The following is a 40,718-nucleotide window of genomic DNA, read 5'->3' as shown; positions in this document are numbered from 1 at the left end:
TTTTACTCATTGCCTATTCAATCTACTGTGGTGTGACACGAACGCACCCTGAAGGTGGATCAACCTGCATAAAACGAACGCTGCGAATGAGGAGCTGGTTAACAGACTTTTGTACGGGCGCGAAGCCCAAGGAGGAATCCGTTATACCGATTGCTCCATCATTATACAGCTTAAGCAACAAGATGGATAATTCCTTACTGGCTGTAAGGGATATTAACCATAAATATATTGTAGTAGGAGGAAGTATGGGGAAAAAGAAGAGATCAGGCTTTAAAAAAGTGAATGCTGCAGTTGCAGTGATGTTATCGATTCAACTATCGATAGGATCAGTAATGCCGGCGTTTGCAAACGAACAGGTCCGGGATGATATACAGACGGACCTTATTTACGAAACAGAACAGGAAACGCAAGCACTAAAAGAAGTATTTGAGAGCGTGTCGGTTGGACCAATCTTAGAATTTGATTTTTCCAAGACTGAAACAGTTGACAATGTTACAAGTGTAGTTGGCATCGCAAATGGTGAAGAAGCGATTGCGACTGCTCAGAATGTAATCTTTGAAACCGATGAAGATTCAAACGATATTGCAGTATTCCCGGAAGGCGGAGATAATGCTGCGACAGGTATTACTTATACACCGGGAGATAACGACCCGATGAAGAGCCTTGCACAGGGAAACGGAGCAACGATTGCCATGTGGGTAAAAACCGCTCAGGATACGTTCAGCAGCACTTTGTTCGCTTATGGTTCACGCCAAAATGCAGATGCAGGTGATCTTGGTGCAAGTATTCAGATCATAGGAAGAAATAACACCAGCGGAGATACGGTATTCTACCGTAATGCATCCGGAAGCACTGGCGGGCACAAGGTAGCGGGTGTCGGCAACCCGTATTTGACGAACACCTGGCAGTTGGTTACGTTTGTTGAAAATGAAAATGGTACCGGAACGCTTTATGTAGATGGAGTGGAACGAGGGACTTGTAAATCCAGTGATAAGACTTTACTTGGTTTTGCCACAGATGGAGCCACACCGGATCATTACTACTTTGGATTCCTGCCTTATGTGTCAGGTACAGATACTCATTTTACAGGTGCAATGGACAGCATTTCGGTTTATGACAAAGCATTCACGGCGGAGCAGGTACAAAGCCTGTATAACGAAAGAGTGAAGCCGGAAGTTGACAAGACGGCGCTGAATGATGCTATCACATCCGCAGAAGATTTGGCAGAAGCAGATTACACAGCCGAAAGCTGGGAAATATTAGCAACAGCAGTGAATGATGCTAAAGCAGTATCAGGAAATATAGATGCTACAGAACAGGAAGTGAATGCGGCAATTGCATCAATAACAGCAGCGATAGAGGCACTTGTAGCTGTAGAGCCGGAAAAACCAGACATGGTGCTGGATGCCGGATGGGAAATAGAAAATCCGACAGAAGGAAATCTGGTGGTTAATGAGGATGGAAGCGTAACTATCACAACAGAAGGCGGAACAGTAGATACTGCAGGGGGAATGAAAAACATTCTTTACTATAAGATTCCAAACCAGACAGACTATGATTTTACGGTAAAAGTCAAAGGGAATTTTACAGCAAACTATCAGGGTGCTCATCTAATGATCGCAAGCGGAAAGAACCGCGAAAATGCCGTTGCCGTGGTTCGCAGATATCATGGATATCTTAGCGGAAAATATGGAACAAGCATGCTCATGGGTGTTATGCAGAATGGTGGTTCACCAAACGAATATTATGAAGGTGCTGCTGATATCGGCAATGAGTTCTATCTGAAGCTGCAGAAGCAGAACGGAAGAATCACTGGTTTCTATGCAGCGGAGTACAGTGACAACAAAGAAGACTGGAATCAGATTATTGACAGTAATACAAATACAGAGTATGTAGATAAGGGAAACGGGCTGATTGATCCTGAAAATATTTATGTAGCAATCGCCGCAGCAAACGGCGGTGAAAATAATCCTACAAACATTACATTTTCTGATTTGAGAATCGGTGGACAACCAGTACCGATGGGTATAAATACAAGTGCATTAGCATCCGTCGTGCTTTCTGGTGAAGCTAAAATGGAAATAGCGGCTACGCAGGCACTTAGCCTGGCAGGTACTGATTATGATGGAAATGAAATTAAAAAGTTTGATTCAGTAGTTTACACAAGCAGTGATGAAGAGGTGGCAACGGTTAGTAAAGATGGTGTTGTTACCGGTGTACATAATGGTAAAGTCGTAATTACCGCTGCAGCAACCGTGGGCGGTATTACAAAAACAGCCGATCTGTCAATTCAGATTGGAGATATTGTTGAAAAGACATGGGAACTCTCATCTCCGGATGGCAATACAAAGATGGCAGTTGAAATGATCACAGGTGGAGTACTTCAATATCGTGCAGAACAGAACAAGGTACAAAATATTGGAACATCACCACTTGGATTAGTAACCAGTCTAGGCGACTTTTCAAAAGGGCTTGTATTTAAGAAAGCTTCAGAAGTAAAAGAAATCAACAAAAGCTATAAGGTGCTTTCCGGTAAAAGTGATGAGTATACAGACCACTGTAATGAGCAGACGCTCACATTTACAGTGAAAAACAATGATTCTGTGGAATTTGACCTGGTAATCCGTGCATATGATGACGGAACCGCTTACAGATATGCGGTCCGCACAGATGGGGAACAAGAGATCAGGATCAGTAATGAAGTATCGGGCTTGCAGCTTCCAAAAGAAGCAGATGTATATTGGATGAACTATACCTCAGCTACCTGGAACTATGAAAGTCAGTATCAGGTAACTACAACGGAAGGATTGGCAGTGGATGCAACTCCCTCTATGCCATTCTTATATGGAAAAGACGGGGTATGGACGCTGTTCTCAGAAGCGGACCTGAACGGAAGTTACTGTGGTTCKATGTTTACCGTAAAAGAAAACGGGATGCTGGATGTATCATTTGCGAAACAGCAGACGAAGGATGTAGTGACAACCACGCCATTTAAATCTCCATGGAGAGCGGCAATCACAGGTACTCCGGCAGACATTGTAGAAAATACAATGATTGAGAACCTGAGTACCCCGGCAGATTATGAGACATACGACTTTGAATCCTGGGTAGATCCTGGATTATCTTCCTGGTCATGGGTAACCAACTGGGGAAGCGGAGTCAGTGACCAGTCAAAAGCGGAAACACATCTGAACTGGATTAAGTTCGGGGCAGAAATAGGATGGGAYTATTATATTCTTGACGAAGGCTGGAATAAGGGCGGACGTGGAAACGTCAGCGGCATGTATGACTGGTGGCCGGAAGTAAARGCGTGTGCGGAAGAAAACGGAGTTCGCCTGTGGGCATGGGTACATGTAAGCGATATTGATACCCAGGAAGAACGYGACAGGCACTTTTCTGAATGGGCAAAAGAAGGYATTGTAGGAATTAAGCCGGACTTCTTTGATGGCGAGGGCCAGGGCCGGATGCAGTTATATGATGATTTGTATAAAGATGCGGCGAAATACGGACTTATGCTTCTTGTACACGGAGCAAATAAACCGACCGGTGAAATCCGTACCTGGCCAAACGTATATGGACGTGAAGCGATCCGTGGACAGGAAGCAGGAGGAATTACGGCGGAACAGTATACCATGATTCCGTTTATCCGGGCAGCAATCGGACCTGCAGAGGTTACGGAAGAAATCAGATCCAAGGATTACAATAAGACGACAATGGGATTCCAGTTCGCTTTGACAGCACTGGTGGAAGACGGAATTCACAGCATGGGATCTGCACCGGATGTTTACAGAAGTATTCCGGAAGGAATGTCCTACTATAAAAACTATCCGAAAAAATGGGATGAAACCAAACTGGTTGACGGAGCCGTTGGCGAGCAGGTAAGCATAGCGAGACGCACCGGAAATAACTGGTATGTCTCCGGCATCAGTGTAGAACCAAGAACTATGCAGGTTCCATTAGAGTGTCTTGACGAAAACAAAGAGTATACAGTATTGCTTTACAGAGAAAATGGCAGACGGGATGTGGATATGGATATTATCCCGAATGTTACAAATGAAACAGTATTAGAGGTAGATGTACTTTATGGCGGCGGATATGCGTTGCGTGCAGTTCCCACAGCAGAGATGGACAGTATTAAGTCAATCGCTGCAGAGCCGGCAGAGGTGAAAGTAGAAAAAGGACATTTATCGGATCAGGTTGCAATAACGCTCAGTCCGGAAAATGCAGAATTCAAAGATGTTGCATGGAGTACTGCAGACGAAGCAATCGCAACGGTAAGTGACCGCGGAGTAATCAGAGGTGTAGCAGAAGGAAAGACGACCGTGACGGTAGCTTCTGCATACGACAAGACAGTAAAAGCAGAAATTAAAGTAACGGTTACCCCGGCTAGATATGTTCTTGATGAAAAAACATGGTCAATCCTAAATGCGAATGAGAATGTCATGATCAAAGATACCGGTTCGGCAACAATAACAACAGAAAATGGAGTACTTGGTGCAGGAAACTGGGAAAATATGTTCTCCATGGACGTACCGGAAGGTGACAGGGACTTTACGATCACAGCAAAGATGACTGGCGGCCTTAAGGCGAATTACCAGGGTGGATTTATCACAGTCTTTGACAAAGCAGATCCAAACGGCCAGTCGGTAGCAGCAGGACGACGCCATCACTCAGGCATGCTGGGTGGCAGCCATCCCCAGGGATTTGGCGTAATGTCAACAGCCTCAGGACGTACCACTGAATTTTACTGTGAGGATAAAGACTATGGCGTTGATGTTTACGTGAAGCTTGAAAAAACTGGAAATACATTTACCAGTAGCTATAGTTACGATGGAGAAACCTGGACAGTAATTACCAACAAAGGAACATCCCAGACGACGACGAATGCAAATCTGGCAGCAAGCGCAAATCTTTGTGTAGGATTCTATGCAGGGTCSGGTGGTGRAGACACTGCCATTGACATCACATTCAGTGATTTTACTTACAATGGTGTAAAGGTACCGGTAGCAATTGATACCCAGGCACAGGAAGAAGTTGACAAGACGGCGCTGAACAAAGCAATCGCAACAGCAGAAGCGTTAAAAGAAGCAGATTACACGTCAGAAAGCTGGAAGGTATTAGCATCAGCCGTGAAAGCAGCAAAAGATGCAGCAGCAGATGAGAAGGCTACACAGCAGGAAGTGAATGATGCAACAGCAGCAATAGCAGAAGCATTAGAAGCTCTTGTGGCAGCGAAGCCGGAAGTTGTAGTTGACAGGAAAGCGCTGAAAGATGCAATAGCTCAAGCCAATGCTATCTCTGCTGAGGCACTGAAGCAGTATACAGACGAAAGTGTAAGAACCTTTAAAAATGCACTGGCAGCGGCAGCTGGACTGGCGGAAAAAGCCAGCCAGAAAGAAGTAGATGCAGCAACAGCGGCATTGCAGGCAGCAATGAAAGGTCTTGTTAAGAAACCAGTAACACCGCCGGTTGTACAGAAAGAAATATCAAAACTGTCAATTGGCAGCATTAAGGCACAAACCCATACCGGATCTTCTTTAAAACCGATAATATCCATAAAAGATGGCAGTAAAGTACTGAAACAGGATGTGGATTACACGGTTTATTATAAGAATAACAAAAATCCAGGAACTGCTCAGATCATTATCACCGGAAAGGGTASTTATAAGGGAAGCTTGACGAARACATTTGTGATACTGGCGAAAAAAGGAAGAACTTATACAGTAGGAAATTACAAATACAAAGTATTAAGCGCATCCACCAAGAGCGGAACGGTGTGTCTGACCAAACCAGTGAAGAATACATTAAAAACGGTTAAGGTTCCGGATACGGTAAAGATCGGTAACTACAGATATAAAGTAACCGAAATTGGCAAGAGTGCATTTAAGCGAAATAATAAGCTTAAAACAGTGAAGATCGGAAAGAATGTGAAAAAGATTGGAACAGCAGCATTTTATAACGATAAGGCACTGAAAACAATAACCGTATACTCCAAAGTGATTAAGAGTGTCGGTAAAAATGCATTGAAAGGTATCCATGCCAGAGCAGTCATCAAGGTACCGAAATCCAAACTGAAATCATATCAGAGCAGATTTGCCAAAAAAGGCCAGAAGAGTACAGTAGTTATTAAAAAGTAAAGAAAAATGGAGCGTGTTGTATTTTACAGCACGCTCTCATCATAAGTCGGTTTTATAACGGACTTGACACCTACTGGAGTTTATTACTTTCTGAAATACTACCTGGGATTGGATTCATAGAAGATGTTAAAAATATGCTAAGAATCCCCAAATAATCCGCTTTTACTTATGTAAATCAACAACTATAATTAAATTAAGATCATCTCTCGGAATCACAATAAATGAGATTCACAGCATCTAATATATTGCAAGAGCGGCCGCACATTTTGGGTCGTATGTCAATTGTTTTTTTATTAATAAATTAGAAACTTTGGGAAGAGGAGGAATAAGAAAAATGTTCAAAAGAAGAGTCTGTGCAACCGTGTTGTCCTTAGCCGTAATCGTATCTTCGACACCGGGGATTACGGTGGCAGCAACTGATTCCACTACTGAATTGGGGGATTTAACCGCCGCCCGCGCTGCGACAAGTGTAATTGACGAGGCACCTCCGGTACCAAGTATTACCCGGTATTCCACAAGTAGTTGGGATGCCAGCTGGTTCCGTACGGAAACTAATCTGCAGAAAGGAACTTGCATTTATACGATTGATCCGGACCCGACAAAGAGTGATGTGACGAACTATGCAGAGTCCGATTATGAGATCCAGGACATGCCTGATAAGTTTATCGGCTGTGATTACATTTTAAACCGTATCAAAAACCAGCCGAGTAGGGATCATCATTTTTATGCGGAACAGGATATTGAGATTTATGCGGCAATTGATACCGCACAAAGCAGCGTACCAAGTTCTCTGGCTGGTTTTACAAAGACAGACGGAACTCTGAAGCTTAATAATGGTAATGAATTCTGGCTGGCAAAGAGGTCCTACCCCGCAGGTCTGGTTACAATGAATAAGTATAATGGTTCAGGCAACAATGTATTTTATATGGTATTGCCGCAAAATGGGGAAGCGGTGTCTAATGCTCTGACACATAATGCTGTTGTAGAGGAAGGCGAAAAGCCTGCTCAGAATTTAGCGGATCAAAACTACCGTTACTATCTAAATGATGTATTCAATTTTGATGAATCCGAGGATGTCCCTGCCGGTTACACCGGAAGTAATGTCTTGTTAAGCCAGCTGGGAAGCGGCGGTGAGACGAAATTTTATTCTGAAAGTGACAATATGGCATTTGGAGCTTCCTATAAAGTAAACCACGCCGGCAATACCAACGCCAGTGTTGTGGATGGAAATATCGATACCTATTGGCAGAGTCAGCCAATTGGGGACGAGTTTCCGGCAGCGGAACTGACGATTGACTTGCAGGCACTTTGTAAAGTAAATAAAGTAACGTTAAAACTTAGGAAGAAAGGAATTTCTACTTGGGCTCCGAGAACGCAGGAGTTCGAAGTGCAGGTCAGCACTGACGGTAAGAATTTTACTACCGTAAAAGAGAAAACAGAATATCTGTTTGACCCGGCGGATGCCCCAACTGGGAATGAAAGTACCAATACCATTACTTTTGATGAGACTAAAGCGCGTTATGTCCGATTGGTTGGATATTCCAACACCCTGGAAAAGAATGCGATACAGCTTAGCGAGATGGAGATTTACGGTCCGGAACAGACGGTTACCATCATTGATGATGCCGAGAATCTGAACCGTTACCCGATCATCGAGGCAGATGGCGAACTGGTCAAGACCTTTGACGAAGCGATTACCGGAAAAGTCGTATACGAAGGAAAGGTAAGATCTTCCACAGATGATACGGCGATGTCTATCCCTGTTATGAAATCGGCAGACGGCAAGACGGCTGTGGAGCTGACCTTCGGCACCGACGGTTACATCAGGGCAGGTGATGAGGAAGTTATGGCTTATACCAGGGACACCTGGTATATTATCAAAATGCTCGTGGATATTGATAAGGGAACCTACGAGGTCTGGGTTGATCATATGCGCAAGGTGCAGAATGCCCCATTTAGTGACAGCGATGCGAAAAACATTAAAACCATCACATGGTCCTCAGGCTCAGGTATATTGCAAGTTGATAACCTGCTTATGCATGATGATACAGAAATCTTTGCTGTAGAAGACAACTTTAACAGTGAAGCAACCGGTACTGCAAATCCTGAAAACTGGACAGTTTCTAACGTAACCTATGCTGCGGTTTCAGAAGTTCCCTTTGCCTCCGATAAGAGCCTGCAGATTGAAAACAGAGATTCCAAGGTAGAGGCAACCCGTAGTTTTGGAGCACTTACCGGTGACGTAACTATCGAAGCAAAGGTAAAACCAATGGAAAATACCTGGGTAACTGTTCCGGTAGTCCGTGACAGTAAGGGGAATGATGTGATTAAGGTTGCTGCATACCGCAACAGCTTCTTTATCAGTAACGGAGAAAACTGGGAATACATCTGCAGCCAGGAAATTGCTAACAACTATTATCCTGCAGGAAACTGGTATCAGATAAAGCTGGTGCTGAATACATATACCAACCGTTATGATTTTTATATTGACGGTGCAAAGAGATGCAGCCGGGCAGCATTTGTAAGCGATGCAGATGATGTTGCTTCCGTATCTTATGTTGTAGAAGAGCAGAATGTACTTTACGTTGATAACGTAAGGGTATATGATAGTGCTTCTCTGGCAAGAGGGCTTAAAGCGGGAGAAATATTTGACGTAAAGGATTATGGTGCAGTAGGCGACGGAATCACTGATGATACAGAAGCGATTGATGAAGCAATCAGGGCAGCCGCCTACACCGGAGGGACCGTGCTGCTTGAGAATGGCACTTTCTACTGCGGACAGATTACCATGCAAAGCGACATGACTTTGTTTATTGATGCATCCGCAAAAATCTTTGCAAAGATGGACCGTAACGAATATATCCATTTCCAGCCGAAATATAATGGAATAGTTGGATATAACGGAAACCATCAGCTCGGCTGTGGTATTATCCGTTCTATTGAGGGGACGGAAAACTTCCGTATTAACGGTGGTGGAACTCTTGACGGCAATGGATTTTATGGTTTCAATGAAAATGATCCGGGGAATCAGCGTCCGTGTGCATTATATCTGACATCTTCAAATGATTTTCATGTTGAGAATATCAACATTATAAACAGTCCGCACTGGACCCTGGTGCCATATGAGAGTACCAATATGACATTTCGCAACATTGCAATCACAAACCATATTGCACCCAACCGCGATGGTATTGACCCGGTTAACTGCAGTAACATTACAATTGAGAACTGCCATATCATAGCAGGTGATGATGCGTTCTGTCCAAAGAGTGGAAATGCGTTTCCAAGTATCAATTGCGATATGAGAAATACGTCTTTACAGTCTTATTGTAACGGTATCAAATTTGGTACAGACTCTTATGATGATTTTAAGAATTATACTTGTGAGGATATAGTAATTAAGAACGTAGGAATGTCCGGTATCACCCTGCAGGCAGTAGACGGTTCTGAAATAGAGAATATTACGTTCAAACGTATCGACATGATTGATGTGGATAACTCGATTGCTTTCATGGTAGGTGATCGTCAAAGGGCAAACAGCGGACTGGAAAAGCATCTGGGCTTTATTAATAACGTGGTTGTAGAGGATATGAATTTTAGTAATGCCATGGAACCACCATTTAGCCACAAGAATGAGATAGAGCATGCTTCCATGCTGGTAGGACTTAACCCGTCAAGAGGAAATACGGATGTTAACAAACATCGTATTACCAATGTACTTTTCAAGAATGTGTACATGGAAATGCCTGGTGGATACACTTCAGTTCCGGGATTACCGGGAGGTATCGGAAGCGGATATCCGGAACATGATGGAATGGGAGACCCAGTAGGGTGGGCATATACGATGCGTTGGGCAGACAATGTAACCTTAGAGAATTGCCAGAACGTGCTGATGACCAAGGATGTTCGTAAAGAATATTCATATTCTGATTACTCAGGTGCAAAGATGGAAGATGGCAATGCAAATAAAATTCTTTACGGAATTGTATTTGAGAACGGCGAAAATGTACTGGAGAATCCGGTGCTTTCAGGTGTGATTGGTTACGGTGAGAGTGCAACAGCGCTGAATTACAGCCTTATACAGTCTTTAAAGAGTGAGAATAGTCTCTCAATTGACAAAGACATTTATGAAGGTGCGATAGTTAAGTGTGATGCAAGCGGCAATCTGAAGCTGTATGATGCTACAGGAACCCAGGAACTGGCAATACCGGTTGCAGAGAAATTCGCCAACGAAGATGGGGAGCGTTTAGTATTCCATATTGCAGGTGAAATAGACGAGGCTGCAGTAATTCAGAAAGATCTTGAATCAGTATTGAAGAAAGCAAAAACATACGAAGACAAGGAAGACTATTATACAGCAAATAGCTGGAAATCATTTTCTGATGCTTATGCGGCAGCGAAAAATGCAGCAAACGCAAGTTTAGAAGAAAAGAAAGACGCTGTGGCAAAACTAAAAAGCGCAATGGAAGGGCTTGCGAGACCGACAGGAGTCAAGATTGAAGTAGAGACAGGAGAACTTTCCGGTGGTGCTTCTATATCATCGGCAGCGGCTTGCTCAGGCGGACAACGTGTGGGAAATATTGGTGGAACGAGCAAGGGAGCCGCAGCATTCAAAGTAGCAGCTGATGAAGCTGGTGAATACATAGTAGCAATTGTCCATTGTACGTCAGCATCACGTCCGTTGGCTGTACAGGTGAATGGAACTGAAAATTCAGTAAATTGCCCGGTAACAGGTGGTTGGGATGTACCAGCTGCAAAACCGATAGAAGTCAAAGTTAACCTGGATAAGGGAATAAATACGATTGTTCTTACTGGAGTTGGCATTGAATATGGACCGAACGTGGACTACATTGAGGTCAGAAAAGCAGGTGGAGTAGATCCTGAAATTACAGCAGCAAAAGAAGCACTTGCAGCAGTAATTACATCCACAGAATTATTAGAAGAAGCTGACTACACAACAGAAAGCTGGGCAGTATTAAAAGCAGCCGTGAATGCAGGAAGAGCTGTAGCAGCAGATGTGAATGCTACTAAGCAGGAATTGAATGATGCAATCGCAGCAATCGAGGCAGCGGCAGAAGCACTTGTGGCAGTGAAGCCGGAAGTTGTTGTTGACAGGAAGGCACTGAAAGATGCAATAGCACAAGCCAATGCTATCTCTGCTGAGGCACTGAAGCAGTATACAGACGAAAGTGTAAGAACCTTTAAAAATGCACTGGCAGCGGCAGCTGGCCTGTCGGAAAAAGCCAGCCAGAAAGAAGTAGATGCAGCAGCAGCGGCATTGCAGGCAGCAATGAAAGGTCTTGTTAAGAAACCAGTAACACCGCCGGTTGTACAGAAAGAAATATCAAAACTGTCAATTGGCAGCATTAAGGCACAAACCCATACCGGATCTTCTTTAAAACCGATAATATCCATAAAAGATGGCAGTAAAGTACTGAAACAGGATGTAGATTACACGGTTTATTATAAGAATAACAAAAATCCAGGAACTGCTCAGATCATTATCACAGGAAAGGGTACTTATAAGGGAAGCTTGACGAAGACATTTGTGATACTGGCGAAAAAAGGAAGAACTTATACAGTAGGAAATTACAAATACAAAGTATTAAGCGCATCCACCAAGAGCGGAACGGTGAGTCTGACTAAACCGGTGAAGAATACATTAAAAACGGTCAAGGTTCCAGATACGGTAAAGATCGGTAACTACAGATATAAAGTGACCGAAATTGGCAAGAGTGCATTTAAGCGAAATAATAAGCTTAAAACAGTGACCATCGGTAAGAATGTGAAAAAAATTGGAACAGCGGCATTTTATAACGATAAGGCACTGAAAAAAATAACCATATACTCCAAGGTGATTAAGAGTGTCGGTAAAAATGCATTGAAAGGTATCCACGCCAGAGCAGCCATCAAGGTTCCGAAATCCAAACTGAAATCATACCAGAGCAGATTTGCGAAAAAAGGCCAGAAGAATACGGTAGTTATTAAAAAATAGAGAGATTAGTTGTTGATGCGATAAATCTGAGGCGGGAGAGAACGATAAGCTTTCTCCCGTTTTTTCCTATCCGTCAGTTTAACTTCAGTTGTAGATTAGTTGAAAGGCTAAAATGAATCAGTGGGTAGCATATTTTATAGGAGGGTTGAAAATGACAGTTAGAAAAAGATTTTCTCAAAAAGTGATTGCAATTGTTCTTGCCATGCTGTTAGGTATAGTGTTGTCTTTGTTGTCATACACAACTGTTGCAAATGCGGCAGAGACAGGTCGTCAGAAAATTGACATTGGAAGTGGCTGGAAGTTCCAAAAATCCAGCGTTAGTAATGCACAGAACACAAATTTCGATGATTCCCGCTGGGAGGACGTGAACATTCCGCATACATGGAATGCAGAGGATGGAGCGGATGGCGGCAGCTATTACAGAGGTGATGGATGGTATCGCAAGAAACTTGGCTGGGATTCTGCATACAACAACAAAAGGATCTACATAGAGTTCCTTGGCGTTAACATGCAGTCAGATGTGTATGTAAATGGTGATAAAGTAGGCACACATAAGGGCGGTTATACTGCATTCCGATATGATATTACTGAGCATATGAAACCGGATAAGGACAATGTCCTTGCGGTAAAAGTAAATAATGAAAAAGTGAAAGATATTGCACCGCTTTCGGCTGACTTTACATTTTATGGCGGAATTTACAGAGATGTATCTCTGGTATTAACAGAAGATGTTCATGTAAACACGATGGACTATGCTTCTTCGGGATTAAAACTGACAACTGGCAATGTCTCGAAATCCAGCGCAAATCTAAGTGTAAAATCCACGATTGTCAACAATTCCAGTCAGATAAAAACAGTTAAGGTAAAAGCTGTTTTGAGAGAGCCGGAGATGTTTGAGGAAGTGGATGGGATTGAACCCCTGTTTGATGTAGCGTCTATGACAGGTACGGAGACTATTGCGACTGTAGAACAGGAGTTTCGTATTGATGCTGGAAAGGAACAGGAGTTTTCCAAAGACATTATAGTTAAAGATCCGAGGCTGTGGAATGGTAAAGAGGACCCATACCGCTATCAGGTAGATCTGACCGTTATAGTAGATGGAAAAGAGGTAGACAGCCTTACAGACTATGTAGGATTCCGCTTCTTTAAAGTGGATTATGATAAAGGGTTCTTCCTGAATGGTGAATCCTATCCTCTGCGTGGTGTTTGCCGCCATCAGGATAAAGATGGTAAGGGCAATGCACTTTTAAAAGAAGATCATGATACGGACTTCGCTATGATTTATGAGATAGGCGCTAACACTATCCGTCTCGCTCACTATCCGCATGATCCATATTTTTATGAATTATGTGACAAGTATGGCATTGTAGTCTGGGCGGAAATTCCTTTCGTTAATGAAATTGGGGGAAGTGGTAGTTACAGTAATCCTGATAGTGATAGAGAAAGTTTCTTTGATGTGACAAAGCAGCAGATGGTGGAAATGATTCGTCAGAACATCAACCGTCCATCTATCTGCTTTTGGGGTCTGCAAAATGAAGTAAGAGTAGGATCTAAAGACTCGGAGGAAGATAAGGTTATGCAATCCTTCATGAATGAACTGAATGAACTTGCCAAGAAGGAAGATACATCAGGGCGTCTCACGGTACAGGCAACAGATAAAAATCAGGCGGAAAAATGGCCGAGTGATCTTCAGGCATGGAACCGTTATCCCGGCTGGTATTTTGGGACAAATGAACAGTTGGGCAGCACCTATGACGATCTGCACAAATCTGAACCAACACGTCCGATGGGTGTTTCTGAATATGGTATTGGTTCCAGCATTAATCATCACACGGAAAATCCTACCAAGAATGCCGGGAGTTTCCAGTCTGAGGAATACCAGATGGAATCTAATGAGAAATTCCTTAGGGATATCAATGCACGTGAATATCTATGGGGAACCTACTATTGGAATATGTTTGACTTTGGGTCAGACGGCCGTAACGAGGGTGGTCTGCAGGGTATTAATACTAAGGGTATGGTAACCTTTGACCGTGAGACAAAGAAGGACGTTTTTTATCTGTACAAGGCTGATTGGAGTAATGACCCCGTTGCTTATATTACCAGCCGAAGATTTACTAAGAGAGAAAAGGCATCTATTCAGGTGAAAGTATACTCCAACTGTGACAGCGCAACCTTGTATATGAATGGTGAAGAAATTGGAACGCTGACACAGGAGCAGCTGACTCAGACAAATGTATTCGTCTGGGAGAATGTTATCCTGAACAAGAGCGAAAATGTTGCTTACCTTGTAGCGAATAAGGGCGATGAGATCTATACAGATACCGTGACGTGGTTACGTGCCAAGAGTGATGCGACAGATATACAGTCAGATGTACTGCGTATCAATGCCAATAATAAGACGATCCAGCTACCGCAGACATTGGATGCAAGTACGATCAGGGAAGTGATTTCATCAGATGTAAATGCAGCGATAGGCGTCTATAAATATATGGATGGAATGCTTATTTATCAGGAATCAGGTGATGTAGAAGCGGGTATGATACTGGCTGCTATGTCTGAAGATGAGTCAAACACGGACTTTTATACTTTCATTCCCCAGAGTCTGGCACTTCATAAAACGGTGACGGCAAGTTCAGAAGAGAATAAGCCAGGTGCAGTCAATCTTATGAATCATGCAGTGGATGGAAAAGACGATACCCGATGGGCGGCAAATTCTTCTAACTATCCACAGACATATACGATTGACCTTGGTGCTAAGACAGATATGCGTATGATTGGTATTTCCTGGTTTACAAACAGTGGAAGCAGACAATATAAGTATAAAATTTATGTCAGCGATAATAAAGATTCAGGCTATACAGAGATTATTGACCGCAGTAACAACAGTGTTACAGGCTATGTCCCGGATAGTGTAAATGTTTCTGGCCGCTATGTAAAGATTGAAGTGACCGGATCAAACAATGGCGGAAATGCTTCTATACATGAGATTGATATATTTGGATCTGACTATCCAGATCTCAACCAGATCTCCAGTAAGAGTTTTGAAGCAGAGAAAGCAGCGCTTGGCGGATCCTGCAGTATAAGCACTGGTTCGTCCTGTTCTGGTGGCCAGTACGTAGGAAATATCGGCAATGGAAGCGGCAATAAGCTTACATTTAATGTTAATGCAGCATTAGCAGGAAGCACCACGATGGAGATTTACTACATTACCCAGAGCGATCGTAATTTTGAAGTTACTGTCAATGATGGTCCCATACAGCAGGTTTCCTGCCCGGGCAATAATACAGACTGGACAACAACTATTAAAAAAGTATCTCTGTCCGTGGATTTGAAGGCGGGAGACAACACCATCGTTGTTGGAAATACATCTGCTTACGCACCGAATCTGGATCGTATTATAGTGGGTAGCTATAATATGGACATAAAGCCGCCGAATAATAAAGATGAACCAGATGATAATCCGGGTGAAGGCATGATCATGCACAAGATTGAGGGAGAGTCCGGAACATTTGCAGGAGGTGCAAAAGAATATAAAGTAGAGCAGCAAGGGCAAACATTTATTTATGCAATTATTAAGAATGATGGGGATAAAGTTGACGGGACAGCGACCTATGAGGTGATCTGTAAAAATGCAGGAAAACGTAAACTGAGAATATATTATTGTTCACAGTTTGGCAGCAAGTTAAAAGTTAGTGTGAATGGTGTAGTTGTACAGGTGCTGGATGTACCGCTTACCGGAGCATATTTTGATATCGGTGAGGATCCTATAAGACTGGATATTCCATTGCAGGCCGGCATAAATGAAATTGTTTTCGCCGGAGTAGAAGGAAGTGAGTATGCACCGTATGTTGACTTCTTTAATGTCGAACTGACGCAGTCAGAAGCAGAAGAGACAGGAAATATCTTGCCAACAAATCCTGATGTTGAGTCGGCAAAAGAAGCTCTTAATGCAGTGATCAAAGCAATCAAAGATGGAGGGTATACAGATGAGGACTACACATCAGACAGTTGGGCAGCTTTAGAAGCAGCCGTCAATGAAGGAAAGGCTGTGGCAGAAAATAAGGATGCAACACAACAGGAAGTGAATGATGCAATAGCAGCGATTAAAGCTGCGGTAGAAGCACTTGTGGCAGCAGAGCCGGAAGTTGTTGTTGACAGGAAGGCGCTGAAAGATGCAATTGCGCGTGCTAATACTATCTCTGAGGAAGAACTAAAGCAGTATACGGACGAAAGTGTAAGAGCCTTTAAGCGTGTACTGGCAGCTGCAGTTAGCCTATCGGAAAAAGCCGGACAGAAAGAAGCAGATGCGGCAGCAGCAGCATTGCAGGCAGCAATCAAAGGTCTCGTTAAAAAGCCGGTATCGCCGTCTGTTGTACAGAAAGATATATCAAAACTATCAATTGACAATATGAAGGCACAAACCCATACAGGATCTGTATTAAAACCGTTAGTGGCGATAAAAGATGGCAGTAAAGTACTGAAGCAGGATGTGGATTACACCGTTTATTATAAGAATAACAAAAATCCAGGGACGGCCCAGATCATCATCACTGGTCGGGGCAGCTATAAGGGAAGCGTAACAAAGACTTTTGTGATTACGGCGAAAAAAGGAAAAACGTATACAGTCGGAAATTATAAATACAAAGTATTGAGTGCATCCACCAGGAGCGGAACGGTGAGCCTTACAAAACCGGTGAAAAATATACTCAAGACAGTCAAGGTTTCGGATACGGTTAAGATCGGTAACTACAAATATAAAATAACTGAAATTGGCAAGAATGCATTTAAGGGTAATAAGAAGCTTAAAACAGTAACCATTGGCAAGAATGTAAAGAAGATTGGTTCATCGGCATTCTATAACGCTAAGCTGCTGAAAAAAATAACGGTAAACTCCAAGGTGATCAAGAGTGTCGGTAAAAATGCATTGAAAGGTATCAATGGAAAAGCAGTCATCAAGGTTCCGAAATCCAAACTGAAATCATACCAGAGCAGATTTGCGAAGAAAGGCCAGAAGGAAACAGTGGTTATTAAAAAGTAACCGTAAATTAAGCTATATTAGGGGGAAGAAATATGCAGTTAAAAAAGATTATATCCAGAACACTGGCATTTGTGTTGGCGGTTGGAGTAATCATTACCGGACTTCCGGGTGCCCAGTGGGACTTTTCGCCAATGATAGTAAAAGCGGCGGGAAATGTAACAAGAGATAATGATCCGTGGACTATAGACACGTTACCACCGCTCACTCCGGTAAAAGATGCAAGTGTAAACAAAAAAGAAAAGTTTACTCATCAGGAGTGGATGGGAACAGAGTATACGGATAAGTTTGGTAAGCAGGTAAAAGGAGTTGATGTTTATGGCATAAATGTGCAGTCTGCAACAGCAGGTTCTACGACATCAGTACCATATCATTCTGTTGAGGCTGCGATAGCAGGAGCCAGAGACTATGATAGAGATGCTTCAGACTATGTACAGTTTTTGACTGGTACAGAGGAAAATGACTGGGATCTTGTGGTTCTGCAGAACCAGGATCAGGCACAGGGAAACGATTACGAGAACTTTTATAAGGAGGATTACACGGTAAATACTGAAAAGGACTGGAAAAAAAATCTGATCCTCCCCTACAGCTGGACCTATTATGGATTTGACTTCTCTATTTACACAAATACAGACATGCCCTTTCAGACGGATTATGACAAAAATGTCAAAGTTCCATTAGCGCCGACAAATTACAATCCGGTAGGTTTGTACAGAAAAACGTTTGATCTGAATGATACAATGCTTGCAGACAATGGAAGGGTTTATATTTCTTTCCAGGGAGTAGAAGCAGCATACTATGTATATTTGAATGGGCAGGAAGTTGGTTACAGTGAGGATTCCTACAGCCCGCACAGCTTTGATATCACAGATTATCTCACAAACGATGGAAAAGAAAATCTGCTAGCAGTAAAAGTTCATAAATTCTGTGATGGAACTTGGTTCGAGGATCAGGATATGATATATGACGGTGGTATTTTCCGTGATATTTATTTATATTCTACCCCATTAGTACATATCAATGATTATTTTGTACGTACAGATCTAACTGACAATTATACAAATGCAAATCTGGAACTGGATGTTACATTGGGTAACAGCAGTGACACAAAGGTTACCGATTATGCAGTGGATGTACAGCTGTTTGATGCAGACGGATCACCGTTTATGCAGGACTTTACTATTTCCTTTGATGGAATTAATGCTGCAAGCCCTGACGGAACGAAAACAACTCTCACGAAGTCTGAAATAAAGACGATTTATGAGCCGAAGCTCTGGTCTTGTGAGAATCCGAATCTGTATACAATGGTTTTAACACTATATAACAGGAAGACAGGTAATTATATCGAGAGTATTTCACAGCAGCTGGGATTCCGTGAGATTAAATTTACAAGAGCAACGGTAGACGACAATGGTAAGCTGAATATAGACCGGAAGGATTTTCAGCAAATGCTCATTAATGGAAAACCATTCTATCTAAAAGGGGTGAACCGTCATGATACGGATCCGGTTTATGGCAAACATGTTCCCCAGGATGTGATGTGGGAAGATATTTCACTTATGAAGAAGTTTAATGTAAATGCAATCCGTACCGGACACTATAGCAATGATGAATATCTTTATTATTTGTGTGACAAATATGGTCTTTATGTAATGGCTGAGACTAATATTGAAGCCCATGACCTTATGAATGACCCGGCAACAAAAATTTCGGAAACAAATAAAGGAAATGGAGAAGCCCAGAAACTGTTCAAGAAAATGGTTATGGATCGTACCATTACTGCATTTAATCGTTTGAAGAACAGGTCATCCGTTCTGTTCTGGTCTATTGGTAATGAGAATTACTATAAAACGGATTCCAAAAATTATGCAGATGGCATGTTTTATGATTTAATCTGGTATTTTAAAAATAATGATCTAACAAGACCGGTTCATAACGAGAGTTGTTTTGATGAAAATGGTGTGGATATCTACGGCACCATGTATAAACGTGTCTGGGAAGTGTTTGATAAGGCTAAGGATGGAAACATGTTCCCGTATATCCAATGTGAGTATAACCATGCCATGGGGAATGCAGTTGGTAACATAAAAGAATATTGGGATGCTTTTCGAAGCGCTCCTAACCTCCTTGGTGGATTTATATGGGATTGGGTAGATCAGTCAAGATTCATCAGTCTTCCAGTTCAGTATACAGTAAAGGATTCAAGCAAAAATGCACTGGAAGGCAAGTTAAATGCATTAAAAATTAATTCGAATCCGGGGACCTCCGTTTCGTCAAAAAGTGTGACAGGATACACTCTTATGCCAAACAGTTCTGTTTACAGTGATGCATTGTCCGGAAGCAACAAATCCTTTACCATGGAGGTGATTTGTAAGCCGACAAGCAATGACGCAAATCAGGTGTTAATGGCAAGAGGAGATAAGCAGTTAGCCCTTAAGATTAATAAGGATAATACAAAACTGGAATTCTTTGCTTATAACGGTAATTGGAATGAAGTGCTGGTGGACACACCGGATAACTGGTTGAATAACTGGCATCAGGTTGCAATAACCTATGACAAAGGTAATGTGATTTTCTATTGTGACGGTAATGAAATAGGTAAAGGCACAACAAATGCACAGATTAACGATGGTGACTATGGTTTGGCAATTGGTTATGCACCGGATAAGGATTCTTCTTACGATTTTGACGGAGAGATAGCAGCAGCACGCGTATACAACAGAGCACTTTCCGCAGATGAAATCAAAAAGCAAAACAGCAATGATCCGACAATTATAGCTAATTCTGATGACGTAGTTGCTTGGATTGATTATTCTTCAGTGGAGACTGACACATCAGGTGTTTATAATCCATATACTGAGGAAAATGCTCATACAAACCTATACAAAGAAGTGGCTGAAACATCTTATTTCGGTTACGGAGGTGACTGGGGTGACAAGCCCAATAAAGGTTCTTTCTGTGTAAATGGTTTACTATCTCCGGACAGAGATCCCCAGCCTGAACTTTATGAAGTTAAGTATCAGTATCAGAATTTCTGGTTCACATCTACAGATACAAAGCTTAAGGATGGTATCGTAGAACTTTATAATGAATCAAGCTTTGCTAACCTGAACGAATATGATCTTGTATGGAGCCTGATGGAAGACGATGAGGAAATTGGAACCGGTACGATGACTGTAGATGTGGCAGGCAGAGAGAACATGGACATTACGATACCGTACCTGGAAGATCTTCCGTCCGTTAAGAAAGCGGGAGCAGAGTATTATCTAAATTTGTCTGTGCGTCTGAAAACTGATACAGAGTGGGCATTTACAGGTTATGAAATTGCACATGAACAGTTACAGATTCCGGTTACTGTACAGAGGGCAGTAAAGAAAATTTCTACAGAAGAGGTAAAGATAGACCAGTCAGGAACTGACGAAATTACAGTAACTGGAAAGGAATTCAGCTTTAAGTTAGATAAAAAAACCGGCATTATGGAAAGTTATACCTACAAGGGTGAGTTATTGTTAGATCAGGGACCACGACCGAACTTCTGGCGGGCGCTGACCAACAATGACAAAAATGATATTGGAGATTGGCGGAAAGCAGACGATAAGATTACTCTAAGCGAAGTAACAGTAACAAAGAACGGCGACGGTCAGCAGGTGATTACTACGAATCTTACGTTTGACAACATAGCAAATCTAAAAGAAACAGTAATATATACGATTGATGGCAGCGGTGCAGTTACGATAACTTCCACAGTGGATGCAACAATGACAAACCAGAAGAGATTTAAACGTTTTGGTGCAAATCTTATTTTGCCCGAAGGTTATGAAGATGTAACTTACTATGGTAATGGATTTGATAACAAGGCTATTGAAACAATGTATGACAGAAAATCAGGTGCAACAATCGGTAAATATGCCACTACAGCTTCTGAACTGTTTTATCCGTATGTTGAGACACAGGATACCGGCACATTAACAGATACGAAGTGGTTCACAGTTACTGACAGTACAAGAGAATATGCGATGGTATTCGCTGCAGCAAATACGGTAGAAGCAACTGCCCTTCATTTCACCCCGGATGATATGACCGATGCAAAACATCCATATGAACTGACGAAACGCAAAGAAACCATTGTTTCCATTAACTTTGGTTCGGAGGGAACCGGAAATGCCAGCTGTGGCGGTGACACTCATGATGAATATAAGTATAAAACCGATAGTACCTATACTTATGAATATACGATGATTCCTTATGAGAGAACTGCAAGCGAGAATTTGACAGAATTGACAAGACCATATCGAGATGTAGTTGCGGGAACGGTTCTGCAGGCAGATGGAGATGGAATACTGGGTGGTCAGGCAGCAGAAAATTTTGCGCCTGGTCAGGGATATGTGGGGTGGATTGGTCATGGTAATGATGCAACAGGTGAGGAAGGTACCGTTACTTTTGAGTTCACAGCCGACGTGGCAGCAACCTGGAACCTGGACATTTATTATCTGAGCAAAGCAAATAGCAGCGGTGCAGTAGGAGTAAATATCCGAGATTTTGTTATCACTATAAACGGTGATACCGGCAATGCAGTCAGAGTAACCTGTCCGGAGGGAAATAGCTGGAATAACCCAGGTGCAGCTTCGGTAATTACTGCCCCAAAAGTATTTTTTAACAAGGGAAAAAATACACTGGTATTTGGAAATCCTGACGCCAATGCTCCATCACTTGTTAAGATTGTATTGACAAGGACGGATTACACAGGGGCATCAGAGGTAGAGGATTTGATCATGAGCCAGCTTGATACTGTTGACGATTATGAGCAGCTTAGTATCGTTCAGGAGATCCGTGGGAAGTATGACGCGCTGACAGAGGAAGAGAAGAAGCTGGTTTCTGAGGAAGCATACAAGATGCTTCTTGACGCAGAAGCCTTTATGCAGGGATTCCTGGATCAGGAAGCTGCAGATACAGTAGTGAAAGCAATAGAAGCAATTGGAGAAGAGATTACAGAGGAGAAAGAGGCAGAAATAACTGCTGCACGTGCTGCATATGAGAAACTGACTGATGCGCAGAAGCTGCTGGTTAAGCCAGAAGCCCTGAAGAAGCTGACTGATGCAGAAGCGAGACTGGAAGAGTTTAAGAATCCGGGATCGGAAGTTGCTGTTATGAAGTTGTTAAATGAAGTAATAGAGCAAGCCAATGCTATCTCTGCTGAAGCATTGAAGCAGTATACAGACGAAAGTGTAAGAACCTTTAAAAATGCACTGGCAGCGGCAGCTGTCCTGTCGGAAAAAGCCAGCCAGAAAGAAGTGGATGCGGCAGCAGCGGCGTTGAAGGCAGCAATCCAAGGTCTTACCAGGAAGCCGGTAACACCGTCTGTTGTACAGAAAGAATTATCAAAACTGACAATTGGAAGCATTAAGGCACAAACGCATAGCGGCGCTGCATTAAAACCGTTAGTAACGATAAAGGATGGAAGTAAAGTACTGAAGCAGGATGTGGATTATACCGTTTATTATAAGAATAACAAAAATCCAGGAACTGCCCAGATCATTATCACCGGAAGGGCCAGTTATAAGGGAAGTGTTACGAAGACTTTTGTAATTCTGGCGAAAAAAGGAAGAACTTATACAGTTGGAAATTACAAATACAAATTATTGAGTGCATCCACCAAGATCAGAACGGTGAGCCTTAGCAGACCGCTTAAGAATACACTCAAAACGGTCAAGGTTCCAGATTCGGTAAAGATCGGTAACTACAAATATAAAGTAACCGAAATTGGCAAGAATGCATTTAAGGGCAGTAAGAAGCTTAAAACAGTAACCATCGGCAAGAATGTGAAAAAGATTGGTTCATCGGCATTTTATAACGCAAAATTGCTGAAAAAAATAACGGTAAACTCCAAGGTGATCAAGGGTGTTGGTAAAAACGCATTAAAAGGTATTAATGGAAAAGCGATTATCAAGGTTCCAAAATCCAAACTGAAATCATATCGGAAAATATTTATTAAAAAGGGCCAGAAGAATACTGTAACTATTAAATAGTAAGGGGTGGGAGAGAAAAATGGCAGTAAGAAAAAGAATAACTCCCAAATTGCTTGCATTTGTTTTTGCCATACTGTTAGGTACAATGCTGGCGATATTGTCAGATGCTGCGGTTGCACAAGCAGTAACTGCAGTATCCCCAGGGGATCTTAATGAGAGTGATCCCAATGAACCCATCAGTGCCAGAAAAGCTTATGACAATTTCCTGGAAATGTTTTATTATGAAGAATTCAATGGACTGGGAAGGGTGAGAAACCGTAAATCGGCAGGTAGATATAATGATTTCTGGAAGAGTGCCGAGATGTTCGAAACAATGGTTGACGCATATGAACGTTTTGGTGATCAGAAATATGAGGATGTAATGAGCCGGTATTTTGATGGATTTATAGACATGAAAGGCAGGAACTGGGCAGGCAATAGCTATAACGACGATATTATGTGGATGGTTATCGGTTCCGCAAGGGCATATCTTCTGACTGGGGAAGAAAAATATCTGGATGTTGCGCTTGAAAACTTTTCTTTGTGCTATAATCGTTCGGCAGACGATACTTTAGGCGGCGGTATTTGGTGGACTACAGACAAAGGACAAAAAAATGCCTGCGTAAATGGTCCGGGAGCTATCGCAGCCTGTCTGTTGGCAGAAGCTACCGGACTAACGGAATACTACGACAAAGCCATCTTCATGATCGATTGGGTAAGCGATCATCTGATTGGAGATGATGGTGCTGTATTAGACAATATGGATAAGGATGGCAAGGTAACTGGTTGGAAATTCACTTATAATCAGGGTACCTTTATCGGAGCGAATACCATGCTGTATGAATATACCGGAGACGTCAAATATCTGGAGCGTGCTAAAAAGGCAGCAGCGTATACAGCAGCAAAAATGGGAGATGAGATCAAGGGCAATGTAATGAGCAGAGAATCCAGTAAAGGTGATGCAGATTCGTTAGCATTCAAAGGTATACTGGGGCGTTGGCTGGGTTATCTGGCAAGAGAAACAGGTATTACAGCATATGATTCCTGGATGCAGGATAATGCATTATCCACATGGAGGAAACGTAACAGCGATGGCTTGATGTGGACAGATTTCACGGAACAGACGGCTGAAAATATTCAAGAGTATCAAGCTAAAACAATAATAAACGATAAAGGTCAAGAAGAACTGGAAAAAATAGACGGCATAAGGAACCATACAGCATGGGGCTGCTCCGCAGCAGTTGCATGGATCCTGAATGCATCTGCAGAAACAGTTAGAACGATCCCTGATCCGGATATGTTTACCGTGGAAGCGGAGGCCGGGCTGCTTTCGGGAAGCGCTGTGCCGTCATACTCCGAGGATTGCTCTGGCGGGCAGTTTGTCGGAAATATGGGTGGAGCGGAAAACGGAACTGTGATCCTGACGATGAGCTCCGATTCGGCACGTACAATTGCGATGAGAATCTATTATGTAGCCGATGATTCTGGGTATATGCAGGTTTCTGCAAACGGAACGAAGGCTACGGTAAGCTGTAAAGGATCAAATGAGACGAAAACGAACGCTGCTCCGGCAATTGTGGAAGTAAAGCTGGAGGTTGGAGTAAATACCATTGTTCTTGGAGGGATAAATGGTGCGGATGCACCGAATATCGACTATGTACAGTTTTATTTGACCGGGTCTGAGGCGCAGAAAACCGTAATAAACCTGATTGATCGGCTTCCGGATGCTGACGCAGTAACTGAAAATGATGAGCTTCGTGCGAATGCAGTATATGCAGCCTATGATTCTCTACCAGATAAGACAACGGTTACAAATGTAAGTAAGCTGAATGAAGTGATACAGGCAATTGCAAAGCTGGGTTCAGGAGAAGATTCTTCTAAAGAGATGGAAGAGGCAATATTAGCCCTGCAGAATGTTATTATAGAGGTAAATGGATTGACAGAGGAGGATTACACAGCAGACAGCTGGGCTGCTTTAAGAACTGCACTGACAGCGGCACACACGGCAGTAATTAATGTAAATGCAACAAAGGAACAGTTAGAGTCAGCAAGGATTGCACTGGCAGACGCAAGGAATGCATTGGTGCCTGTAAAGCCGCCGGCAGAGCCGTTAACACCGCCGGTAGAGCCGTTAACACCGCCGGTAGAGCCGTTAACACCGCCGATTGTACAGAAAGAAATATCAAAATTGTCCATTAGCAGCATGAAAGCACAAACCCATACCGGATGTGTTTTAAAACCATCCGTTACGATAAAAGATGGAAGTAAAGTTCTGAAACAAGATGTGGATTACTCTGTTTTTTATAAGAATAATAAATACCCCGGTATTGCTCAGCTTACCATCACCGGACGGGGCAGCTATAAGGGAAGCGTCACGAAGAGTTTTGTAATTGTTGCGAAAAAAGGAAGAACTTATATAGTCGGAAATTACAAATTCAAAGTATTGAACGCATCCATCAGGAGCGGAACTGTGAGCCTTACCAAACCAGTGAAGAATACATTGAAAACAGTTAAGGTTTTGGATACAGTCAAGGTTGGTAACTACAAATATAAAGTAACTGAAATTGGTAAGTATGCATTTAAGGGCAATAAGAAGCTTAAAACAGTGACGATCGGCAAGAATGTAAAAAAGATTGGAACTGGGGCATTTTATAATGATAAGGAACTGAAAAAAATAACCATTTATTCCAAAGTGATAAAGAGTGTCGGAAAAAACGCATTGAAAGGCATCTATGGCAAGGCGGTTATCATGGTTCCAAGATCAAAACTTAAATCATACAAAAGCAAGTTCATGAAAAAAGGCCAGAAGAGTTCAACGCTCTTATCATGATGGTATCAAAATTGTATAAAATTCACAAAGAAATGTATATAATTAAGCTGTATAAAAGAAATTTGATGATAGTGAAAAGAAAAATATATTTAATTTGTGAAAAATGTTGATATAATTGTTTATAAAAGTAACTATTTTTATATTTTGTGACAAAAATAATGAAAACAAAAGTGGAGGGAATATGAATAAATCAAAAACGAGAAAGATTAAGTTGATACAAAGAATAATATCCAGTGTGCTGGCAGTGATGCTGATTACTGGAAATGTTAGCTTTGACAGTTTACAGGTAAAAGCTGAATCAGCTCCAGGCAATATTGAGTTATCCCGGGAAGTTGCAACTGAAGGGATGGTTTTACTGGAAAATAAAAATGATGCTTTGCCTATTGCATCAGATGAGACAGTAGCTTTATTTGGTAAAACCCAGATAGATTTCGTCAAAGGAGGCGGTGGATCTGGTGATGTAACAGTAAGCTATGTTCGTAATTTGCTGCAGGGAATGCAAATGAAAGAAAACGACAAGAAAGTTAAAATATACAAACCACTGGCGGATGAATATACACAGTGGCGTAATAACGGAAATAAAAATGAAATGCCGTTAACCAACGATAAGGTTAAGGAAGTGGCAAAAAATTCCGGGACAGCAGTGGTGGCAATTGGAAGATATTCCAATGAAGGCAGTGACCGGTCTGCTTCCAAGGGCGATTATTATTTAAGTAATGATGAGATAAAAATGCTTCAGCAGGTTAATGATGCAGGTTTTGATAAGTTTATCGTAGTCCTTAACGTAGGAGGTATCGTGGACACCTCGTGGGTAGACGATTATGATAAACTGGATTCGGTTTTATTAGCCTGGCAGCCGGGAATGGAAGGCGGGCTGGCAGTAGCGGACATTCTGGTAGGAGATGTTAACCCTTCAGGTAAATTGACGGATACATTTGCTAAGGACTTTATGGATTATCCCACATCAGAAACATTTTTGGAAGATCAGCAGTATGTTCGCTATACAGAAGATATTTTTGTCGGATACCGCTGGTTTGAAACTTTTGATCCGGATTATGAAAAAGTAAACTATGAGTTTGGTTATGGCCTATCTTATACAACCTTTGACATTAATGTTAAAGAAGTAGATGATTCGGACGGAACTATTGATGTAACGGTTGACGTAACGAATACAGGAGATACAGCGGGAAAAGAAGTAGTTCAGCTGTATTACCGTGCACCTCAGGGGGTGCTTGGCAAGCCGGCAATGGAACTGGCTGGATTTGTTAAAACAGGGCTGCTTGAAAAAGGTGAGACAGAGACTTTAACGATAACATTTAATATTGATGATATGGCTAGCTATGATGATACCGGGAAACAGCAGAAGTCGGCATACATCCTGGAAGAAGGAGATTATGAGATATTTGTTGGAAATTCGGTTAGGAATGCGAAAGAAAACGGCGCTGTACATACACTCCATATGGATTATCAGATAGTTGAGCAGTTGACGGAAGAGCTGAAACCAAAACAGCTGGACAAACGGTTATTGGCTGATGGCAGCTATGAAAATCTCGACATGTATGAGGGATGGGGAATTCCGGTATATGCCGATGGGCGTTATACTGAAATTCAGGCTGAAGACTTTACTAAAAAACATGTTCATGCCATTATGGATTTTAATGAAGACTCATCTATTTGCGGCATGAAGATATATACTTCGGATACCGGAACCAACCGTTGGCTGACGTATGTCCTAGATGTGGAAGAGGCTGGTTCCTATGATCTTACTCTGGGTGTGTCTAATACTAAAAATACTTTTGCAAATGGGTTAGCTGTTTATGTAGAGGATTTAAGTGCACCTATCAAACCAGTAAGCATTCCGGGAACTGGTGGAAAATGGAATATTCAGGAAACAAGTCCGGCTACGATTGAATTGCCAGAAGGTAAATCTGTACTGAAGATTGAGTTTACACTACATAATGCCTGGGATGATATCTTTGATTATTTTAAACTTGTAAAAAGTGACAATCCAATCCCGGAGGAACCAGGACCTTACCATCAGGTAACGGCGCAGGAAACAACCAAAATCGAGGCGGAAGATTTTTCAACGAAACATTCTGTAGTTGATATAGAATCTATTAACGCGGGTGATGATAAAGGTGGTACAAGCCTTAAGAATTTACATACCGCCGGATACTGGGTTAATTATGGACTGGAGGTAGCCGAAGCGGGAACCTATAAAATAACCATGCGGTCGGCTAATGGATTAGGCGATATAGTAAACGGTGCAAATGCTTATGTTGGGTGGACAAAACAGAATAACTTCCGATTGGATCTGCCATATACCGGGGTATCGGGAAATCAGTGGTTTAATTTCATTGATCTGGAAACAGGTACGATTAATTTACCTGAGGGGAAATGTGTTCTGAAGTTTATTGTAAACAGCCAGATGGGGAATCTGAATTACTTTACCCTGGAAAAACTGCCTGAAAATTCTACACAGCGTGCCACATCTGAAATGAGTGATACATCAGCGGCTAAACGTACCACAGCATCTGTTAGAGCAGGCAGACGTATTATGTTCAGAGAAGTTGCAGAAGATGTAACGTTGATGGATGAGTTTGTATCACAGTTATCAGATTATGAGGTTGCTAATTTACTGGGGGGACAAAGTACCGTATTACCGGGTGGTACAGGCAGCATCGGTAATTCTCTGAAATATGGAATTCCTGCTACTGAGACGGTAGATGGTCCTGCTGGTATCCGTTTAAATGTTTCATGTACGGCATGGCCTTGTTCAACTCTCCTGGCATGTACCTGGGATGTAGCATTAATTGAAAGATTGGGGAAAGCAGTCGGTGTCGAAGCGGCAGAAAATGGTGCAGATATATGGCTGGCGCCCGGAATGAATATTCACCGGAATCCATTATGCGGCCGAAATTTTGAATATTATTCCGAAGACCCGGTGGTTACCGGGAAAATAGCTGCGGCAATTACAAAAGGTGTACAGTCTCAGAATGTCGGTATAACTGTGAAACATTTTATTGCGAATAACAAAGAAACAGCGCGCAATAACAGTGACAGTCGAATATCGGAACGGGCTATACGTGAAATATATCTAAAAGGATTTGAGATTGCAATTAAGGAAGCAGATCCATGGTGTGTGATGTCCACGTATAATTCGATCAATGGTGTAGAAACCAGCGAAAGTTATGCTCTGCTGACGACTATTCTTCGAGATGAATGGGGATTTGATGGTTTGGTTATGTCTGACTGGTGGAATGACAGTACCCAGTACCGGGAGACATTAGCCGGCAACGATCTGAAAATGGCGGATGGAAAACCCAACCATCTGGTCAGTGCGTTAAAAGCTGGTTTTATAACCAGAGAAGATATGGAAATTTGCGCAAAGCGAGTACTCAATTTAATTCTCAAATCCAATGCGATGAATCGTTTGATTCCGGAACCGGTTGTTCATAACATTACCGGATCAGAAATCAGCCGGGTCAAAGCGGTTGAATGGGTGGAGAAAAGCTCAGGTATTGGTACGGAGTCTTGTGAAGATGAAGATGGTGGTTTGAATACAACAGGAACATATGAGGATCGGTTTATATCCTACTATGTGGATGTTGAAAAGACTGGCTTGTATGAGGTCAAAAGTAGGCTTGCTACAGTAAGTGGGTCAGCTGAGATGAAATTATTTATTGATGATCAGGAAATTGGTTTAATAAAGACAAGTCATAATTCAGGCGGATGGCAGAAATGGTTTACGACGGAGGGAGCAGCAGTTGAGATACCGGCCGGTCAACATGAGTTTAAAGTTTTATTTGTTTCTGGAAGTTTGAATGTTAATTGGTTTGATTTTGCGTTATTGGAAGAAAGAGCCGATAAAAAAGAACTTGAGGAGTTAATCGCATCCGTCGACAATCTGACGAAAGAAGAATACACTTCAGATAGCTGGCAGAAACTTGAGGAAGAATTAAAAGAAGCACAGGATGTGATGGAACTTGCCGCCGCATCTCAGACGATGGTAGATGATTCCAAAGCGGCACTACAGACAGCAATTGACGGATTGGAGAAAAAGCCGGTTCCGCCGGTGGTTGACGGTTTAAAGAACAGTATCGCAAAAGCAGAGAAGGAGGTTATCCCCAATAAGGATATATATACAACTGAAAGCTATAGCAAATTTGCAGATGCACTGAATGCGGCTAAAAAAGTGTTGCTTGATGCCAATTCCGCCCAGGAAGCAGTGAATCAGGCTGAAAAAGACTTGTTAGCAGCAATCAGCAGTTTACAGCGCAAGCCGGTTCAGCCAAGTGGTGATGAGAAGCCAACGCAGCAAGAGCTTCTGGATCTGCAGACACAAATCAACAGATCCGGTAACTATAAGAAAGAGAATTATGACTTAAAAAGCTGGAACGAATACACAAAGGTATTGGCAGATGCCAGAAAGATTTATGGTGATCAAAATGCAACAAAAGAGCAGATCAATGCAGCACTTATTTCATTGAAAAATGCAGAGTCTAAACTTCAGAAAATTGTGAAAGCTTCAAAGGTGGCGGTAACAACAATTGGCCTGGCAACGAACCAGAAAACCACAACCATTTACATTACAAAGGGTAAGAAAGTTACAATCAAGGGTGTGGTCTCTCCTGCCAAAGCAGCCCAGGGAGTTACTTATACCTCGAAGAATAAGAAAATTGCAAAGGTATCAAAAAGTGGTGTGATTACAGGTTTAAAATCCGGTACCACAAAAATTGTAATAACTTCAAAAGACAAAAATAAGTCCAAAACAATTACCATTAAGGTACAAAAAAAGGCTGAGAAGGTTAAATCGCTTAGTGTGACCAGTAAAAAGAAAATAGCATTAAAGCGTGGTAAGACAACTCAAATTAAGACCAGGGTTTCGCCGGTGAAAACAACGGATCGAGTGACTTATAAATCAGGCAGGACTAAGGTTGCAACGGTCGATAAAGCTGGCAAGATTACAGCGAAGAAGAAAGGAACTGCAAAGATCACAGTAAAATGTGGCAGCAAATCGGTTGAAATCAAATTAACAGTTAAATAATATCAAGGTAATTTGCCATTTCTACCATCGGAAAAGCAGAAGTGCCGGCGATTATCAGGTTGATCCAAAGAAGTCACTCAAAAGGGCAAGAATATTTTAACAAAAGGACATGGAAATATGAAAAATAACAAATTAGTAGTAAAAGGGATAGCGTCGCTCATTCTGGTGTCATTGTTTTCATTGACAGTTTATGCATCAGATCAAGAAATCACTGTAGCTAAATCAGAGAAAGAGAATAGTCTGGAACAATTTCTTTATGTAAGGTGGCAGGAGGAAGAAGAAGATCTGTTGGCGAGTGTCAGTGAAGAAGAATGGAATATGATTCAAGAGGGAAAAAGAGAGATACAAAAAACTGCTGTCGTCATATTGCAGCCACAGGTAGCAGCAGTGGAAAAAGTTCCCCAAACAGAACTGTCTGGACAGGCAACAGATACAGAGGCGCTGGTGGAAACTGCTGAAACAGAGATGTCTGAGTTAGGTGAGGTGTACCAGGAGGTATCCGAATCCAATATTTCTGAGACTGCTGAGTTGTTAGAAAAAAGCCCCGAAACAGAAAGCCCGGAAACAGAAAGCCCGGAAACAGAAAGTCTGGAAACAGAAAGCCCGGAAACAGAAAGTCCGGAAACAGAAAGTCCGGAAATAGAAAGTCCGGGAATAGAAGGTACCGAGACAAGTATTCCGGTACAGAAGGTTTCCTTAACGAAAAAGCAGAAAGAGTACATAAAAAAGGTGTCAAAAACATTCTCGGAAGTAGTAGTGATCTTTAATGGCTGTGTCCTGGAAGACGATTTGTGTCTGGTGGAGTATTCAAATGTAATAGTAAAAGTGTTAGAGGTGACGGTAAAAAAAGCGGAATTGGAAGAAATGATAAAGTTTCTGAATATAGAAGAGACCCGTAATGATTACTATCAGCGTATCGATAAGATTAGAGAAAGACTGGGTGAAGATTTGGAAACCGAACTACCAAAAACCATGGTTCTGAGTAAGGAAGCAGGAGAAGAAAGCAGTTCGGAGAAAGTTTCTGGAATTGAAGATCAGGGACCCGTGTTAAATGATAGGGGGCTGTCACTTAATAGGGCCAGGTCCTCAAATAACGATGACTCCAATGATGATGAAGATGATTCGAATGATACTAACACAAATACTAGTACTAATACTAATAGTAGAAATAAAGACATTACGCTAACGCTCACTATCGATGACATGTCCGCAGGTGAAGATATGCTTACAGCATCATGTGCAATTGCATCAACTAAAGAAATAACCAATGGAAAAATAACAATCACCTATGATGCAAATATAATGACTCTTGATAGTGCCGACGCAGAAGATTTAGAGGCTTTTGAAGATAATAATATGACGAGTCGGATCAATGATGTAAATAATAGTGGTTCATCAGAGGGAACGATAGAGATGATCTTTTCTTCAACACAGGGAGTTAAGTTGAAAGGGGATATGCTTTATCTTTACTTTGATCTGATGTCATCAGCGAAAGTGGGAGATGTTTACGAACTGAAGCTCAAGGTCAATGAAATGAAGAATGGTTCTGCAGATTTGACTACAGATGTCAAGCAAAGTACTTATAAAGTAAAAGAAAATGATGAAGGCGATGTGGAGGAAGATGAAACCGAGTCAGAAGCGGAAACAACACAGATGACCAGCAAGAGTCAGATGACTGACACTACATCATCCGGATCTGCCGCAAAAAAAACAACCGCACCAAAAACAGGTGATGAAAATAACACGACACTTTGGCTAATCATGGAGGCAGTATCTATGCTAATAGTACTGTATGCATATGGAAAAAAGAAAAGCGTATCGAAATAAGTTTATAAAGATGATCACTATTTTCGTAGTCTCTGGGATGATGTTATTAGCACCTGGTCTACAGATATTGGCGGCACCTGAAGACAAGGATACTAACCAGGATTTCCGTTTTTTTAAAACAGATCCGGTCTATGCCATCGCAAAGCGGGATAAGATTCCGATATACGAGGAAAAGGACGAAGGGTCAGAACTGACAGGAAGGCTTGAAGTATACGGAGTACTGCACATTTTATCCGAGGAAGAAGATGACTGGTATTATGTGGAGTCCGGGGAAGTCCGGGGATTTATCTTGTCGAAAGGTTTGATGACTGGGAAAAAGGCCGAGAAATATGTAAAACAAAATAAAGAAGAATGCCTGGAGACAGCCGTAGCGTTAATGTCACCTCTAGAAAATGAATCCTTTTATTATACCCGTACCACTGGATATGAGACGATAGCAGAAAAAGTATATGCATCGCCAACCGTGGATATAGAAATAATGGACAGGATTCCAGCAAAAGATGAAAACAAAAGCAATGAAAAATCAAAAGCAGTCGGACTTCTTGAAGAGGGTGCGCTCTGCTTTATCATCGAAGACGAAGAGGAAGAGTGGGTTTTCATTGAATCGGGGGATGTTCGAGGATTTGTTCCATTCAATACACTGATTGTAGAAGGTATTGAGGAGCAGGTTACAGAAGGTGGCGAGGAATCTTATCTGACTGCTAAAGAATATATCAGGCCAAAAGAAAACCGTGCTTGCTATTATACCTATCTTTCGGTGAAAGAAGCGGCAGCTGATTATGAAGAGGAGCAAGAACCAGAAAATGGAAATGGTGGATTAAGCCATATCAGGGAAGCGATAATCAGTTATGCAGCGCAATTTATAGGAAATCCTTATGTTTGGGGGGGAACAAGCCTGACACAGGGAGCAGACTGTTCTGGGTTTGTACAGAGTATCTATGGTGATTTTGGCTACAACATCCCCCGGGTTGCGGAGGATCAGGCGAAGTTCGGAACCCGGATCCCGGTAGAGCAAGCACAGCCGGGAGATCTGATCTTCTATGAAAGAAACAACTATATTTACCATGTTGTAATGTGTGCTGGAAATGGTGAGACAATAGAGGCACAGAGCAGCGCTACAGGGATCGTAAATGCAGGAATCAATTGGGATGTGGCAGCATGGGCAGTGAGGATTATTTCTGAAGAAGACGAAAATGCTTTAGCCGATTATTCGTATCAAGATGAAGAAGTTACATATGGTAAATATCTGGGTAAATTTAAATTAACCGCATACTGTGCCTGTCCAAAGTGCTGTGGAGTTTGGTCAGGCGGAGCAACTGCCAGCGGTCTTATGCCGGTTGAGGACAGGACCGTAGCAATGGGAGGAGTTGATTTTGGCACAAAACTGATCATTGGAGGACAGATCTATACAGTTGAGGATCGGGGTACACCGTATGGTCATGTTGATATTTTTATGAACAATCACCAGGATGCAATCATGTTCGGCTTACAGTATACCGATGTATATTTGGCTGAATAGAACCTGGAGAAGAAAAGAATGTTTTATGTTATAAGTTAGAAAGCAGCATGAAGCAGGGTTATGAGAAAAGGAGAATAGAATAAAATGAAAATTGCAAAAAGATTACTTGCAATGCTAATGAGTATTATCTTATTATTGGGCACGGTGTCCTCGGGTATTACAGTTAGTGCCAAGGAATTGCCCTCATTGGCTTCAATCAGTAAGCAAGCAGCAAATGAAGCTATGGTTTTACTTAAGAATGAAAACAATGTATTGCCCTTAGCAGGAAAGACAATTTCAGTTTTTGGACGGACGCAAATCAATACATTTTATACTGGTTACGGTTCGGGGGGATATGTAACTCCATCCTATATCACAACAATCATAGACGGACTTCGCCAGAATCCCAATATTAAAGTGAATGAAGACCTGGCTAAAGTATATACTGATTGGGAAAGGGCAAACCCCGGAAGTAATATAACTACAGGAAATAACTGGCGGGATGGTATACATTCTCTTCCGGAGATGCCTTTGGAGAACAACCTGGTTACGGATGCTGCAAAGAAATCTGACACGGCAGTAATCGTAATAGGTCGTCGTTTTGGTGAAGGTGTCGATTTGAAAATGGGTGCTAATGACGGGAGTTATTATCTGACTACTGCTGAAAAAGATATGCTGCGTCAGGTATCCAATGCATTTGATGAAGTTGTTGTGGTGTTTAACACCGGATCCGTAATGGATATGGAATGGATTGCAAAGCAGGAATATGATATAGATGCATATATTCTTGCGTGGCAAGGGGGGATGGAAAGCGGACGGGCAATTGCTGAAGTACTCGCAGGGGATGTAAATCCTTCTGGAAAGCTCCCGGTTACCATAGCGAATAGATATTCTGATTATACTACTTCAAAAGATTTTGCTAACCAAAACGTAAATGTATACGAAGAAGATATCTTTCTGGGATACCGTTATTTTGAAACATTCCGGCAAGATGCCGTGCTATACCCTTTTGGTTATGGCTTGAGCTATACAACGTTTGATATAGTAACGACTGGGGTAACGGTAACAGAATCTTCGGATGGCATTACTGATGATACTATTAATGTGCAGGTTAAGGTGACCAATACCGGAGACTATGCGGGCAAGGAAACGGTTCAGATTTATTATGGCGCACCGCAGGGCAAGCTTGGAAAATCGTCAAGATCCCTGGCTGCCTATACGAAAACAGGAATTATACAGCCTGGAGAGTCCCAAGATATGTCTATCAGCTTCCGGGTTGGTGCTATGGCTTCGTATGATGATGCCGGAAAGACTGGTCATCGGTTTGCCTATGTCTTAGAGGCAGGTATTTATCCAATATATGTAGGAAATTCTGTTCGTGCACCAAAGGCAGATGGTTATGAGGGATATGTTGTTGATAAATTGACACTCGTTGAGCAACTGCAGGAGGTATCGCCTCCCGCTGAGAATTTTAACAGAATTACTGCTTCGGATGATGGAAACGGCAATATTGTTCAAGGTTCGGAAGCTGTACCGAAAGCCGTTAGAACGGCAGATGATTATGAAAAACGCATTTTAAGCGCAATACCGGATGAAATTAAGCCTACTGGAAATAAAGGTATTTCCTTGCGTGATGTATATGATAAAAAGAATACTATAGAAGATTTTGTTGCTCAGCTAAGTGATGATGATATTGCAAAACTCTGCAGAGGTGCCGGAGGTATGAACGACAGTCAGGGTATTCCTGGAAATGCCAGTGCATTCGGTGGCCACACAGATTCTTTGAAGAAGTTTGGTGTCATTGTGGCCAGTACCTGTGACGGACCATCGGGTATTCGTCATACGGGAAGTGCTTCGGTTATACCGTCAGGAATCAGCATGGCCAGTACCTGGAATGATGACCTTGTGGAAGCGGTATATAAACTGCTGGGGCAGGAGTGTGTGCTTAATAAGGTGGACGTGCTTTTGGCTCCCGGTATGAATATTATCAGAGATCCGGCTTGCGGACGGAATTACGAATATTTTTCTGAAGATCCTGTACTGAGTGGAAAGATGGGGGCTTCCTATACAAAGGGGCTCCAATCGGCAGGAATTGCTTCTACATTAAAACATTATGTAGGAAATAATAAAGGACAAATTAACGATAAGTTTGATGCCAGGATGTCAGAACGTGCATTGCGGGAGATCTATTTAAAAGGATTTGAAATTGCGGTTAAGGAATCCAACCCATATACCATTATGACCGGAGTCAATAGGGTTAACGGAGAGTATGTTAACTATAGCTTCGACCTTTGCACCACTATACTTCGTGATGAATGGGGGTGGGACGGCATGGTAATGACTGACTGGGGTCCGCGTGCCGATTCTTACACTGGCAGCAGAGGCACTTTGACGAATCACGCCTATTTGGTGCAGGCACAGTGTGATGTCTCTATGTCTGGAAGAACGCACCCTAATACATTAGAACCCTCTTTAGCAGCATCCGATGGTATAACCAGGGCAGAGGTGCAAAGAAGTGCGATAAATTGTCTGAAGTATTTACTGAAATCACCAGCCTTTGCCCGAGCAAATAATCTTGAATTGTATCCGTACCAGGTTCCCGAGGACCAGATATTCACGGTAGAGAAAGCCGAGACAGGAAATCCGCGTTTAGATGCGATCTATCTGGATGGTGAAAAAATCACTAACTTTGATCCGCTTGTGCTGGATTATGTGCTTTATAGCCGGGATTTAGCAGATACACCCAATGTAACTTATGATGCTTCAGCAGATATAAACGTAGAACTTATCTCAGCGACTCCAGAAATACCGATTACCACAATTAAAACATCCGCTGGAGGTGTCGAAAACATTTACCGGGTAATATTTTCAAATCAAGCGGGCATGCCTGTCAGCGTTGAGAATCCGAAATATGCTTATCTTAACGGAATCCAGGTGAATGGTGTGGAAGTTCCCGGTTTCTATGTAAACAGAACGAATTATGAGATGAAGATTGATGGTAATCTTGAAGATGCAGAAGTTACATATACGGTTCCTGATGGAGTGAGTGCTTCTTATACTATCGATGAAGAGCAAAGCACTATTATCATTCGGTCTGAGAGCGATCATCAGGCGATTGAGTACTATGTTAAATGTATATCAGGTGTATCCGCACCTCAAAGCGATAACTTTGAATCCGAAGAGCTAAATGATTTCTGGACAGTCCTTAATCAGAATGAAAACTTTTCTAAGCATGACGGATATATCCAAATAATTACCGAAAATGGCTCATGGAATGCCGGAGACACGGCGAATCCCACGGCAAATAATATTGTCGCTCAGTCTGGGGCAGGAGACTGGGACAGTGTAACCCATGCCACGTTTGACGCAACGGCTTTCAGTGAGACACATCAATCTTTCGGTATCAAAATTATGGAAGGCAACTCGGACCGTAATTTTATATGGTTCCGTTATGAATATGTAGGGGGAACTAGCAATGGTCCCAGTGCCATCCGAGTTAACAAAATGGGTACTAATGCAGCTCAAATTACAAGAAATCACACCTACCCCAAGAACGAAGATACGCTTATCAGCGACAGCTTGTATTTCAAGGTAACAAAACGGGAAAATACATATACTTTCTCGGTGAGCGTAGATGGAGAGAACTATACGCCAATGGGGGCAACAACGCAGGCGTATAACAATCCTACATTTGCTTTAGCTGCATATAATAGTGCTTCAACAAAACCAATGGAGGTTCAGTTCGATTACGTTACATTTGAAGATAAATCTACTTCAACACCTGAGCCTGAGGTTCCTGAACCAACTGTAATTAAACCGGTTAGTGGTGACGATACCAACCGTTTGCAGTTGGGAGAAACACCGTACTATCTTGAGGGTATGGTCAGTGCCAATGGCAGCGGTAGTGAGACAGGCAAGAAGACTCTTGGCAGCACAAGCCCAGGTGCTTATGCTTTGTATAACGTAGATGTGGAAGAAAGCGGTTATTATAATCTGAGTATGCGTTGGGCATCACCTCGAACATGGCCAGTCCAGACAGATTTTGCACTTGAGGCTGATGGCATCTTGTTGACAAAATGGACGATGTTTGAAGGTACAGGTGGCTGGACTAATTGGGCAACGCTAGATCCCCAGCGTGTCTACCTGGCTGCGGGAAGACACAGACTGAAATTGTATATAATTGCGGATGGTCCGGATCTATCCTGGCTGCAATTTGATCATCAACCGTCACAGCCGGTTACGATTGGTGAGGCAGATGACGTTGCCATAACCATTGACGGACGAAGTGATGTAGTTCCTGGTGATACAGTGCGGTTCAACGTTGTTGCTGAGGGGGACAGAGAAATAAGTGGTGTATTCATACAATATGGAGATCAAGAGATTCGGCTTGAGGTACAACAAAATGGATATTATTCCTTTGTGATGCCCGATGCTTCCGTTACAATTACAGCTACAACGATCGTATCAGTAATGAATGCTCCTGGCAGTGAAACGGTTACTTATGAAGGTGCAGCGATCGACTTATCAGAACTTGAAAATCTATTTGATATTGCCGAGGGTGCCGGAGAGGCAACATACAGCATTGAAAACACAAAAACGGCAACTGGAGCAGGAAAGATCGATCCGAATGATGGCAGGACATTGACAGTAACCAAGGCGGGAACTTTTGCAATTGGACTTATAACGCAGGCAACGCCAACCCATGCAGCTGGAGAAAAAGTAACAGCGGTATTGACTGTAAACAAAGGCAGCCAGACGAAGGCTTTAGCTGCGCCAACGGTAAGCAGTAAAACAGAAACGAGTGTGACGTTGTCATCTACAGCCGGAATGGAATATAAAAGAGATAACGAAAAGTGGCAGACATCTCCGGTATTTACCGGATTGACTCCTAATAAAGAGTATCAATTCTATCAGAGGCTGGCAGAAACAGATGTATACAATGCCTCTCCTGTAAGTAAAGTTCTGATGGTAAAAACAGAAGCAAAAGGGATAGTGGTGGAGAACACTGTTTATGCCGTAACCCTGGATCCTAATGGCGGGAAGCTTGCAGTAGCAGCAGATGGAAAGAGGAATGTAAAGAAGGATAATAAGATTGGAGCACTGCCAACCCCCATCAGAGATAATTATAATTTTAGAGGATGGTATACGGCCAGGACTGGAGGAAGCCTGGTGTCAGCTGACTACAAGGTATCTGCGAATGTTATAATCTATGCCCGCTGGGAAAAGAAGGTATCTCCCAAAAAGGGATATAAATTCAAGTCCGGCAATTTAAATTACAAGGTAACAAAAGCAGCCACGGCTAAAACGACAGGTTCTGTCCAGGTTACGGGACCAGCCAAGAAGACCTTACAGAAGATCACGATACCGTCTACTGTTAAGAGTGGAGCATTTACATTTAGGGTAGAAAGTATTGCGAAAAAAGCTTTTATGAACAATAAAAAATTAAAGACAGTGAAAGTAGGCAGCAATGTTAAACAGATTGATACCAAAGCGTTTAGCGGTTGTAAAGTACTTACAAAAGTAACAGTCGGTAAGGGCGTTATAAAAATTGGCAGCGAGGTATTCCTAAATGACAAGAAGCTGAAAACGATTACCATCCAAAGCAAAAAACTGAAGACGGTTGGCAAAAATGCATTTAAGAATATTTATAAGAAAGCCAGTATAAAAGTACCGGCTTCTAAACGGAAACAGTATAGAAAATTGCTGAATGGGAAAGGACAGGCAAAAACGGTTAAAATTGGATAAAATGGAATATCCTATTAATGGAGGATAAGCAAAAGGCGAGTGACCAGATAACCCGGCAGGGCTTAATGGAATCCCGCCTTTTTGCAATACAGAAAACAATAATATTACAAATCTGTTTTAATAAAAATGTGAATAAATTCTGCAAATAACATATACGTGCAAAGAAAATAAATAAGAATAAAAAAATACGTCAATATGCAAAGAAAATTGTAGGTACGGAAAAGAAAATTGCATGGTATACACAAAAGTATCATGATACAATACAGCTGTTATTAATAATTTTGTAACAAGTAGCTATGTTGTTATGGAACACAGTACATTACAGAAGCCTGCAAATAAAAAGTCAAGCTAAAATTTAAAGAACATTGAAAATTTTATACAGGTTGAAAAGTAGGTATCAAAATAAGACCGCCAGAAAATGCCGGTCTGAGGAAAAGTATAGGTTGATTACTCTGATACAGGCCGGGATGAAAGATATTCTTTCACCCGACCATAGTAAATGCGCAGAAACTTATTGGCACCAGCTGTCATATAGACATAGTACGGCTTGCCTTGTGCACGTTTCTTGTCCATGAACAGATATACAGGGTCATCAG

Annotated in this window: 9 protein-coding genes and 1 pseudogene; 9 read left to right on the top strand and 1 reads right to left on the bottom strand. The window is 42.1% G+C overall.

Going from position 1 to position 40,718, the window contains the following annotated elements; genetic code table 11:
• Positions 1 to 86: 86 nt before the first annotated feature.
• The 9 genes from QR40_RS28935 to QR40_RS30480 all read left to right on the top strand — a co-directional run bounded on the left by QR40_RS28935 (position 87) and on the right by QR40_RS30480 (position 40,122).
• On the top strand, positions 87 to 6,137 hold the full coding sequence (locus tag QR40_RS28935; protein ID WP_044297869.1) for a glycoside hydrolase family 97 N-terminal domain-containing protein: 6,051 nt from the start codon (positions 87 to 89) through the stop codon (positions 6,135 to 6,137).
• A 334-nt stretch (positions 6,138 to 6,471) separates the two neighbouring features.
• Positions 6,472 to 12,132: a glycosyl hydrolase family 28 protein gene (locus tag QR40_RS32770; RefSeq protein WP_044297868.1), complete on the top strand. Its 5,661-nt coding sequence runs from the start codon at positions 6,472 to 6,474 to the stop codon at positions 12,130 to 12,132.
• 151 nt (positions 12,133 to 12,283) lie between these two features.
• A complete protein-coding gene (locus QR40_RS30500; RefSeq protein ID WP_052431121.1) occupies positions 12,284 to 17,173 on the top strand; it encodes a glycoside hydrolase family 2 in 4,890 nt (1,629 codons plus the stop codon).
• A 32-nt stretch (positions 17,174 to 17,205) separates the two neighbouring features.
• Complete coding sequence (locus QR40_RS28920) at positions 17,206 to 23,196, top strand: glycoside hydrolase family 2 TIM barrel-domain containing protein (protein ID WP_052431120.1); 5,991 nt, start codon at positions 17,206 to 17,208, stop codon at positions 23,194 to 23,196.
• 19 nt (positions 23,197 to 23,215) lie between these two features.
• Positions 23,216 to 26,005 (top strand): glycoside hydrolase family 76 protein, encoded by a 2,790-nt coding sequence (locus tag QR40_RS30495; protein ID WP_052431119.1) that lies wholly within the window; start codon positions 23,216 to 23,218, stop codon positions 26,003 to 26,005.
• A gap of 181 nt (positions 26,006 to 26,186) precedes the next feature.
• Entirely contained in the window at positions 26,187 to 31,052 is a 4,866-nt protein-coding gene (locus tag QR40_RS30490; RefSeq protein ID WP_052431118.1) for a glycoside hydrolase family 3 C-terminal domain-containing protein, read from the top strand.
• Between the two features lie 117 nt (positions 31,053 to 31,169).
• The gene (locus QR40_RS32000) at positions 31,170 to 32,879 is read left to right on the top strand and encodes a hypothetical protein (RefSeq protein ID WP_027292189.1); all 1,710 of its coding nucleotides are present in this window, start codon (positions 31,170 to 31,172) and stop codon (positions 32,877 to 32,879) included.
• Complete coding sequence (locus tag QR40_RS32380; RefSeq protein WP_052377620.1) at positions 32,851 to 34,398, top strand: C40 family peptidase; 1,548 nt, start codon at positions 32,851 to 32,853, stop codon at positions 34,396 to 34,398. Before QR40_RS32000 ends, QR40_RS32380 begins: the two co-directional genes overlap by 29 nt.
• 84 nt (positions 34,399 to 34,482) lie before the next feature.
• Positions 34,483 to 40,122: a glycoside hydrolase family 3 C-terminal domain-containing protein gene (locus tag QR40_RS30480; RefSeq protein WP_052431116.1), complete on the top strand. Its 5,640-nt coding sequence runs from the start codon at positions 34,483 to 34,485 to the stop codon at positions 40,120 to 40,122.
• Positions 40,123 to 40,569: 447 nt separating this feature from the next.
• On the opposite strand, the pseudogene QR40_RS31590 reads toward QR40_RS30480, so the two are convergent.
• Positions 40,570 to 40,718: pseudogene (locus QR40_RS31590) on the bottom strand (IS110 family RNA-guided transposase); the annotation flags it as partial.

The sequence above is a fragment of the Robinsoniella peoriensis genome (assembly GCF_000797495.1).
In the GTDB taxonomy this organism is placed as follows: Bacteria; Bacillota; Clostridia; order Lachnospirales; family Lachnospiraceae; genus Robinsoniella; species Robinsoniella peoriensis.
The sequence above is the reverse complement of the archived record's forward strand: the minus strand, read 5'-3'. Positions and strand labels throughout refer to the sequence as shown.

Excerpts from the sequence above, each read along its gene's own strand:
- QR40_RS30500 (WP_052431121.1), top strand. The coding sequence starts at position 12,284 with ATGACAGTTAGAAAAAGATTTTCTCAAAAAGTGATTGCAATTGTTCTT.
- QR40_RS30495 (WP_052431119.1), top strand. The coding sequence starts at position 23,216 with ATGGCAGTAAGAAAAAGAATAACTCCCAAATTGCTTGCATTTGTTTTT.
- QR40_RS28920 (WP_052431120.1), top strand. The coding sequence starts at position 17,206 with ATGCAGTTAAAAAAGATTATATCCAGAACACTGGCATTTGTGTTGGCG.
- QR40_RS30490 (WP_052431118.1), top strand. The coding sequence starts at position 26,187 with ATGAATAAATCAAAAACGAGAAAGATTAAGTTGATACAAAGAATAATA.
- QR40_RS30480 (WP_052431116.1), top strand. The coding sequence starts at position 34,483 with ATGAAAATTGCAAAAAGATTACTTGCAATGCTAATGAGTATTATCTTA.
- QR40_RS32380 (WP_052377620.1), top strand. The coding sequence starts at position 32,851 with ATGGAAAAAAGAAAAGCGTATCGAAATAAGTTTATAAAGATGATCACT.
- QR40_RS32770 (WP_044297868.1), top strand. The coding sequence starts at position 6,472 with ATGTTCAAAAGAAGAGTCTGTGCAACCGTGTTGTCCTTAGCCGTAATC.
- QR40_RS32000 (WP_027292189.1), top strand. The coding sequence starts at position 31,170 with ATGAAAAATAACAAATTAGTAGTAAAAGGGATAGCGTCGCTCATTCTG.